Source organism: Streptomyces sp. NPDC033845, assembly GCF_055576225.1.
In genome coordinates, this window is sequence record NZ_JBVIRI010000022.1 from 55,604 (window position 1) to 103,969 (window position 48,366).

The 48,366-nt window shown below is 71.3% G+C and carries 50 protein-coding genes, 1 tRNA gene and 4 pseudogenes; 28 read left to right on the forward strand and 27 right to left on the reverse strand.

What is annotated here, in order from left to right; genetic code table 11:
• Positions 1 to 597: 597 nt before the first annotated feature.
• The gene (locus ACZ50K_RS31785; protein WP_468909472.1) at positions 598 to 1,017 is read right to left on the reverse strand and encodes a hypothetical protein; all 420 of its coding nucleotides are present in this window, start codon (positions 1,015 to 1,017) and stop codon (positions 598 to 600) included.
• 107 nt (positions 1,018 to 1,124) lie between these two features.
• On the reverse strand, positions 1,125 to 1,898 hold the full coding sequence (locus tag ACZ50K_RS31790; protein ID WP_468909474.1) for a hypothetical protein: 774 nt from the start codon (positions 1,896 to 1,898) through the stop codon (positions 1,125 to 1,127).
• 231 nt (positions 1,899 to 2,129) lie between these two features.
• Here ACZ50K_RS31790 and ACZ50K_RS31795 point away from each other — a divergent pair, with 231 nt between their 5' ends.
• Positions 2,130 to 2,384 (forward strand): DUF6207 family protein, encoded by a 255-nt coding sequence (locus ACZ50K_RS31795; RefSeq protein ID WP_468909477.1) that lies wholly within the window; start codon positions 2,130 to 2,132, stop codon positions 2,382 to 2,384.
• A gap of 84 nt (positions 2,385 to 2,468) precedes the next feature.
• Here ACZ50K_RS31795 and ACZ50K_RS31800 read toward each other — a convergent pair whose 3' ends face one another.
• Together ACZ50K_RS31800 and ACZ50K_RS31805 are read right to left on the reverse strand one after the other, a co-directional pair.
• Positions 2,469 to 3,038 carry a flavoprotein gene (locus ACZ50K_RS31800; RefSeq protein WP_468909480.1) on the reverse strand — a complete coding sequence of 190 codons (570 nt, stop codon included), beginning with the start codon at positions 3,036 to 3,038 and terminating at the stop codon, positions 2,469 to 2,471.
• The gene (locus tag ACZ50K_RS31805; RefSeq protein WP_468909482.1) at positions 3,035 to 4,285 is read right to left on the reverse strand and encodes a helix-turn-helix domain-containing protein; all 1,251 of its coding nucleotides are present in this window, start codon (positions 4,283 to 4,285) and stop codon (positions 3,035 to 3,037) included. Before ACZ50K_RS31805 ends, ACZ50K_RS31800 begins: the two co-directional genes overlap by 4 nt.
• Positions 4,286 to 4,363: 78 nt before the next feature.
• Between ACZ50K_RS31805 and ACZ50K_RS31810 the strand changes: the two genes are divergently transcribed.
• The 7 genes from ACZ50K_RS31810 to ACZ50K_RS31840 all read left to right on the forward strand — a co-directional run bounded on the left by ACZ50K_RS31810 (position 4,364) and on the right by ACZ50K_RS31840 (position 9,181).
• Entirely contained in the window at positions 4,364 to 4,843 is a 480-nt protein-coding gene (locus ACZ50K_RS31810; RefSeq protein WP_468909485.1) for a hypothetical protein, read from the forward strand.
• A gap of 102 nt (positions 4,844 to 4,945) precedes the next feature.
• Entirely contained in the window at positions 4,946 to 5,581 is a 636-nt protein-coding gene (locus ACZ50K_RS31815) for a class I SAM-dependent methyltransferase (protein ID WP_468909487.1), read from the forward strand.
• Between the two features lie 302 nt (positions 5,582 to 5,883).
• The gene (locus ACZ50K_RS31820; RefSeq protein WP_468909489.1) at positions 5,884 to 6,351 is read left to right on the forward strand and encodes a hypothetical protein; all 468 of its coding nucleotides are present in this window, start codon (positions 5,884 to 5,886) and stop codon (positions 6,349 to 6,351) included.
• A gap of 180 nt (positions 6,352 to 6,531) precedes the next feature.
• Positions 6,532 to 7,074, forward strand: a complete 543-nt coding sequence (locus ACZ50K_RS31825) for a hypothetical protein (RefSeq protein ID WP_468909491.1) — start codon at positions 6,532 to 6,534, stop codon at positions 7,072 to 7,074.
• A gap of 173 nt (positions 7,075 to 7,247) precedes the next feature.
• Positions 7,248 to 7,943, forward strand: a complete 696-nt coding sequence (locus ACZ50K_RS31830) for an HNH endonuclease family protein (protein ID WP_468909594.1) — start codon at positions 7,248 to 7,250, stop codon at positions 7,941 to 7,943.
• A 129-nt stretch (positions 7,944 to 8,072) separates the two neighbouring features.
• Positions 8,073 to 8,816: an HNH endonuclease family protein gene (locus ACZ50K_RS31835; protein ID WP_468909494.1), complete on the forward strand. Its 744-nt coding sequence runs from the start codon at positions 8,073 to 8,075 to the stop codon at positions 8,814 to 8,816.
• A 98-nt stretch (positions 8,817 to 8,914) separates the two neighbouring features.
• Entirely contained in the window at positions 8,915 to 9,181 is a 267-nt protein-coding gene (locus ACZ50K_RS31840; protein ID WP_468909496.1) for a hypothetical protein, read from the forward strand.
• A gap of 39 nt (positions 9,182 to 9,220) precedes the next feature.
• On the opposite strand, the gene ACZ50K_RS31845 is transcribed toward ACZ50K_RS31840, so the two are convergent.
• Together ACZ50K_RS31845 and ACZ50K_RS31850 are read right to left on the reverse strand one after the other, a co-directional pair.
• Complete coding sequence (locus ACZ50K_RS31845; RefSeq protein WP_468909499.1) at positions 9,221 to 10,090, reverse strand: glycosyltransferase family 2 protein; 870 nt, start codon at positions 10,088 to 10,090, stop codon at positions 9,221 to 9,223.
• An 18-nt stretch (positions 10,091 to 10,108) separates the two neighbouring features.
• A complete protein-coding gene (locus ACZ50K_RS31850; protein ID WP_468909501.1) occupies positions 10,109 to 11,461 on the reverse strand; it encodes a tetratricopeptide repeat protein in 1,353 nt (450 codons plus the stop codon).
• 217 nt (positions 11,462 to 11,678) lie between these two features.
• Here ACZ50K_RS31850 and ACZ50K_RS31855 point away from each other — a divergent pair, with 217 nt between their 5' ends.
• The 3 genes from ACZ50K_RS31855 (at position 11,679) to ACZ50K_RS31865 (ending at position 14,008) form a co-directional block, all read left to right on the forward strand.
• Positions 11,679 to 12,731, forward strand: coding sequence for an NAD-dependent epimerase/dehydratase family protein (locus ACZ50K_RS31855; protein ID WP_468909503.1), 1,053 nt, complete (start codon positions 11,679 to 11,681; stop codon positions 12,729 to 12,731).
• A 27-nt stretch (positions 12,732 to 12,758) separates the two neighbouring features.
• Positions 12,759 to 13,466 carry an LbetaH domain-containing protein gene (locus ACZ50K_RS31860; RefSeq protein ID WP_468909506.1) on the forward strand — a complete coding sequence of 236 codons (708 nt, stop codon included), beginning with the start codon at positions 12,759 to 12,761 and terminating at the stop codon, positions 13,464 to 13,466.
• Positions 13,467 to 13,768: 302 nt separating this feature from the next.
• A complete protein-coding gene (locus ACZ50K_RS31865; RefSeq protein WP_468909508.1) occupies positions 13,769 to 14,008 on the forward strand; it encodes a hypothetical protein in 240 nt (79 codons plus the stop codon).
• Between the two features lie 63 nt (positions 14,009 to 14,071).
• Here ACZ50K_RS31865 and ACZ50K_RS31870 read toward each other — a convergent pair whose 3' ends face one another.
• From ACZ50K_RS31870 to ACZ50K_RS31915, 10 genes are all read right to left on the reverse strand, one after another.
• Positions 14,072 to 14,674 carry a hypothetical protein gene (locus ACZ50K_RS31870; protein WP_468909511.1) on the reverse strand — a complete coding sequence of 201 codons (603 nt, stop codon included), beginning with the start codon at positions 14,672 to 14,674 and terminating at the stop codon, positions 14,072 to 14,074.
• Between the two features lie 197 nt (positions 14,675 to 14,871).
• Positions 14,872 to 15,021 carry a hypothetical protein gene (locus ACZ50K_RS31875; RefSeq protein ID WP_468909513.1) on the reverse strand — a complete coding sequence of 50 codons (150 nt, stop codon included), beginning with the start codon at positions 15,019 to 15,021 and terminating at the stop codon, positions 14,872 to 14,874.
• A gap of 76 nt (positions 15,022 to 15,097) precedes the next feature.
• A complete protein-coding gene (locus tag ACZ50K_RS31880; protein WP_468909515.1) occupies positions 15,098 to 16,942 on the reverse strand; it encodes an IclR family transcriptional regulator domain-containing protein in 1,845 nt (614 codons plus the stop codon).
• Positions 16,939 to 17,616 (reverse strand): RNA polymerase sigma factor, encoded by a 678-nt coding sequence (locus ACZ50K_RS31885; RefSeq protein WP_468909518.1) that lies wholly within the window; start codon positions 17,614 to 17,616, stop codon positions 16,939 to 16,941. The genes ACZ50K_RS31880 and ACZ50K_RS31885 overlap by 4 nt, the downstream gene beginning before the upstream one ends.
• Positions 17,613 to 17,762 carry a hypothetical protein gene (locus ACZ50K_RS31890; protein WP_468909521.1) on the reverse strand — a complete coding sequence of 50 codons (150 nt, stop codon included), beginning with the start codon at positions 17,760 to 17,762 and terminating at the stop codon, positions 17,613 to 17,615. Before ACZ50K_RS31890 ends, ACZ50K_RS31885 begins: the two co-directional genes overlap by 4 nt.
• 586 nt (positions 17,763 to 18,348) lie before the next feature.
• Entirely contained in the window at positions 18,349 to 18,747 is a 399-nt protein-coding gene (locus tag ACZ50K_RS31895; RefSeq protein WP_468909524.1) for a hypothetical protein, read from the reverse strand.
• Positions 18,744 to 19,877, reverse strand: a complete 1,134-nt coding sequence (locus ACZ50K_RS31900; RefSeq protein WP_468909527.1) for a helix-turn-helix domain-containing protein — start codon at positions 19,875 to 19,877, stop codon at positions 18,744 to 18,746. Before ACZ50K_RS31900 ends, ACZ50K_RS31895 begins: the two co-directional genes overlap by 4 nt.
• 162 nt (positions 19,878 to 20,039) lie before the next feature.
• Positions 20,040 to 20,312: a hypothetical protein gene (locus tag ACZ50K_RS31905; RefSeq protein ID WP_468909529.1), complete on the reverse strand. Its 273-nt coding sequence runs from the start codon at positions 20,310 to 20,312 to the stop codon at positions 20,040 to 20,042.
• 880 nt (positions 20,313 to 21,192) lie between these two features.
• Complete coding sequence (locus ACZ50K_RS31910) at positions 21,193 to 21,471, reverse strand: DUF6087 family protein (RefSeq protein WP_468909531.1); 279 nt, start codon at positions 21,469 to 21,471, stop codon at positions 21,193 to 21,195.
• 16 nt (positions 21,472 to 21,487) lie between these two features.
• Complete coding sequence (locus ACZ50K_RS31915; protein ID WP_468909533.1) at positions 21,488 to 22,660, reverse strand: methyltransferase domain-containing protein; 1,173 nt, start codon at positions 22,658 to 22,660, stop codon at positions 21,488 to 21,490.
• A 275-nt stretch (positions 22,661 to 22,935) separates the two neighbouring features.
• Between ACZ50K_RS31915 and ACZ50K_RS31920 the strand changes: the two genes are divergently transcribed.
• The 6 genes and pseudogenes from ACZ50K_RS31920 to ACZ50K_RS31945 all read left to right on the forward strand — a co-directional run bounded on the left by ACZ50K_RS31920 (position 22,936) and on the right by ACZ50K_RS31945 (position 25,914).
• Complete coding sequence (locus tag ACZ50K_RS31920; RefSeq protein WP_468909535.1) at positions 22,936 to 23,493, forward strand: hypothetical protein; 558 nt, start codon at positions 22,936 to 22,938, stop codon at positions 23,491 to 23,493.
• A 52-nt stretch (positions 23,494 to 23,545) separates the two neighbouring features.
• Complete coding sequence (locus ACZ50K_RS31925) at positions 23,546 to 23,881, forward strand: hypothetical protein (protein ID WP_468909602.1); 336 nt, start codon at positions 23,546 to 23,548, stop codon at positions 23,879 to 23,881.
• Positions 23,839 to 24,140, forward strand: a pseudogene (locus tag ACZ50K_RS31930) (hypothetical protein); the annotation flags it as partial. The gene ACZ50K_RS31925 and the pseudogene ACZ50K_RS31930, both read left to right, overlap by 43 nt.
• A gap of 95 nt (positions 24,141 to 24,235) precedes the next feature.
• Positions 24,236 to 24,309: transfer RNA gene (locus tag ACZ50K_RS31935), tRNA-Ala, on the forward strand.
• 719 nt (positions 24,310 to 25,028) lie between these two features.
• The gene (locus ACZ50K_RS31940) at positions 25,029 to 25,154 is read left to right on the forward strand and encodes a hypothetical protein (protein ID WP_468909538.1); all 126 of its coding nucleotides are present in this window, start codon (positions 25,029 to 25,031) and stop codon (positions 25,152 to 25,154) included.
• A 40-nt stretch (positions 25,155 to 25,194) separates the two neighbouring features.
• Positions 25,195 to 25,914 carry an NUDIX domain-containing protein gene (locus tag ACZ50K_RS31945; protein WP_468909541.1) on the forward strand — a complete coding sequence of 240 codons (720 nt, stop codon included), beginning with the start codon at positions 25,195 to 25,197 and terminating at the stop codon, positions 25,912 to 25,914.
• A 656-nt stretch (positions 25,915 to 26,570) separates the two neighbouring features.
• Here ACZ50K_RS31945 and ACZ50K_RS31950 read toward each other — a convergent pair.
• The 4 genes from ACZ50K_RS31950 to ACZ50K_RS31965 form a co-directional block, all read right to left on the reverse strand.
• Complete coding sequence (locus ACZ50K_RS31950) at positions 26,571 to 27,281, reverse strand: hypothetical protein (protein ID WP_468909544.1); 711 nt, start codon at positions 27,279 to 27,281, stop codon at positions 26,571 to 26,573.
• Between the two features lie 50 nt (positions 27,282 to 27,331).
• A complete protein-coding gene (locus ACZ50K_RS31955) occupies positions 27,332 to 27,796 on the reverse strand; it encodes a DUF6233 domain-containing protein (RefSeq protein ID WP_468909546.1) in 465 nt (154 codons plus the stop codon).
• A gap of 187 nt (positions 27,797 to 27,983) precedes the next feature.
• The gene (locus ACZ50K_RS31960) at positions 27,984 to 28,226 is read right to left on the reverse strand and encodes a hypothetical protein (RefSeq protein WP_468909548.1); all 243 of its coding nucleotides are present in this window, start codon (positions 28,224 to 28,226) and stop codon (positions 27,984 to 27,986) included.
• Between the two features lie 142 nt (positions 28,227 to 28,368).
• Complete coding sequence (locus ACZ50K_RS31965) at positions 28,369 to 29,367, reverse strand: helix-turn-helix transcriptional regulator (RefSeq protein WP_468909551.1); 999 nt, start codon at positions 29,365 to 29,367, stop codon at positions 28,369 to 28,371.
• 111 nt (positions 29,368 to 29,478) lie between these two features.
• Between ACZ50K_RS31965 and ACZ50K_RS31970 the strand changes: the two genes are divergently transcribed.
• On the forward strand, positions 29,479 to 29,778 hold the full coding sequence (locus tag ACZ50K_RS31970) for a hypothetical protein (RefSeq protein WP_468909553.1): 300 nt from the start codon (positions 29,479 to 29,481) through the stop codon (positions 29,776 to 29,778).
• 314 nt (positions 29,779 to 30,092) lie between these two features.
• Positions 30,093 to 30,614 (forward strand): telomere-protecting terminal protein Tpg, encoded by a 522-nt coding sequence (gene tpg / locus ACZ50K_RS31975; protein WP_468909556.1) that lies wholly within the window; start codon positions 30,093 to 30,095, stop codon positions 30,612 to 30,614.
• 680 nt (positions 30,615 to 31,294) lie between these two features.
• Here tpg (ACZ50K_RS31975) and ACZ50K_RS31980 read toward each other — a convergent pair.
• Positions 31,295 to 32,278 carry an IS481 family transposase gene (locus ACZ50K_RS31980; protein WP_468909559.1) on the reverse strand — a complete coding sequence of 328 codons (984 nt, stop codon included), beginning with the start codon at positions 32,276 to 32,278 and terminating at the stop codon, positions 31,295 to 31,297.
• A gap of 727 nt (positions 32,279 to 33,005) precedes the next feature.
• On the opposite strand from ACZ50K_RS31980, the gene ACZ50K_RS31985 reads away from it, so the two are divergent.
• Entirely contained in the window at positions 33,006 to 34,949 is a 1,944-nt protein-coding gene (locus tag ACZ50K_RS31985; RefSeq protein WP_468909562.1) for a YVTN family beta-propeller repeat protein, read from the forward strand.
• A 112-nt stretch (positions 34,950 to 35,061) separates the two neighbouring features.
• Here ACZ50K_RS31985 and ACZ50K_RS31990 read toward each other — a convergent pair.
• The 5 genes and pseudogenes from ACZ50K_RS31990 to ACZ50K_RS32010 form a co-directional block, all read right to left on the reverse strand.
• A pseudogene (locus ACZ50K_RS31990) lies at positions 35,062 to 35,599 on the reverse strand (IS5 family transposase); the annotation flags it as partial.
• 352 nt (positions 35,600 to 35,951) lie between these two features.
• A complete protein-coding gene (locus ACZ50K_RS31995) occupies positions 35,952 to 36,854 on the reverse strand; it encodes a TIGR03619 family F420-dependent LLM class oxidoreductase (RefSeq protein WP_468909565.1) in 903 nt (300 codons plus the stop codon).
• Between the two features lie 128 nt (positions 36,855 to 36,982).
• Positions 36,983 to 37,531 carry a hypothetical protein gene (locus ACZ50K_RS32000; protein WP_468909568.1) on the reverse strand — a complete coding sequence of 183 codons (549 nt, stop codon included), beginning with the start codon at positions 37,529 to 37,531 and terminating at the stop codon, positions 36,983 to 36,985.
• On the reverse strand, positions 37,528 to 39,000 hold the full coding sequence (locus tag ACZ50K_RS32005; protein ID WP_468909570.1) for a sensor histidine kinase: 1,473 nt from the start codon (positions 38,998 to 39,000) through the stop codon (positions 37,528 to 37,530). The genes ACZ50K_RS32000 and ACZ50K_RS32005 overlap by 4 nt, the downstream gene beginning before the upstream one ends.
• Entirely contained in the window at positions 38,997 to 39,692 is a 696-nt protein-coding gene (locus tag ACZ50K_RS32010) for a response regulator (RefSeq protein ID WP_468909573.1), read from the reverse strand. The genes ACZ50K_RS32005 and ACZ50K_RS32010 overlap by 4 nt, the downstream gene beginning before the upstream one ends.
• A gap of 144 nt (positions 39,693 to 39,836) precedes the next feature.
• Between ACZ50K_RS32010 and ACZ50K_RS32015 the strand changes: the two genes are divergently transcribed.
• The 7 genes and pseudogenes from ACZ50K_RS32015 (at position 39,837) to ku (ending at position 46,602) form a co-directional block, all read left to right on the forward strand.
• Positions 39,837 to 40,424, forward strand: a complete 588-nt coding sequence (locus tag ACZ50K_RS32015; protein WP_468909575.1) for a hypothetical protein — start codon at positions 39,837 to 39,839, stop codon at positions 40,422 to 40,424.
• Complete coding sequence (locus ACZ50K_RS32020; protein WP_468909577.1) at positions 40,421 to 41,530, forward strand: peptidoglycan-binding protein; 1,110 nt, start codon at positions 40,421 to 40,423, stop codon at positions 41,528 to 41,530. Before ACZ50K_RS32015 ends, ACZ50K_RS32020 begins: the two co-directional genes overlap by 4 nt.
• 5 nt (positions 41,531 to 41,535) lie before the next feature.
• Complete coding sequence (locus ACZ50K_RS32025) at positions 41,536 to 42,261, forward strand: ABC transporter ATP-binding protein (protein WP_468909596.1); 726 nt, start codon at positions 41,536 to 41,538, stop codon at positions 42,259 to 42,261.
• Positions 42,258 to 43,592, forward strand: coding sequence for an ABC transporter permease (locus ACZ50K_RS32030; protein WP_468909579.1), 1,335 nt, complete (start codon positions 42,258 to 42,260; stop codon positions 43,590 to 43,592). Before ACZ50K_RS32025 ends, ACZ50K_RS32030 begins: the two co-directional genes overlap by 4 nt.
• Before the next feature lie 102 nt (positions 43,593 to 43,694).
• Positions 43,695 to 43,832: pseudogene (locus ACZ50K_RS32035) on the forward strand (IS3 family transposase); the annotation flags it as partial.
• Positions 43,833 to 44,186: 354 nt separating this feature from the next.
• A complete protein-coding gene (locus tag ACZ50K_RS32040; protein ID WP_468909599.1) occupies positions 44,187 to 45,557 on the forward strand; it encodes a zeta toxin family protein in 1,371 nt (456 codons plus the stop codon).
• A 142-nt stretch (positions 45,558 to 45,699) separates the two neighbouring features.
• Positions 45,700 to 46,602, forward strand: coding sequence for a non-homologous end joining protein Ku (gene ku, locus ACZ50K_RS32045; RefSeq protein ID WP_468909582.1), 903 nt, complete (start codon positions 45,700 to 45,702; stop codon positions 46,600 to 46,602).
• A gap of 294 nt (positions 46,603 to 46,896) precedes the next feature.
• On the opposite strand, the gene ACZ50K_RS32050 is transcribed toward ku, so the two are convergent.
• On the reverse strand, positions 46,897 to 47,070 hold the full coding sequence (locus tag ACZ50K_RS32050) for a CsbD family protein (RefSeq protein WP_468909584.1): 174 nt from the start codon (positions 47,068 to 47,070) through the stop codon (positions 46,897 to 46,899).
• Between the two features lie 207 nt (positions 47,071 to 47,277).
• Between ACZ50K_RS32050 and tpg (ACZ50K_RS32055) the strand changes: the two are divergent.
• Positions 47,278 to 47,834 (forward strand): annotated as a pseudogene (tpg, locus tag ACZ50K_RS32055) (telomere-protecting terminal protein Tpg).
• Positions 47,835 to 48,366: the final 532 nt, after the last annotated feature.

Sequence of the window (48,366 nt, forward strand, 5' to 3'; positions counted from 1 at the left end):
CCACTCGGCCAGGCGCCGGGGCGGGGGCAGGCCGGTAGCGCGGGGGAACCGGTCGGGTGGTGTGGGCCCTGTGGGTCTTCGGCTTCGCCTTCGGAGCAGAGGCGGCGGCGCGGCGCGGGGGCTTCGCAGGTGTCCGCCGCGGCGCCTGCGACTGCACCCTGGAGGAGCGTCGCTCTCCCGCCTTCGGGAGTGTGCTCCGTGCCTGCGTCGGACGGGCGGTCGGCCGCACCCGGTCAGGCACGGGAGCCTTCCGCGCAGGGGCCGAATCCTGTGCTGTGGCTGGAGTCGGCAGCGTGGTCAGCGGCAAGACGCTGTCGGCAGGCCGAGACTGGTCGCGTGGGTCTGACACGCCCTGTGCCGGGACCGTGGCTCTGCTCACAGCGGGCGGCTTGCTGTCGGCCGGAGTGACGGAGACGCACCCGGACAGCGTCAGCAGGGCGGCCAGGAGCAGGGGCAGGGTCCGGCGGCGCATCCGCCCACTGTGGCGTAGACGGAACCTCACCTCCGATCGGCACGCCGACCGCGGCTGGCACAGGAGAGGGGGGTGGGGGCCCAGCCGACGATGGCTGGGCCCCCACCCCCCTCTCCCGCGCCCGGTCAGCGTCGGCTTCGCTCGGCGTGGTGAGTGCTCCCGCCGTGCTCCCCGGTTACCGGGTCGGGAGCGGTGACGGTCATCGTGACCTTGTACTCGAAGGTGTCCTCGCGGGGCCCGTCGACGCGGGCCCAGGCCAGGGAGTGGATCTCCAGGCCAGGTGCCTGCCGGGCCACCGTGGCGGCGGCCTGCAGGGCATCTGCGGGGCTGTCACCGGTGCAGACGATGGCGCCGAAGGCGGACACCTCGACGTCGCTGGAGCTGTCGGTGCCGTCGGCGAAGGCGAGCCCGCCAACGATGCTGCTGGCCTGGTGGAGGGTTCGGACGAGGTCCTGGCCGAAGGACGGCCCTTCCAGGATCTGCGGCTGGAGGAGGGCGCCGGCCGGGATGGTGAGGGCGGGCAGAGCGTGCTCGGTGTCGGTCATGTGCGCGACCGTATGACCGGTGCAGGCCCTGGCGGGCACGCAGTGTGCGTGCCCTGGCCCCGAAGACGGTCCACGCGGTCGCCCGCCGGGTCGCCGAGCCGGGCCTCCTACGCGGTCACGGCGTAGTTCACCCGTTCCAGCAGGTCCAGGATCTTGGGGTCCACTGGCGGCATGCCCTCTGCCTCCAGCTCCTTGCAGGCCCGCAGCAAGGACCCGTCCGCACACCCCGGGCACACCATGGCGACCTTCGACTCTCCGGCCAGGGGCACCATGAACGAAGGACAGCTCTCGAAGACCGGCCGGCGGCACGCTGAACAGGGATGGAAGTCCATGACCCGTTCCGGGGGCGCCTCGTACGGGTCGACCAGAGGCAGGACCTGATCTTGCAGGGCCCGCCCGAACTGCGCCCAGGACTCCATCGGGTACCGGGCGCGGTAGGCGATTCCGAGGTCCTCCAATGGCCCCACCAGGTCCTGACCGGCCTGGGCCATACGGTCGTGGTCCACCTCGAAGAGGGCGCCCATCCCGTTCTCCGGAGTTGCCGCGTAGGCGATGGAGCGGTTCTCGAAGGTGCAGATCTCCCCTGAGGTGGAGGTGGCCAGCAGGCGGGCGAGGCGATCGGCCGGCCCTTCCGCCCCGTCCCGGCCCGCCGGCAGCAACCGCAGCCAGAACTCCTCCGCCTGCCAGGAGGCGTAGTCCACCGGAGCGGCGAAGAACTGGATTCCCGGTCCGTACGCGCGGGCGTCGATGGAACCGAAGAAGGTGTGCCCGCCGCGAACGTAGGGGTAGACCGCGGTGATCCCGTTCTCTCCCCCCGTCCTTCGTGCCCGCTTCGTCGCCTCGCTGGCTCGTGGTCCCCGTCCTGGCTTGATGCGCCCCACAACTTCCCCTTCCGAAGGTGAACCTCCCTGACACCGGCCGCGCCGGGCGTGCGGTTCACATCAGCACGTCAACTTCCACTGAGGGCGGCGGTTACGCGGTGTTGCACCTCCCCCTTGACAGGCTGGAGGGCTTGTCGGTGAGGCGGTCCTGGGGCCGGCGGCGCGGGTACTCGTTGGGGTGGAACCGGGTGGAGGCCGGAACCGTCGAGCCTCCTGCCGGGTTCGGCAGGCATGAATGATGACGAAGGACTCATCACTGTCGATATCCAGGGCAAGGAAGAGGCCGCGATCGAGGCGGCTCAGCTCATCTCGCAGCTGTTCCTGTCCAGCGGACCGTGCCGGCTGCGGCGAACACCCGGCGAGGAGCAGGTCGAGGTGCGGGTGTACGCGGACGTGCGGCGGCGCGCGGGGGAGGGCGGTTACGCATATCTGGAGGACGATCCGGTGCGTGGTCAAGAGAGCTTGGACTACGCGGTCCGGGACTGACCGGTCCACCCGCCGGGCCCCGTGCGTCCCGGGCACGCGGGGCACCCGGGCGGCATCCCAGGGGCCCCAGGCATGTCCGTGTGATCAGGCGGGGTGGGCTTTGTCGAGGACGTCGAGGGCCAGGGTCCAGGGGTAGGTGTCGACGTTGCCGTGCTTGGGCTGGTGGGGACGGAATCCGGTGCCGGTGCCGTCGTCGAGGAGGTAGTGGACCCCGGCGCCGCGGAGTGTCGCGATGGCGGGGGCGAGGGCGGGGTGCTGGGCCTGGGCGGCGTTGATGTAGGGGAGGGCGACGACGGGGCGGTCGGGCATTCCCAGGGCTTCGGTGATGAGGCCGAGGGCGAGGGTGTCGGCGTGGCCGGCGGCCCACTTCGTGGTGGTGTTCAAGGTGACGGGGGCGACGAGGAGGGCGTCGGGGTCGGGAAGGACGTCGGACTGGGAGGGGAGCTTGTAGGCGTGGCGGACCGGGTGCCCGGTCAGCGCGCGCCAGGCGTCGAGTTCGCTCTCGCCGCCGGCTTCCTCGACGGACCATCGGTGGGCTGCGGGAGACAGGACGAGGGCGACGTCCCACCCGCGGGCCTGGGCGGCGGTGATGCCGGTGGTGACGTGGCGTGCGGGCGGTGCGGCGCAGGAGATGACGTACAGGGTTCGGGTCACCCGGACAGTCCACAGCGCTGGGCGAGCGCGCGCAAGCGTCCCTCCGCGGTGCCGGTGCCCAGCAGGCGGAGGTCTTCGACGAGTTGGTGGGTGCGGGGGCGGCCGATGACTTCCTCGGGGGCCTCGCGTTCGGCGGCCAGCAGGGTGTCGACGGCCTGCTGGCGGGAGCCGGCCTGGCTGTAGGCGTGGGCGAGGTCGGTGAGGAGGTGGGCGCGGCGTTCGCGGGGCAGGGCGGCGCGCTGGTCTGCGGTGATGGCTTCGGCGACGGCGGCTCCGGCTGCGCCTTCGTAGAGCTTGACGTGGGCGGCGAGGCGGTAGAGGGAGACGTTCGTGGTGCTGAAGGCGGTGAAGAGGGCGTTGCCGTCGGCGTCGGCGGGGAGTTGTCCGGCGTGTTCGTCGGCCTGGTCGAGGAGGGCGGTCACCGTGCGGGCCGCGGCGGGGGCGCGGCGGTCGGGCCCGGTGGCGGCGGTGGCCTGGGCCATGGCGGCTTTGAGGTAGAGCATGCCGAGGGTGGACAGGCCCGCGGGTCCGCGTCGGATGAGGTGGGGTGTGAGGCGGCCTGCCGCGGATTCGGCGAAGGACGCGGCGGCGTGGGGCTGGCCGTCGGCGGTGAGGGCGTCGGCGAGGTGGCGGGCGGCGGAGGCCTGGATCACGGGGTCGGCGGAGCGTTCGGCGGCCAGGACCGCTTGGTGGGCGGCCAGCGAGGCGATGTCGGGGGCGCCGGCCTTGATGGCGAGGGCCTCGGTGAGCTGGAGGGCCATGGACAGGGCCCGGTAGGCGGCGAGGCGGTCGTCGCCTTCGTGGAGGGCGGCGGCGTGGGTGGCGTCGGTGAGGAGGGTGGGCATGCGGTGGCCGAGGCTGGTGAAGGCGGCGCTCGACTGGAAGAGCTGCCAGGCGTGCTGGACGGAACGGCGCAGGGTCTCCACGTCGAGCGGGGCGGCGCCGGTAGGGATCGGGCTGCCGGTCACGATGTCGTGCCGGTGCAGGACGGCGCGGAGCGCTTCCATCTCACCGGTGTGGTCGTCGGGCTCCCCGGTGGTCTCGGCCAGGAGCACGGCAAGGGGAACGCTCAGGACGCGGGCGGCGGTCTCCAGGACGGACAGACGGGGGTCGGCCTGCCGCGAGCCGGCTTCGAGGTCCTGGACCCAGCGCTTGCTCTTGCCCATCAGCGCCCCGAACGCCGTCTGCGTCAGCCGGCGCCGGCCCCGCCAGCACGCGATGTTCGCTCCGATACGGCGGCTGTCCATGCACGTCTCCCGACGATGGAGGGGCAGGCACGCACACTGCGTGTCTACCTACGGTTGTACTCCCCCTACCGTCCGGTCATGGCCAACTCCATGAACAGGGCCCGCACATGGGCCGCCCTCCTCGATCCCCCTCCCCAGGTCCTGGGCGGCTACAGCGCCGGCCGCACCGCGTGGGCGGCCTGCGGCCACTCCTGGGACGCCGTCGCCATCACCCCCCTGACCCGGGGCCTCCACGCGCTGGACGCCCTGGCCGTCCCGCTGGACGGCGGCTACACCGTCATCGCCGACCACGCCCGGCACGAGCTCATCGCCTACATCTCCTACGGCACCGGGACCCCGCTTGCCGCACTGGAGGGCGTGCGCGTGCTGTCCCGCGGTACCGAACTGCTGATCCCGGCCGGCCAGCACGGCGCCTACGCGGCCGCCTGGCTCAGCCGCCCCCACGAGGACCGGGCGGAACCCTTCCTCGACCCGGCCCGCCTTCGCCACGCCCTCGAAGCCGTCGACCACGAAGAGTTCACGCCGACGGGGATGGTCGAGCACGCCTTCGCCGAATAACCAGAGCACGCCATCGACCCCGACGCCCACACGCCATCCGCCAGCGCGCCCTCGCTCGCACCGCAACAGGCCCCATCAACCGGACCCACCAGGAGGCAGCCCATGACCACCCTGACGAGGGAACCGCGGCGCATCCCCGCCGACCCGGAGGACGCCCGACGCAAACAAGCCGCCTGGGACCGCTTCTACAGCCGCCCCGAACCCCACGAACACCTGCCCCTCACCGCCTGGGAACTCAGCCAGTTCCGCCGCCACGTCCTGTCCGGCCGGGAACACACCGCCATCGACATCGGCAGCGGCTGGGGCCACATGAGCGCCGCCATCGCCTCCCAAGGACTCCGCACCACCGGCTACGACTGGTCACCCACCGCCATCACCCATGCCCGAAACCTCTGGTCCCACCTCCCCCACCTCACCTTCCACATCCACGACTTCGCCACCCAGCCCCCACCCCCCGAACTCGCCCCCAACACGATCGACGTGGTCTCCTGCCGCCTCACCCTGCCCTACCTCGACCCCCGCGACTTCCTCGCCCGAGCACGCTCCTGGCTACGCCCGCGCACCGGCACGCTGTACCTCGTCGTCCAGACCTGGGAACACCAACCCGCCGGCCTACGCCGCGGCTACCCCAGCAGCCTGATCGAGGAGATCCGGCACGGCTGGACGACCTCCACCCGCTGGGACCTCACCCCCGACCGGGTCTTCACCGCCCTCTCCCTGACCGGCCCCACCCCCTGAACACCCACCCACACCCCGCCACCGGCTCCGCCACCCAAGCGGCAACCGACCACTACCCCGCCACCCACCCCGCGCCGAGCCCCAGGAGACCCATGCCGCCGCCGACCGACACCGACTCGTCCACGCCGCGGCCCGGCTCGACCACGGTGGTCACCGCACACGGGGACCTCATCCGCCCCCGGGGCGCCGTCCGTCTCCGTGCAGCCGCCGTCTCCGCGATCGACGCCGACAGGATCGGCGAGCGCCCCATCAGGCCGGTCCACCCCCGTCCCGGCCTGATGGGGAGCGATCCAGAAGTCTTAGTGACAGAGCCCCAGTGGCTCACCGAACTGGTTGCCCTTGAAGGCACCATCCGCTCCCTAGCCTTCCGCAGGCCCGTACCGGAGGCGCCGCAACCGCTGCCGCCATACCCGATGTGGGCGATCCGCGCCTTCATCGTCAGCTCGGACGGCCACCCGGTCAGGGCCCGCTCCTGCAGGACCCGGCGCCGCGAGACCGACCGGATCGCCGCCTGCGAGTGCGCCGCCGACTTCCGCGGGAGCGGCCTCGTCCCCGAGCTGGCCGTGGAGGTATGGGCCCGCGGGGAGAAGGGCTACCGGCCCCGATTCCCCCGCTGGAACATCCCAGCCCCGGCCGACGCCCGCACCTTCCATTTCTTCCACGACCAACGTACCCATCGGATGACCCTCGACAGGGTCGAGACAGGTCCGTACCCCCTGTCCGCGACGTTCGGCTGGCCGGCCGTCCCGCCCGGCGGCCGTCTTGCCTGAACCCGCACTGCCGAACCCTCCAAGCTCCACCAGCGCACTCGGAGCGGACACCCGGGCGCCTTCGACTCCCTCACCCACCAAGCAGGGGATGTTCTCGAATCCCCTCCTCCTGTCAGGACTTCATGACATGGTGAGGGGGTGTCAGGAATACCTGACATCTGAATGAGGGGAGGGGTTGGCATGGGCTGGGCTGACGAGAGCGGTAGGCACGAGGGCTCCGTGGTGGCGGTCCTGGCGAACGGTTGTGACGCGCCCCCGGTGGCCGCTCTGGAGGGCAGCACCGCCTGGTGGGACAGCGACGGCACGGTGTCCGAGCGCGCGGCCGGTGTCCGCCCGGTCTGCGCTTGCGGATGGCGTGGCAGCGACGTCCACCCGGTGGTGTTCGCGGACCCCGAGGAGACCGATGGCCACGGCCGGCGCACCGGCCCTTACGCGGACTGGGAGTTCCACGTCACCACCGTCGAAGGCGCCGTCCCGGCCGACGTCGACCGGATGATCACCGTCCTCAAGGCCCGCATCACCGAACTCGCCCCCGACCAGCCGCTCGCGGCCCTGCGCGCGGTCGCCTTCCTGCAGGATCTTCTCCCGCATCTCGCCCTGGACACCGTCCGCACGGCACGGGCCGGCCTGGTGACCTGGGAGGCCATCGGCTCGTCCCTGGGCTGCACCCGCCAGTCGGCCCAGGAGCGATTCGCCCGCCACCTCGGGGACGACCAAGAGTGATCATCGCCGGCAGCTTCCCATGGCAGGGCGGCGCTCGGTAGCGGCAGATGCTGTCCGGAGGGGGAGGTGCAGTGCCGATTCTGCGGTGAACCTGCTGCCACTCCCGGGTGAAGAGCCCGCCGGTGCCCTGTCGCTGGCGGGTGGTGGGCCAGTACAACCCTCCCATGATGATCATGATGCGGGTCGCGGTTGCGGCCTTTGCTGCTCTTGCCTTGTCCCTGCCCGCGACCACCGCCACCGCGGCCGACATTCCGCCGACGGTGGGGAAGCCGGCGGCCGCGGTGCCGACGATCGTGCCGATCGGGGTGGCGGTCTCCGCTCTCCAGCTCGCGGTGGAGGACCGGACCGGGTACCAGCGGACCTCCTTCAGGCACTGGAACGCCGGTGAGCAGCTGGCTGATGGCTGCAACACCCGCGCCGAGGTGCTGCTGGCCGAGGCGGTGGTCTATCCGGAGATCGGGCCGGGCTGCACCCTGACCGGGGGAACGTGGTGGTCGTACTACGACGAGCGGGAGGTGACGCCGGCCGGGGCGCTGGACATCGACCACATGGTGCCGCTCGCGGAGGCCTGGGACTCCGGGGCGAGTGCGTGGACGGCGGCCCGCCGGGAGGCGTACGCGAACGACCAGGGCCAGGCGGCCAGCCTGGTGGCGGTGACCGCGCGGTCGAACCGGCAGAAGGCCGATCAGGACCCGGCCGACTGGCTGCCGCCGTCGTCCTCGGCGGAGGTGCTGTGCCGGTACGGCGCCGAGTGGACCGCGACCAAGCTCCGCTGGGGTCTGGCGGTCGACGAGCTGGAGCGGGACCGGCTGCTGGACATCGCGGCCGGCTGCGGCGGCACGGACGTGGAGTTCACCCCCGCCCCGTAACGACGAGAAGAGCCCGGTGCTCCCCGAGGTCTGCCCGGTCGCGCAGAAGAGCCGGTGCCGTATCGGGATCGAGGAGTGCGGGTAGGGTCCGGACGGATGGTTCGGATGCCAGGTTCGGGGTGGGTTGCGATGCGTCAGAGGTACTTCTACACGGCCGTGCTGACGGCTGCTTCGCTGATGGTTACAGTGGCGGGCTGCTCGCCGGAGCCGACCACCTCGGACCGGCCGCCGCTCCAGAGCCCTGTGAGTGAAGGGAAGCCGTCTTCGGGCGGGCCGTCCGCGCCGGCCGGCGGACCCGGGGTCCCGGCCGCGGTCCAGGCCTTGCCGGGCCTGTCCACCGCGGCCGCCGCGAAGACCCAGCTGGCCGGGCTGACGGTGGCCGAGCAGAAGCCGATGACCGGCTACAGCCGCGCGAAGTTCACGCACTGGGCCGGGCAGGGTGACTCCTGCGACACCCGCGAACTCGTCCTGGAACGGACGGGCAAGGAGGTGAAGCGGGATGAGGAGTGCCGGGCGGTGTCCGGCCTCTGGACCTCGCCTTACGACGGTGTCGAGGTCACGGATGCGGCGAAGTTGGACATCGACCACATGGTCCCCTTGGCCAACGGCTGGCGCTCAGGGGCCGATGCCTGGACGGCGCAGAAGCGCAAGGAGTTCGCCAACGACCTCTTCCGCCCCCAACTGTTGGCGGTCACCGCGAAGACCAACCGGGCCAAGGGAAACCAGGGACCGGAGGAGTGGACACCCCCGGCGAAGGCCTACTGGTGCACCTACGCCACGGCCTGGACCAACGTGAAGTCCCACTACCAGCTGACCGTCACCACCGCCGAGAAGGGCAAGCTCACCGAAATGCTGGGCACCTGCACCTCATGACCTCCGACCACACCCCACGCCCCCATCCTTCCGCCGGCCCGGCTCCCGCTCTTCCGGGGCCGGGCCCTGGCCCTTCCTCGGAGGGGGAGGGGGTGCGGTTGGTGGGGTTCGTGAAGGCCGGCCCGGGCGGGGTGATGACCGACGAGGTCGGCGTGATCACCGGAGACCTGACCGTGGCCACCAGCGACCTCGGCGACGGCACCGCCGCGGTGAGCGTGCAGTACGCGGGCGCCGAGGAGTGGTACACCCTCACCGGTAGCCCCACCGCGCTGCCCGGCTCCGGCCTGGCCAGTCTTCACGAACAGGTCCTGGCCGCCGTGGCGGCTGGCGCCGCAGCTACTGTGCCCGGCGCCGGCGATACCTGACCGGTCCCCCCTGGGTTCGTCGGGTAGGGAGGTCTGGTGTCAGATGATTGGGGGCCGGCCTAGTTTGGTCATCTTCCACACGGTCCGCCAGCGCATGGGCTGTCGTGGTGGGCAGGGTACGCGTAGGCCTTCGTAGAAGCCGGCCCACCAGGCGGTCAGTCCGGACAGCGGGGGCCGTTGGGCGGTGGTGTAGGCGGCCCAGGTGGCGAGGTAGAGCGGGACCAGGACGGCGGGGAGGTGGCGTTTGGCGAGCCAGACCCGGTTGCGTCCGGTGTTGCGGTAGTAGACCGCGTGCCGGGACGCCTCGGTGCGGGGGTGCTGGAGGACCATGTCGGCCCGGTAGTCGATGTCCCAGCCGGCGTCCAGGGCCCGCCAGGCGAAGTCGGTCTCCTCGTGGGCGTAGAAGAACGGGGCGGGGAAGTCGCCGACTTCGTCGATGACGCTCATGCGGATGGCGTGTCCGCCGCCGAGGAAGGTGGTCACCGGTCCGGACTCCGTCGGGTTCTTGCCGCCCAGGCGGGGGACGTGCCGGCGCTGGCTGGCCCCGGTCTCGTCCGCGATCCGGAAGCCCGCGACGCCCAGGCGGGGGCTTGTGGCGAACGCTTCACGGACCAGTTGGAAGGTGTCGGTGCGCGGCAGCAGGCCGTCGTCGTCCAGGACCACGAGGACATCGATACCCCCCTGCTCACGGAGCCAGCGCACCCCGGCGTTGCGGCCGCCGGGGATCCCCAGGTTCTCCGGGAGCTCTACCCCCACCACTGCGTCCGGGAGGGGCGGCAGCTTGATGCCCTGGCCCAGGACCACGACGGTCGCGGGATCTCCTTCCTGCGCGGCCACCGAGGCCAGCAGGGCCCCCAGTTCGTTGGGCCGGTCGCCCATGGTGAGGACCACAACCCCGATCTTCGGCATACGGCTGTCCGTTCCCTTTCAGCTCTTCAGCAGTTCGCTCGCGCGCTGGTGCAGGCCGCTCGCGCCCGTCACGCCGCGTCGGCCGTAGCGGGCGGCGGCGGCGTGGATCTCCCGGACGGCCTGGCGGTTGCGGTCGGAGACCACCGCGCCCACGAAGTCCAGGGACCTGGTCCACAGGCCCACGGCTTCTTCGTGCCGGTGCTGCCCGGCCACCGACCGGCCCAGGTTGGCCATGGTCAACCCGTGCTTGAGGAGGTAGGTACCCGGCGCCCGGCCCGCCAGCGACCGCCGGTAGTGCCGCTCCGCCGCACCGTGGTCGCGCATCGCGGTCAGTGTCTTGCCCATGTGCGAGGCGACGGTGGCCGCCACCGGACCGGAGGCCGCCGCGTAGGCGGGGACCGGGTCCCGGGTGTCGGCGACGGCGTCCTCGGCGGCCAGCAGCGCCCGCGCGGCCTTGCCGCTGTGCCCGCCGGCCCCGTAGGCGCGGGCGCAGGTCACCAGCAGCAGGGCCTCGGTCTGCCGGTCGACTTTCCCTGCCGCCCGGCAGAGGGCGGCTTCGGCCAGCTCGGGGCAGGAGGCGGGGTGGCCCAGGTCCAGGGCCTGGTGCGTCATGGCCCGCATCATCCACGCGGCGTGCCCGTTCGGGTCGGCCTCGCAGGCCAGCTGGTAGCCCAGCAGGTAGTAGCGCTGGGCCGCGCCTTCCCGGCCGAGGTCGTGGTGTTTCCAGCCGACCAGGCAGGCCAGCTGGGCGGCCGCGCCGAAGGCCTCGGTCCGGACCGCGCTGGTGGGGAAGCGGGCGGTCAGCATGGGGGCGACGGTGTCGGTGAGGTAGGCGGTGACCGTGGTCAGGTCGTGGCCGCCGCCCAGGCGTTCGTCCGCGCTGCGGAACATCTCGGTCAGCTGCCGGACCGTATCCACCTCGGTCGTGCCGATGCCGGCGCCGGTCTCGGCCGCGCGGAGGGTCGCGGCGACCGCCTCGTGGTCATAGGCCAGCGGCAGCCCGACGGCGGCGGCGGTGAACGCGGCGCCGAGGAAGTCGCGGCGACGTTGCATGACGGATCTCCCCAGATCGGCGATGACGGCCAGGGGATCGGCTCCCAGGGCCTCGCCGTCCTCGCAGCCTAGACCGATTTCGGCGACCGTCACCCGCCGCCTGGTCCGCCGGGTCAGAGCCTCGGCGAGGTAGAACGGCGTCCGGCCGGAGGGAATGCCTCCGGCGACCCAGTAGGCGACGGCGGAGGGCCCGGTAGCCAGCCGCTGGCCGGCCTCGGCCGCCACCGAGCGGATCTCCCTGGCCAGCGCGTAGTAGGTGACCCCGGACTCGGCGATCACGTCCGCTAACGCGCTGTTCGGTACCCGGTCCCCTGCCAATGTCGGCCCCCTTGCGAACGGATCTTGAACGGGTTGAACGGGTTGCCCCCGCCCCCACCGTACTCACTTTCCGTGCTGGAGAGTTCACTGTTCATCACGACGCCCGGGGCTCCGGGCGCCTGCCGGGTGGCGGGGAGTCGGCCCCGCGGGCCGGCCCGGTCGCAAACCTCCCCGCCACCCCCCACCCCCCCTGTCGCTGAGTCCGAGGAGATTCCCCGTGCCGTTGAACGACACCGACCTGTCCGCAGCCCTCGCCGGCTCCACCGTGGTGGTCACCGGGGGAGGCGGACTGGTCGGCTCCCGCATCACCGCCCGCCTCCGCACCGCCGGGGCCCGGGTGATCGCCGTGGGCAAGCTGGACGCCTACCCCGCCACCGTCTACTCCGACCTCTTCGGCGTCCACACCACCGACCACGACACCGTCGTGGGCGACATCGCCGACGTGGCCTTGATGGACCACGTCGTCCGGGAAGCCGACTACGTCATCCACGCGGCCGCCGTCGCCGACGTGGCCGCCTGCACCCGCAACCCCATGGCCGCGATCCAGACCAACGTCACCGGCACCCAGGTCCTCCTCGACGCCGTCAGCCGCGCCAACGCCCGCGTCCGCCGGTTCGTGTTCGTCTCCTCCGCGGCCGTCTACGGCAACGGCGACCCCAAGCGCCACGACGTGCAGACCTGGCACGAGGACCAGCCCCTGGCCCCGCTGTCGGTCTACGCCAACACCAAGGCGTGGGGAGAGGCCCAGACCGCGCTGGTCCTGGGCAAGGCCAACGTCCCCCACACCTCGGTCCGCTACTTCTCCGTCTACGGCGAGCCCCAGACCGTCAAGCAGGGATCACACTCCTGGGTGATCGCCTGGATGGCGATGCGCGCCAAGCTCGGTCTGCCCCTGTACCTGAACGGCGGCGGCCGCCAGGTCCGCGACTTCGTCCACGTCCAGGACATCGCCGACGCCACCATCCAGGCCATGCTCGCCCCGGGCGCGGACCGCCAGACCCTCAACATCGGCACCGGCAAGGCCACCTGCATCGCCGACGTCGCACACCTCATCCGCCGGCACTACCCCGAGGCCGAGTTCCAGGACCGCCCCCTGCCCGAAGGGGACCCGCTGGGCGGGACCGCCGGCATCGCCCGCATGACCGCCGCCCTGGACTGGGAGCCCCGCATCACCGTCGCCGAAGGCGTGGCCCGCTACGTCGCCTGGCTCGACAACACCCCCACCGCCCTCCCCGACTTCCTGCGCCGCGAGGCCACCGAAGCCGCCTGAAGCACCCACCGACCAGGAGCGAGCCCCGTGCCCGAGTCCATCCTCATCGGCGACTACCTCCACGGCCCCAAGGTGTCCGGCCTGGACGCCACCGGCTACGCCAAGATCAGCGAGTTCGAACTGTCGGATTTCCTCGCCCACTGGGACCACATCCACGACGACGCCCTCCAAGTGGTGCCCGCCCGAATCCACCCCACCGCCCGGATCCACCGCACCGCGATCATCGGCGACGACGTCATCATCGGCCCCCGCGCCCGCGTCCACGAGTTCTCAACCGTCCGCAAGCGCTCGATCCTGGCGGCCGGCGCCTCGGTCGGCTTCGGCTGCGAGGTCACCCACTCCTACATCGGCGAGAGCACCGTCCTGGGCCACCAGGTCGGCATCGGCCACTCCCTCATCGGCAACGACGTCCACCTATCCGCCAACTTGGTCATCGCCGCGATCAGCCTGTGGAACTACGACATGCGCGTCCCCGTCAAGGAGATCGTCCTGCACGGCCAGGACGGCGAGGCCCCCTACCGGTGCACCACACCGCAGTTCGGGGGGCTGATCGGCGACCGCGCTCAGACCGGCAGCATGATCACTCTGGGTCCCGGCATCGCCGTAGGCAGGCAGTCGGCCATCGCGTCCGGCGTCTGCATGGGCAGCACGATCGTTCCGGCCGCCAGCGTCGTCCGATCCTCCTCACCCGGCGTCGTGATCGAACCCCACCGAATCGACCGAACCCCTCGTTGACGTCCACGGATCCGGGCCGTGGCGGACCCCTCCGCCCCTTGATCCTCGGCCACGTGCACGACCTGACCGGCCGGCGCCCTCCGGTACCACCGCTGGGCTGACCGGTCCGGTCTTCGGCGCCACCCGGTCTCAGGCCGCCAGTGGTCAGCTGGTTCCAAGAACATGGGCAGGAATGGCCGCGAACGGTCACGGGTGGTCGGTTGTGAAGTATTCCGATCGGCTGTTTATGACAGGGCCCCCGCTTCCGTATCTGAAGTACCAGCGCACTACGCGCAGGTTCTTCGTAGAGCGGGAGCAGTTGCATGACGACGCCCTGGGAGTGGGCCGGGAACCTCTCGGCCGTGTTGAGCGCGGGCCACGCGCTGGGTGCCATCTGGTACCAGCCCTGGGCTGTGACCCTGCGGCACCGGTCCGTGGCCCGGCCGCCGCGCCGGCGCGCTGTGGAGACCGAACCCGGGCCAGGCCGGGCGCCGACCGTCCACATCACCGTCCATGCGCCCGCCGGCACCGTGTTCACCGTCGAGGTGGTCACCGCTCAGTAGCTCGGCGACGACGTCGAGCCGGCCCTGAGATTCGCATGTGGATAGCTGAGGGTTGTCCCGCAACTACTGATCGGGGCGGATGCCCCGGACATGTGCGATCACGTCTGGTTGGCCCAGGCCGGCACGGTTGATCCGGCCTCGGCCCCGGATCACGCCGTCTTCGGCCAGTCGTTTCCGCAGTGCGTCGGGTGCCAGAGGGGTTTCGAAGCTCTCGCAGAGGCCCCGTCCCGTATCCGCGTACTCGTAGCGGACCGCGTACACCCTTCCCGCGTGATGCCATTCGCAGCGGATCAGGGGCCGCGCGAGGACTGACTCGAACCACTCTGCTGTCCCTTTCGCCAGCTCTGTACGTGCGCCCGCGGCTTCGAAGGCAAACTCACTCGGGGTCTGCGGGATGGTGAAGTCCTGGTTGTGGAGTTTGCCGCCACGGACCACGGAGCCGACGAAGTGGGCGCCCACTGTCAGAACTCCCCGGTCGCGTTGCGGGTCACCGATGTCCAGATAGGCGATCAGCTGGCCGTTGGAGGTGTTCGTCGATGGCAGCACGACAGTGTCGAGCGGCTCCGCTGGCCAGGAGCCCGCTCGTTCGGCGAGAGCGTCCACGAACGCGCGTTGCGCGACGTCCAGGTCGTCTTCGTCGTACTCGAACCAGGGGATGTCGACCATGACCGCAGCACGCTACCAAGAGCCTTCGTCGCCCTGGACGGCACTGTGCCGCCGATCTGCATCCGCATGCGTGGCGCCGTCGGTTCGTGGTCGTGGACGTCTGGGTGACGCCCCTTTGTCTTCTTGCGAGGGGCCCGTTGGGTGGGCGGTGCCCTCCCGGCCGCGGGCCTCCGGGAGGGGCGACATGGTCTCGTGGGTCAGTTCCAGTTGCCCCAGATCTTCATTGTTTGACCGATGATTTCGAGGATGAGGAGGGTGGGGACCAGCCAGTTGGTGAGGAGTTGGGTGCGGGAGGGGGGCTCGGAGGAGGGTTCGCCGGGTAGGGAGGGGTTGTGGGGCTTGTCCACCGGGTTCCTTGTGTGGTCGGGGTAGGGGGCTGGGTGCCCGGCCGGGCGGTTGCGGTTGGCCGGGCGGTTGCGCGGGTCAGCGGCTGGTGATGATCAGGCGGGGTCCGGAGTCGGCGAGGTGCGGGGTCAGAGCGGGCGGGCGAGGCCCGCGTGAGGGGGTCCACAGCCGGCCCGGCGGAGCCTCGGCTGAGGGTGTCGAGGAGGGGGCGCCGACCGGGTTGGTGGCCAGTACCAGGGCGAGGAGGAGACCGGTGGAGCGGTCGCTGAGGGCGCGTGCGGCCTCGATCAGCCGGTGGTGCGCGGCGACGGGCAGGGACAGGGCGACGGAGCAGGCCTGGCCGGCCAGCGGCAGCGAGATCGCCGCGCAGACCTCGGCGTCGCTGTATTCCAGGACGTCGAAGTAGGCGCTCTGCGGTCCGTGCCGGTCGATGGTGTCGATCAGGTGGCCGGTGTCGGTGATGGTCCTGCGGGTGAGGGGCTTGGGCTGGTGCCGGGAGAGCAGGTCGGCGCGCTGGTCCGGGTTGAGCTGGGACAGCAGGCTCTTGCCCACCGCGCTGGCGTGCGGGGTCTCCTTGAAGTCGACGGTGACGGTGACCTGCGGGGCGTCGGGGCCGAAGGCGAGGTGGGGGATGACGATCTCCCCGTCGGTGTAGGTGGAGAGGTAGACCGCCGCGCCGGTGTCGTCGCGGAGCTGGTCCAGGACGCCTTGCAGTACCGAGTTGCCGCGGGAGATCTCCGCGAGCAGGGCTCCGGGGCCGTGGACGTCCTTGCCCAGGTGTCGGGTGAGGCTGTTGGCGTCCAGCCAGGCCAGCAGACCGGCTGCTCCGGCCTGGGTGATGCCGGCGGTGCGGGCCACGGTCTCGACGTCGACGAATCCGGACTCGCGTACGAACTGGAGGACGTCCAGGACCCGCAGGGAGTCCTCCCACTCCGCCGGAGCGTGCCCGCCGCCTCCGGCGGGCGGCCGCGCCGGCCGAGCGGACGGTGTCCGCGGCCGCCCCGGATGCGCCAGGGACGTCCAATCCGATGCGGCACCCGGCGGCCCGGATCCCGCCGACCCGGGACTCTTCCCCGACCCGGGACCGCCCGACCCGGGACCGCCCGAGCTGGCGGCCGGCGGGGCCGGCTCGTTGGCGACCGGTGGGACGGGGTCCCCCACCCCACCGGAGGGCCAGGACTGGCTCTCGTTCTCCTGAGCCGGAGCCGGAGCCGGAGCCGGAGCCGGAGCTGGAGCTGGAGCTGGAGCCGGAGCCGGAGCCGGGAAGGTGGGGTGGTGTGCCCTGGGTGGTGCGGCGTCGCCGAGGTGGGCGGGGTCGGTCAGGGTGAGCAGGGCTTTGACCAGGCGGGCTGTGGGAAGCCAGATGTCGCCGAGTTCTTCGTGTTCGTGGCGTTCGGCGTATCCGGCGATCTTGCGCAGGCCGTCTCGCACCTCTTCTGGCAGGGTCGGCAGCTCCTGCCACCGGGGGCCTGCCGGGCGAGGGGAGGGGGAGGTGGTGAGGGCGGCCGTGAGCCGGTCGCGCCACAGCGCCTCGTCTTCGAGCTCAGCGCGCCGCTTGTGGTCGAGCATCAGCAGGAACGCGGCTGCCGGCTCCTCGGCGCCGGCGGCGAACTCCCACCAGAATCCGGCGGCTTCCTCGTCGGCCAGGTGCAGGAGGCAGCCGAAGGCCACCGCTCCCGCGCTCGTCAGACCGCGGTCGGCCATCAGGACGGCGATGTCCCTGCTGGACTGCGGGTCCAGGATGACGGCCGCGCACACCGCATCGAGCTGCCGGCCAGCCTCTTCGAATCCTGCGAGGGCTTCGGGCGCGGGGCGGGCCCGGGCGGCTGATGCCATCAGGCGGGCGTAGGCGGCCGGGACGTCGTACGGGTTCAGGTCTTCCAGTTCAGGGTTCGCCGGCCGAGACGGCTGTGTCTGGCTCATCGCCGCCGCCTCCGTCCGGCCGTCCGGCCCAGGCACTGGTTCAGCCGGGCCCGGGCCCGTTTCAGATTCATCCGGGCTGACTCCTCCTTGATCCCCATCCATGCGGCGGCCTCGTCCACGGTCAGCCCGACGGCTTCGAGGGCGAGCGCTTCGCGCTGCCGCTCGGGCAGGCTGGCGATCGCGGCTTCCAGGGCCCTCAGGTCCACCAGGTCGGTGCCCGGGTCCCCGCCCGGGTACCGGTCCATCTCGGCGAACAGCCGCTCGTCCTCCAGTGGAGCGACCCGGCCGCGCTGCCGGTAGAAGTCGGCGATCCGGTGCTTCAGCGTGTTGAACGTGTACCCGGCCGGCGACTTCATCTGGGTGACCTCCGGCCACCTCCGCACCACCGCCTCGAAGGTGGTGTGCAGGACGTCCTCCGCGTCGAACCGGCTCGGCAGCTTGCCCTCGGCATACCGCAGGAACTTCTCCGCGACGTCGTGGTGGAAGCGCCGGAACTTCGCCTCCTGCTCCGGAGTCCAGTGCCCGGGTGCTTCCGGGGGCGCCATCCACGCCTGCGGCGGACCCGCGCCCGCGCCGTCCGCTTGCGCGGACCGGGGGGAGGGCAGGCGCTGCCCGTAGGCGTCGGAGGCCAGGCCGGCGGGGTCACCGTGTTCGGCGGTGCCCACCTCGTTCACCGGCCCACCCCGCCGACGGCCAGGTCCCGGCCCGCGACGGCGCGGACGGCTATGTCCCCGCCGCCGGGCGGGCGCATCCGGTCCGGGCCGGGGGGTGGCACCGGTGGCGGGCTCGCGGCCACCGGCAGCGCAGCGTGCAGCTGCACGTGTCCTCCTAGGGAGATCAAGCACCGTACGGACCCTCTTCCGGTACTGGAGGCGGGCGCCTCTATCCAGGACAGCGCAGCGCACCGGTGTTGCGGGTACACGGGATCGGAAAGAGATCTCAACGCGCAGAATCGCTCAGAGCTGGACGCGCAGACGGTCATTTGGTGCACCGAAGGCGCCGCTCCGGCAGGGGTGGCGGCGGCACCGTAGGGGTGGTCCGCGGCGCTGTCGAGGTGCTCGGCGGCTGCCGGGTTCTGTACGCGATAGGGCTCAATACCCATGCAAATAGGTCTTTCTGTCCATAGGTTGCACGCGTCGTGGCGGGGGCCGGAGTTCGCTGAGGCCGGCAGTTGCACGGGGGAGTGCCTGGTGGCGGCCCGCCGGAAGGTCTGGGGCGGTCGCCCGGCCGTTCCTCAGCGCCTTGTGGCCGGCAGCCGCCGCTATCAGCGACCCCACCGCATCACGTGATGCGGTGCCCGGCGAAGGCCGGCCGGTGGGCTCCGGAAAGGCGTCCAAGCGCGCGGTGCCCGGGGCCGGCCGGGCTCCGCGTGGACGTTGCGGGCCGCACCCTGCGGGTGGGAGGGGTCAGCCGGTGGGGCGGTGCCGGGAGGGGAGGCCGCGTTCGAGGAAGCGGATCTTGCCGGTGGCCAGCCCGGTGAGGGCGGCGCTGGCCTGGGTGGTGTACCCGAGCGCCGCCAGGGTGCGCACGTCGTCGCCGTCGGCGGGGGCGTTGGCCGGCCCGGCCGAGGGGTGATGACGGTGGACCCGGGTGCGCAGGAGCTGCCAGGCGCGTTGGGCGGGTGCGGGGTCGTTGATGATGGCCGGCCAGGCCTGGCGGATGGCGTGGAAGGCGTCGCGGACGGCGTCGGCGGCGTCGTGGGGGTCGAGGTGGGCGCTGGCGTAGGCGGCGTAGTGGTCCTGCTGCAGGGTGTGGAAGGCCTCGAAGGCCACGTGCTGCGGTGTGGTGCGGCGGCGGTGGGTCATCGGGTGGGCTCCGGGGCGTGTGCGGCGTCAGGGCTGGTGTCGTCGTCCGGCGGGGTGGGTGTCTGGGCGGCCTGCCACAGCGGCCGGAGCTCGGCGGGCCGGCCGCGCAGGGCGAGGATGACGCGGGCGGAGGTCTCCCAGTCGGGGATCTGCCCGCCGTTGAGGATGCGGGCGATCTCGCCGATGGACAGGCGTCGGCCGTTGCTGGCGACGCGCTGGACGGTCCAGAGGTCGGGGCTGTCGGCGGCCAGGTGGAGGCTCTTGAGGGAGAGGCTGAACTGCCGGCCGGCCGCGGAGGGGTTCTCGGGTGGCGGGGCGGGGGCGTGCGTGGCGGGCCGTTTGGCGGCTTCCCATAGGACGCGCAGCACGCTCTGGTCCGCCCCGCAGACATCGGCGAACTGCCGCAGGACCGTCCAGGACGGCCCGCGGCTGCCGTTGAGGAGGCGCGACAGGTGGGAGGGGGAGACCCCCATCTCCAGGGCGATCTCCTTGATGGTCCGCTCGGTCTCCCTCTGGAGGAAGGACAGCGCGGTGGAGAGCTGCTGACGAGGAGTCTGGGTCGCCTGTACGGGGAGGGGCTCCAAGTCCGGCTCGGCCCTGCGCCCTTCCCCGTTCCCGGCGGCCGGCTCGGGGGCGTCCTCGGTGCCGCGGGGTGCCGGCTCGGCCGGGGCCTGCGGGGCGGGGCGGGCGGCCCGGGCCGCCCGTGCGCGGTCCAGGCGCCGCTTGACCCGGTCGGAGTGCCAGCGCTTGCGCAGCCGGTCGGGACTGCATCCCGTCCCCTCGGCCATGTCCTTCCAGGACTCGCCCCGGGCACGGCCGCGGGCCACGGCCGCGGCGGTGGTGTCCTCCACCATGCTCTCGATGGCCCGTAACTGCTGCAGGACCTGCTGGGTGGAGGGGCCCGACTCCAACTGGACCAGGAGGCGGGTGACCTCCAGCTGGAGGTCGTGGCCGACAGCCTTGAGGTCCTCCTCCTGGGGGGAGTGGTCGGGCGGTCCCGCGGACTTGGAGTCGTAGCGGCACCGGTCGGAGCAGTGCGACCTGGGGCGACCGGGACCGACGGGGACGGAGTAGGGGGTGTTGCAGTGGGCGCAGCGCCGGAGGTGCTGCTTGGGCGCGGAGGGGGCCATGGTGCCCCTTTCGGGGGAACGTGCCGGGGAATTTGGCGGCCCGCTGCGGACTGTGTGGCCGTCGGAGGGAGAAAACCCACCGACGGCTCTTCCGTCGGGCATGCCTCGATGGCATAGGCCGCCGGCCCGTCAGCCGGGCCGGCGGGTCAGGGGTGGCGAATTTCAGAAACGGCGAACCCGCCTGTAGGCGAACCGGGTCCCCGCCGCCATCACCGAAATAGCTATGGCCAAAGCTCCCAGTGCGGTGGGGTCGGACACCCCGTTGATGAGCACGACGGGCAGCACTGGCAGGGCGAGGAACAGCCCCCCTCGCGCCGTGACTGCCAAGTCATCAGCCCTGCCGGTTTCCCCTGACGTAAAAGAGGCCATGATACCTTCGGCACCTGATTCCGGCGCCTGGATAGGGCGTTGGCGGCGATTGCGGTTGTACGGCACGGAGGTGCTCCTTCGGGACATCTCTGTCAGACGCGATCAAAATCGCATTGCGGAACAAGTGCCCTGGCTGTGGTTTGGACGCCCCTTGCCAGGGCACTTGTCGTTCCGGTGTCTACCGGTGAGCGGGACCTTAGCCTCCGAGCGCTGTGCAGCGCCACGCGCACAGAGGGTTATGGCCGCATGTGCCCAGACGGGCACGCAAACCCCTGTTCACCCCGCTGACCCGACCCACCGCCACGCCCGCGCAATAGCGGTCATGTTCGATCTCGCAACGATCCGATGATGCATCAGACCGACAATCAGTGCGGCAGTTGTCAAGGATCGTGGCAGAACCTGGGGGCCACTGCGCCCCATCCTCACCACGGCCCTTTGCCCAAAGCCCGCCGCCCGAGTGACCAACGCCATGGCCAGCCACCCCCGCGCTACAGCGCGCGAACATCCCACCGTGCGCCCTACCGCCGACGGATCAGGTCCCGCGACGTGCATGGCTTCCTGCCCAGCGGAAACGCCGAGGGCCCTCCGAGCCGCACCTGTAGCCCGGTTCCCTTTCGCGGTCCGACTACCTTGCGCACGACCGGTCCTGACGGGGGGCCCGGCCACCGCGAGCGATCAGGCCTCCCTCCGGCCGGCGGTCATCGCCAAGCGAGAGCTGGCGGACGGCCCGGGCCGGGCGGCGGCTTCGGGCGGGAAGGGCCACGGCCATGCACATCCGGCCAGCTCCAGGGGACCGGCCCAGGGCCATCAGACTCGGCTACCACCTCGACCGGGTGCTGACGGCAACCGCTGGGCGGGCGCGCTGTGCCCGAGGTGGCACCGTCATGCCCTGATCCGTGCGGCTCCCTCCGGGGGCGTACCCTCCGCTGCCTCGCCGACGGGCCGGCTATCCGGTGTGCCGGCTCAGTTCCCATGCCCGGGCCGCGGCCAGGTTCGGGTCGGTGCCGATCGGGGCGAAGGCGAAGCCGTTCCATTCCTGGAGCAGTCTCGGCTCGTCGGGCCGTACGTGCGCGGCTCCGCCGCCTTGCGGGAGGTGGCGGCGGACGACGCCCACGGGCGGCGTGCGGCGTCGTTCGTACGGGGCGAGGGGATCGGCCGGGTCGGGTTCGGGCCAGGTGGGTGCGAGGCCGTCCGATGGCGGGCCGGGCCGCCGGTGCTTACCCATGGGCGGACGGCTCCATTTATGGGTGGGTGCGGGGAAGTTGCTTGGTGGGGGTGTCGAGCCAGGGGGTGTGGTGGCCGTCGGCGGTGACGGTCATCCCGTATCGGGCGACCGCGGGCCGGCCGGCCGTCTGCCACCACCGGTGGGCGCGTTCGATCTCGTCCCAGAGGCGGCGGGGGCCGGATTGGCGGACGGTGAAGGTGTCGGACTGCCGGCCGTCCCAGTCGACACTGGCCCGGCTGTCCCCGCCGGTCTCGGCGACCCACAGCCGCACCGGTGCGTGCTCGCCGGAGGTGTCCCAGGAGTGCCAGGCGCGGGGGACGGCCAGTCCGATGTGGAACTGGGCGTCGAGGTCCTCCCCGGCGACCGCCCACGGCGAGAGGGTGCTCTCGCCGGTGTCCGCCCGCCGGCCGGGCGCGGCCGCGGTGTCGAGGTCGGCGGCCACACGCTGGGTGGAGATCAGCATGTACGAACCGTGCGCCGCGAACCGCCCCGACACCGCACCACCATCGCCGACCCCGGCCTCGGTCGGGTCCTCGGTCTTGTCGAGGGCGAGGGTTCCGTAGCAGACCCACGGGCTGTCCCAGGGGGTGACGATCCGGCCGCCGGGCCGGGTCTGCGCGATCCAGGCGGTAGGGACGGATCGGACCGAGCACGTGGCCACCACGTGGCTGTACGGGGCCTCGGCGGGGAAGCCGTCGGTGCCGTCGGCCGTCACCACCACCGGCCCGGTGACTCCGGCACGCTCCAGGTTGCGTCCGGCGAGGGCGGTGAGCTCGGGGACGTCGTCGAGGGACACCACCGCGCCCTTCTCGCAGCGGCGGGCGAGCAGGGCGGTGTTGAAGCCGGTACCGGTCCCGATCTCCAGCACCGTACTGTCCGCCGACAGCCGCGCGTCCTCCAGCAACCGCACCACCGTGCTCGGAGCGGACGCCGACGACAAGGGCACCCGCGCACCGCCCAGCGTGGTGAAGGCCGTGACGAGCGGCTGGTCGCTGTAGGCGGCGGCCAGCCACTCCTCTGGTGCCGCGTTCCGGTCCAGCTGCCGGTACCCGCCCTCTCCGTCCCGCACCCACAGGACATCGGGCAGGAAGTCCTGGCGGGGTGTCGCCCGGAGTACGGCCGGCCAGGGATCGGTGGGCGGCCGGCCCAGGGCAGCGCAGACCTCGGCCAGCAGGCTGTCAACCTTCACGGCAGGGCTCCTACTTCGACGGCGGAGGCGGTGGCGGAGGCGGCGGGGGGATGGGGCGGCCGGGCTGGCTCCCATCGTCGCCGATCGGACTGCGGTGCTTGCCCACGAAACTCTCCCTTCGTCGCCCTCGATGGTGCCCCCTACCGCCGACCCATGGGCCCGATTCGCAGAACCTCCCGGTGCCCAAACGGGGCAGTCGGCCCCCAAGAGGTGACGTGGCGGTGGCAGTCCGACGCATCCCTGGATTCCACCCCCAGCCGTCAGGGATCCCTGACATGAGTTCGCGAAAGGAATCCGGCATGGGCTGGATCGACGAAACCGGCAGGCACGAGGGATCACTGCGAGCAGTCCTGGCAGGCGGCCGCGACGCCCCACCCATCCGGGTTCTGGACGACAGCACGTACTGGTGGGACAGCGACGGCACCGTCTCCGAACGGGCCGCCGGAGTAGGGGCTGTATGCGACTGCGGATGGCGCGCCACCGACGTCCACCCCGTCTTCTGGAGCGACATCGAGAAGACCGAAGCCGTCGAGGAGCGCACCGGCCCTCACGCCGACTGGGAACACCACGTCACCACCGTCGAAGGCTTCATCCCCCCGGACATCGCCCGGATGCTCCGCGTCCTCGACGACCACATCACCACCCTCGCCACCACCCAGCCCGTCGCGGCCCTGCGCACGGTCGGAATCCTGCAGCAGCGCCTGCCGGCCTTGACCGCCGATACCGTCCGCACTGCCCGCACCGGCCTGGTCACGTGGGAAGCGGTCGCCAAGGCCCTGGGCTGCACCCGCCAAACCGCCCAGGACCGCTACGCCCACCACACCGGGAACTGACTCGGGCCGGCCGCCATATGAGTCGCCCGGCCTTGCCGGCCGCGCACCGATCATGAACGTCGGACTGGGCGTCTACGGCACCGCGACGTTCGGCGACACGGCCGCTCCGGTTCCCGGGGGCGGACGGGCCGTTGGCCAGGCCATGACGATGCGGAGCGAACGGCCGGCCGCCACGGCGTCCGGCAGCGGGTTTGACGAGCGGGTGACGGTGGCGTGGGTGAGCTGCCGGGTCTGCTCCGCTGTGAGCGAGCTGGTGCTCGCCGACCGGCCGACGGCGCCGCGGATCGAAGCGGGGACGGCCCACGCCCGACGGGTCCACCCCGACGTGGCGGCGCCGGACGCGATCGTGCTGCACACCGGGCGCGGGGCTCAGAAACCGGAAACCTGACACCCTGCGCGCTGGTGGAAGGCGACCGGGCCCGTCGCAGGACCGCGGAGCATCTGGCCGCGCTGCTGGGGATCACGGTCCTCGACCTGGACCTGCCCCGCCACCCTGGACGTGGCCCGTGAGACCACCTTGGCTGCCGCGCAGAGCCGGCACGCGGCCGAGCCCACCGCTGAACCGCCCGGACGGGGCGATCATCGCCGCGACCGCCCTGCAGTGCTGGGACGGCGAACCGGTCCGGGTCCGGGACCTCAACCCCTGACGGGCGGTCCGCGACGGCGGAACCCGGTACCCCGAAGCGGCCTTCGAAATTCGGGAGGCACGGGGTGTCGGGACTTGTACGATCCCGGACAGGATGGGGCTCGTAGCGCAGTGGCTGTCGCGCCTTCACGGCATGTAGGAGGACGCCGGTTCGAATCCGGCCGGCCCCATCCTGCTCATTCTCCGGCAGCCTCCTGCGGCATCCAGGAGCAGCGGCCCAGCAGTTCCTCCACGTGCCTGGTGACAGAAGCCGCGCCAGACCTTAAGACGTACTGAGCCAGCCAGCCGAGGAACGGGACCGGGCTATCGGCCCAGAAGCCTCCGTAGGGCTCGCTCCACGCAGCCCCTTCCCCTTCGACCGTGGATCCGGCTGGTGGGGGATGGCTGGGCGCGGACGGAGTCACCGTCGAGTTCGTCCGCGACCTCGCTCCCACCACCTGGTCCCGCGCGTCCACGAACGCGGCGTCGGCGAGACCCCCTCCTGGGGCACCGGCGCCTGCGCCGCCGCCGTCGCGGCCCTCCACCGCGGCCCCCGCCCCGGACACCCTGTCCGTTTCACCGTCGACTCCATCGGCGGCCGCCTTCAGGTCGACATCACCACCGGCGGCTCCCTCACCCTGACCGGCCCCGCCCAGATCACCTGCCAGGGCTCCGTCCGCCTCCACACCCCCTGGCCCCCCCGCCCAGGACACCGGCCTGGGGCTGCAGCGCCCCGCGTACGGCATGCCCTCCCCGGCCCTGCTCGGCCGGGCGGTCCGGGGCCTGGACCGCCTCCTGGGCAGCACCCCGGCCGGCCCGGAGGCGGCACGGTGAAGGCGACGGCCACATCAGCCACCCGCTGCTCGGGCACCTGGTCTTGGATGCCGCCTCGGGTCGGCAGGGCCGCCTCATGGCCGTGGTGGAGGAACCGGCCCCGGCCGGAGGCGTCGAACTGACTGCCTACCTGCGGCCCCCGGCCGGCGGCCGCGAGTTCCTCACCGGCCTCGGCCACATCGGACCGGCCAACACCCCGTAGACCACCCCGCAGTCCACCGACAAACCAGGAGGGATCCACCATGAGCGAGACCATGAACCCCCCAGCCAGCCTCCGCGACTGGGCCGTGCACTGGCCGGAGCACACCCCGGCGGACGCCACCCCGGACGAACTCCTGCCCCACGCGCTCCAGCGGGAGGTGCCGTCCTGGGCCGAGGCAGCGGCCACCCCGGACGCGGTGACCGACTGGGCGGAGCGCCAGACCGCCGCACTCGTACCCTTCCAGCGCAACGCCCAGGGCTGGCCCCTCCACCCGGCCGGCCGCACGGGCCGTACCGGCCGCGACCTCGGCCGCTGGGGCGAGAACCAGGCCGCCGACCCCATCGTGATCGCCGGCACCGGCACGCGGCGGCGGATCCTGCTGATCACCCGGGACGACATCCACCAGGAAGCGATCCCCGGCGGCATGGTCGACCTCGGCGAGACCGCCCCCGCCGCGCTGGTCCGGGAACTCCGTGAGGAGACCGGAGTGGACCTCAGCGGCCACCAGCCGGTCATCATCGGCCGAGACCTCGTGGACGACTGGCGCCAGACCGACCACGCCTGGGTGACTAGCACCTCCGCCCTGTACGTCCTGCCCGCCACCGTCACCGCGACGGCCGCCGACGACGCCCTGGACGCCACCTTGTACCCGGCCGCGTCGCTGGCCGCTCTGGAAGCCGCTATCACCGATGCCGGCCGAACCCTCTACGCCGCCCACCGCCCCCTGATCGCCCGCGCCCTCGCCCACCTCGACCGCTGAGCCGTCCCAGCGTCCAGGGGAACCACCCCGGACGGGTGACCAACCCGTCGCACATGCGGCACCCCTCTGGCGGCGGCCCGGCCTTCCGGGAGCTCACTGGTGGGTTGCTTCCGGGTGAGCTGCCGTGGTCCGGCAACTGACCGGGCTCGGGCCGTACCGGCGTGCGTTCCTGCTGCCACCCTGGCGGGATCAGGCGATGCGGCGGTGCTGGTGCAGGGTGATACTGCAGTTGCCCGGCCAGTCATCCCCCCCGACTGGTCTGGCCAGTGCCCCGACCTGCCTATCCCCCCCGGGTCGGTCGGGGCCATCACGGCTTTCGCCTCTGGGCTGGCAGGGGATTCCGCCCGCGTCCCGCCGCCCCGTCGCACTGGCCCCGGCGACGGGGCAGCGGGGTGTCGACGCCGGTGAGTTGGTAGTCGCATGTGCCCTGACCTGCACCGGTGAGTTTCCTGGTGAGGGTCACCAGGGTGACCTCACCACCGGCCGGTGAGGTCACCGCGGAGGCTCACCGGCCACCGGTGAGTGCGCGAGGGAAGTTCACCGGAGGCCGGTGAGTTCGCCGGCCGGGGTTAGGCCATTTCCTGTGGATCTTCGCCTGTCTTGTGCGGCCTGGATACGGTGACGGCGTGATGATCCGATGATCGGAAAGAAGCGGCCTAGCGGCGAGCGCGCTCGTTCGCGGTGATGTCCGTTGCCGTCGTCATGGGCTGGCGGACCGCCTGGACCTGTTGGAGTCGTGTGATCGTGGCGGCCAGCACGTCGCGTGCGTCAGCGGGGTCGCCGCCCGTGTCCTCGACGCGGACTCGGACGACGACGGTCCCGGACCGGCTGTAGCCGTGGATCGAGTCTCCCGATCCGGTGTCCGCGAGGAAGACCGATTCGTCTCCGACCCGACGGGCCACCTGCACGGGTGCGGTCTCTTCCCGCTCCTGCCACCGGTCGTACGCGGTCTTCGCGTGTTCGGTGCTGTCGAACTGGCAGACCTGGAGGTCGATCCCGCGCGACTCGGTCGATCCCTGGAAGTCATAGGCGCCCCTGCCCGCCCGCTGCCAGCCGGCCGGCGGCGCCGAACCGTCCAGCGGACCGCAGTCGTCGGCTTCCCCAGGCCTGCTCTCGTGCTGCCTGCCGCGGTAGTAGCCCGGGACGACCTCCTCGGCTTCCGGAATCGCCTGCCAGAGTTCGCTCTGGCCGAGCTGCCTGGTGAGGGGGACGTCGGTGTCGTCCTTGAACGGCTGCGGCTCCGCGGTTCCGCCGACGGATCGAGTGGGTGCTGCCGTCGGTCCCTCCGGCGCCTCGTTCGATGAGCAGGCGCACAGTGCGAGGCAGGCCAAAAGGACGGTTGTCATGGTGATGTGACTACGTATCATTTGATCAACATAGCCCGGCCCTGATCCTGCAACATCCGAAAGAGACGGCCTTAGCCGGCCCCGGGTTCGGGTGTCCACACGGCGGGGCCGCCGCCGCGCCATTCGATCAGCGCCCTGTCGTGCAGGTTGACGTTGTCGGGGTCCAGGCCGGCTCGGCGGAGGAACTCCGCCAGGTCACCCGGCCCGGAGGCGCGTCCGAGATCGTTGCCGTGGGCGCGGACCAGCCGTCGGCCCCGGGTGTCGGGCGGGTGGACGACTATGGGCGGGTGGGCGGTGGCGGGGCTGCGGTGTCTTCCGGCGTCCCAGCAGTCGCCGAGGTGGATCCGGATCGGGGGCCGTCCGGCCCCGATGCCCCGCTCGATCAGGAACGCCGGCGGCTCCGGAGCCGGCCGGGCCGGAGCGGCGGCTGCGGCCGTCTGGGCTGCGGCCAGTGCCTGCTCGACTCGGCCGAGCTCAGCGCGGAGGTAGATCGCCAGGACCTCCAGACGGGGTGGGTGCGGGGGCAGGACCGTCATGATCAGTTCCCCACCAGCGGCCTGCAGCGGGCACACAAGGGGTTGGCCGGGGCACCGTAGCGCGCGCACTCCGTGCCGCACCGGGCGCACGGTCCGGCCTGCGACGGCGCCCACACGGCCGGGCTGCTGGGGCCTGCAGGGGTCTCGGCGGTCCGCACGGTGAGGTTCTCGACCGGGGTGGGGGTGGTCATGCGGCTGCCCTCCGGGATGCGGCGGGGGCGGTGCGGGCGGCACGGTGCAGGTCGGCGCGGCCGCCCCCGCCGGGGCCGGTCCAGTACGGGTGCGTGTGCAGGCGCAGCGACAGGGCGATCAGCCGCCGCCGCGCCGTGGTGGTGCCAGCCGGGCCGCAGGCGGCGAGGTCGGCGTAGGCGGACTGCCAGGCCCGCTCCAGGGCGAGGAGGTCGGGCGGGAAGCGGAGTGGTGCTCTCACACCCCAAGGGAAACACGTGTTCGATTTCCAAGGGAAGTCTGGATGCTCCTGACCTGTCTCAGCGAAGTCAGTCGACCGGGGTTGCGCTGACCTGCATGGACTGGCTTGGGTGAGACTGACCGGTGCGAAGCACCGTTGATGGTCAGGCGGAGTCGGCTGGCCTGCCCTCGCAGTACCGGGCGGTCATGAGGGCCAGGGTGTCGATCACCCGTCGGCGCACGACCTCGGGGGCCAGTACCTCGGCGGCGGCACCGATCTGCAGAGCCCGCTCCACCGCGTCCTCCACCGACTCGATGGGGACGGAGACCCGCACCCACCCGTCGGCATCTTGCGCCGAGAGGACGCAGACCGGGAACCCCGGGCCCATGAGGTCGACAAGCCGTTCGTGGCCCTGGGGTGAGATCCGCAGCGTCATGTCGTCTTGTCGCAGGTCGGCCTGGTAGCGGGCGGTGGCCTGCGCCCAGTAGGTGGCCAGGTCGAAGCCCTCGGGCCAGTCGAAGGAGCCAGGTGCGAGCGTCATTCGCTGGATGCGCCCGATCCGGTAGGTCCTGGCCTCGCCGCCGTCGTGAGGCCGGGCGACGAGGTACCAGGCGCCGGCTTTGCAGACCAGCCCGAGTGGGTCCAGGGTGCGCTCCACATCGCGGGGAGGGGCCGGCGCCCACCTGCGGTACCGGATGGTGACGGGCGTGGCCTGCCACACGGCGGCGGCGATGACCTTGAGGTGTGGCACTGGTTCGGGCTCGCGGAACCATGCGACGGCATCCAAGTGGAAGCGCTGGCGGATTCGCCCAGCGCGGTCCGCCACCTCGTCGGGCACGGCGGCGAGCAGTTTGAGCTCGGTGGCGGCCAAGGCGGCGCCGAGTCCCAACTCGGCGGCCGGACCTGGGAGGCCGACCAGCGCGAGCACGTCAGCCTCCTGGCCGGTTAGGCCGGTCAGCCGGGTCTGCCAGCCGTCGAGGAGGGTGTACCCGCCCCGCGGGCCGTCCGCGACGTACAGCGGCACCCCGGCTGCCGAGAGGGCGTCGATGTCGCGGTAGACGGTACGGGGCGAGACCTTCAACTCGCGAGCCAGTGCCGGGGCGTTGAGCGGGCCCCGGGTCTGCAGGAGCAGCAGCAGGTGCAACAGGCGGGTGGCGCGCATCCGGAAAAAGTACCCGCCTGGGTATGACACAGCTTGTCAGGGGTCCGGCGCCAGGCTTCTCTGTGCCGGGCCGGTAACAGGCCGCCCCGGTCCTCAGAGGGGGTTCTTTTGATGAAGAGCAAGAAGCTGGGCACCCTGCTGGTCGGCATGGCGATCGCCATGGGCGGTGTCGCGGTTACCGCCACCCCGGCAGCCGCCAGTACGCCCTGCACCGTCGAGCGGCACGGTGAGAGCGGGCTCGGCCACGATTGGGTGGACGTCACCAACGGCTGCTACAGCGCCGTGCGGGTCAAGGTGATCTGGAACTACGCCCACGACTCGACCTGCAAGACGATCCCGGCCTACGGCGGCACGGTGAGGTTCTCCCCGTCCGTCTCCTTCGGCACGTTCAACCGAACCGAGAGCTGCTGATCCCAGTCCCACTTGGCCCGGCCACGCGTGGCAGCAGCTGGGCGTTATGCCCGGGGCCGCAGTTCCCATGCCGGGGAACGCGGCCCCCGGCCTGCGCAAGCGGGGCGCAGCCGAGCCTCACGGCGCGAGCCCGGGTAGCGGATTGCGACCGGCGCCAATGAACGGCCGTCTCAGCGAAGTCAGTCCGCCCAGGTTAGCCGCCTGCCGTCGACTGGGTTCGTTGAGAACGGACAGCTCCGTCCGAGCCTCGGCCGACCACCGCCGTACGCGAGGATGAGGGGGGCCGGTCACGGCGCCGGAACAGGGGGAGACGGATGGGCGTCATCGGCGACAGCCTCGACCGGGCCGGGCAGCAGGCATTCACCCGGCCGATCCCGAAATCCGCCGACGCCCGGGTGCGGTACCTGGTCAAGCAGCACGCCGGCTCGACCCGGCAGGTGGCCGCGCTGCTCGGCATCTCGCAGCGGACGGTGGAGCGGTACGTGAAGGACCAGATCCGCACCCCCAAACCGGCCCTGGCGCAGCGGATGGAGCGGGAGGTCCGCCGGCGCTGGCAGCCCCACGTCCGCAAGCGGGCCCGGCAGCGGGCGGCCGGGCAGTCCGGGTTGGTGATCGAGACCCGGGCGCGTTTCGGGTTCACCGCTGCGCCGGGGTCGACGGACGACGGGCGGATGCGGCGGATCACCCAGCACCTCCCGCCCGAGCACGCGGACCGGCTGCTGTCCGCCCAGGACGCCGGCGCCTCCGAGGCGGACCTCCGGCGGATCGCGGCCGAGGGCTTGCAGGAGGTCTACTTCCGTGACGGCGGGCGCCGCGCGGAGGACCTGGTGGTGTAGTTCACCGACATCGACTACCTGGGAATCGGCCTCTGAGGGCCAGCCCCCTGGGGGATGTGCACTGACCTGCACTGGGGAGTTCTCGGTGAGGTCCTGGGGGTGAAATCACCAGCCATCGGTGAGTTTCGCCGACGAAACTCACCGACTCCTGGTGAGTGCGCCGGGGAAACTCACTGATGGCTGGTGAGCGCCGATCCCCGGGTCGGGGAGCCACACGGCGGGGCCGCGTCCGGGCTACGCGATCAGCGAGCCCTCGGTGAGGCTGACGGCGTCGGGCCCCATGGCCCGGCCGGTGTTCCGGGGGCGCTGTGCGGGGGCAGGCTGGAGGGGTGGTGAGAAGGAAGACCCCGCGGTGCGGTCAGTGCGGCCGGCCGTGGCCGGAGGGGTGCGGGAAGAGCCGGAGCTACTGCTCGGCGGTGTGCCGGACAAGGGCGTGGCGGGCGTACAAGGCCCGGCGTGAGGCGATCGACGCGGGCGGGGAGGCCCTGAAGGCGCTGCTGGAGGGCCGCCGGCACCCGTGGCCGAAGTTCACGTGCCCGGAGTGCGGGAGCGCCTGGTACGCGGTGGACACCGCGTTCGGGAAGACGAAGCGCTCCGACAGCCGCTACTGCTCGCCCCGCTGCCGTACGAGGGCCTGGCGGCGGCCTTCGCGTTCAGCAGGCGTCACCGGGTGACGCCTGCTAGGTGTATTGACCCGCAGGGTTGTTGACTCGGCTGATGGGTGGCTGTCCGCCCAGTGCGGTGTGGCAGCGGTGGTGGTTGTAGGTGTGGAGGAAGTCTGCCAGTGCCGCTGTCCGTTCGTTGTTGGATGTGTAGGTCCGGAGATAGGCCCACTCGTCGAGGAGGGTGCGGTTGAAGCGTTCGACCTTGCCGTTGGTCTGGGGCCGGTAGGGCCTGGTGCGCTTGTGGGTGACGCCGGCCGCGGCGAGGGTCTGGGTGAACAGCCTGGCCTTGTAGCAGGAGCCGTTGTCGGTCAGGACCCGCTCGACGGTGATCCCGTGGGCGGTGAAGAACGCGTTCGCCCGGGTCCAGAAGCCGGCGGCGGTCTCCTTGCGCTCGTCGTTCAGGACCTCGCTGTAGGCCAGGCGGGAGTGGTCGTCGACGGCCGAGTGGACGTAGCTGTAACCGATCACGGGGGTGCTGCTCCTGCGCAGGGTGGTGGTGGCCTGGCGGTTGCGGTCGCCGGCCGGCCGGCCGACCGCGCGCCATCCGCCGCCGTCGGGGATACTGCCGAGTTTCTTGATGTCGAGGTGGACCAGTTCGCCCGGCCGGGCCCGTTCGTAGCGGCGGATGACGGTTGCGGTGGTCCGGTCGAGCCAGGCCAGGCGGTTCAGGCCGTGCCGGGTCAGGATCCGGTGGACCGTCGAGGCGGGGATCCCCAGGATCGGTGCGATGCGGGCCGGTCCGAGTTTGCGTTCGGTCCGCAGGCGGCAGACCTCGGCTTCCCTGGGGGCCGGGGTGCGGTGCGGTGTCGTGCCCGGCCTGCTGGGCCGGTCGGCGAGGCCGGCGTCGCCCTCCTCCCGCCACCGGCGGACCCACTTGTGGGCGGTGGGCCTGGATATGCCCATCTCGGCCGCCACGTGAGCGACGGGACGTCCGGCCAGGACCCGTTCGACCAGGATCCGCCTGCCGTGAACCGTCAGACGGGCATTACGGTGGGACACGAAGACCTCCGTGTGTGGTGCAGCTTAGACACCTCCACCACACCGGAGGTCTTCGTCATGATCAAGACCTGGCCAGCGTTAACAACGCTCGTGATCAATACAGCTAGGGCCTGTATCGGGTCGTGATCAAACTGCGGATCCGCTCTCGTTCCGAGGGCGGATCCGGTAGCCAAGGGTGCATGACACGGAAGCAACCGGCGGAGCGCGTGCGGGCCCTCCGCGCGCTCCCTCCCACCTGTGGCCGCCACGTCACCGGCACCCTCCCCTATCGCCACCCCGTCCTCACCGACCATGCTGCCCCGGCCGCCCAGGCTGTCGCCTCGGTTCCGCTGAGCGCCCTTGGAGGCCCGGCGCGGATATGGCCAACAGCGTTTCAGCGCAAGGTATGTGAGCGTCCAGCTACCGCAGTGCTCGCATCGCATTCTGCTGACGTATGGCTGTTTTCAGCCTGAATTGTGGTTCTTCTCGGTTCCGTCTCGTTGTGAAGGGCTGCCGCTGTCATGCTTGCGCCGACGACCTGCTCGGGGCGCCGCGTGACATAGTGCACGTGGGAGGGGGATGGTGTGCTGTTGCCGTGTTGCCCGGACACCCTCGTAGGCCCTCTCGGGGGCCGTTCTCTTCGTCCCGTTGTCGTGCCGGCCTGCCGGTGGGGATCGTCGGCCTGTGTCGCTGCGGATCACCAGGGGCTGTCTGGCCCCGCCGCCAGGACACGGAGAGGGACACGCTGATGTCTGCGATAGCACGCCCCCGCCCCGCGGAGCGAAGACTCCGTACCCGTGTGACGGTGCTGGCCGGAGCCCTTGGCCTGGGGCTGGCCGGACTCACCGCCTCGCCCGCGGTCGCCGCGCCCACCGTGATCGCCTCGGTAACGCTGGGCGACAACCCGGAGTACATGGCCGTGGCGCCCGACGGCGCCCACGTCTACGTCTCCGACACCGGCGGCGGCATGTTCGACCCGCCCGGCTCCACCGTCAGTGTCCTGAACACCGCCACCAACACCCTCGGCACCCCGATCCCGGTCGGGAACTCCCCGACCGGGATCGCGGTCAGCCCCGACAGCGACACCCTGTACGTGGCCAACCGGGACGACGGCACCGTGAGCGTCGTGAACGCCGCCACGGGCGCGACGACTACCACCATCACCGGCATCGGCGAGCCCACAGGGCTGGCGATCACCCCGGACGGCAGCGAGGTCTACGTCGCTGACTCCACCTTCCCCGGCGCTTCGCTCAAGGTCATCGACACCCTGAACAACACCGTCACCGCGTCCGTCGCTATCGACGACTTCCCCCGCAACGTCGAGGTGAGCCCTGACGGGGCCCGCGCCTACGTCGTCACCCAGTACGACGGCCAGCTGACTGCTGTCAGTACCTCCACCCACACCGTGACCGGGACCATGTCGCTGTCCGAGAGCCCTTTCGCCCTCGCCATCAGCCCGGACAGCGGTACCGCGTACGTCTCGTACTCCAACCGGACCACCGTCGGGGTGGTGGACCTGGCCGCCCTCACCGAGACCACGACGATCACCACCGGAAGTTCCCCCAACGGGGTGGCGTTCACTCCCGATGGGGCGACCGCGTATGTGACCAACGCCGGCGGCGACACCCTCGCGGAGATCGACACCGGCACCCACGCCGTCACCGCGACGACCCCGATCAACGACAGCCCCACCACTCTGAAGCTGAGCCCTGACGGCACCCTGGCCTATGTGGTCAACAACGACTTCCAAGGGCCCGACACCCTCGACGTCATCCAGATCGGCACCGCGCCCGCACCGACGGCCGACCTCGCCGTGAGCGTGGCCGACTCCGCGGACCCGGTCGTCCTGGGCGGCACCTACACCTACGCCGCCACCATCACGAACAACGGGCCCGACGACGCCACCGGCGCCACCGCGACGACGACCCTGTCGGGTGCGGCCCGCACGATCACCTCGGCCACGAGCTCGCAGGGCTCGTGCACCATCAGCGCACCCACGATCACCTGCGCCCTGGGGTCCCTGGCCGACAACGCCTCCGCCACCGTGACGATCACGGTCGAGCCAGCGGCGACCGGCAGCATCACCGCCACGACCACCACCGGTGCCGACCAGGACGACCCGACGGCCGCCAACGACACCGACGCCGAGACCACCACCATCAACAACGGCAACGGGTGCACCATCACCGGCACCCCGGGCCCGGACACGCTCAACGGGACGAACGCAGCCGACGTGATCTGCGGCCTCGGCGGCAACGACACGATCAACGGCGCGAACGGCAACGACACCATCTACGCCGGCAGCGGGAACGACACCGTCGACGGCGGGAACTCCGACGACACCCTCCATGGGGGTTCCGGCGACGACGTCATGGGTGGCGGGAACGGCGCCGACTACCTCTACGGCGAAGCCGGGAACGACACCAACTACGGCGAAACGCTGCTGGGCTCGCTGCTCTACCTGTTCGACAACGGCAACGACCACATCTACGGCGGCACCGGGAACGACGACCTCGACGGGCAGAACGGCAACGACGTCCTGGTCGACACCTCCGGCACCGACACCATGAGCGGCGCCCTGGGCAACGACAACATCAACGTCCAGGACGGGGCCGGCGGCGACACCGCCAACGGCGGCCTCGGCTCCGACACCTGCACCGCCGACGCGGGGGATACCCTCAGCAGCTGCTGACCCCACCCTCCGAACAACAAACCGGTGGCCGCCCACTGAACTACCCCGGACGGCCACCGGCCCACCCACCCGCCCCGGCGTCACCCCGGCTGGAGCGTCCATCGAGTCGTGATCAACGATCGATTCGCGCGAGGTCCTTGATCCAGATCATGGAGGCGCGGAGATGTAGTCCCGCGAGCTACCTCTTGGGGTCTTGTCGTAGCGGGTGGCAATGCCGCGCCACGCCTTTCAGTTTGTTGATCAGGCGCTCGACGGTCTTGCGGTCCTTGTAGAGCCCGGCGTCGTGGGTGAGGGGCCGGCCGCCCAGGCGGCCCCTCATCTTCCGATTGCCGGCCTGGTCTTTCTTCTCCGGGATGACCGCCTTGATGCCACGTCTGCGTAGGTAGGCACGGTTGCCGCGGGAGGAGTACGCCCTGTCCCCGGCGACCGCGTCTGGCCGGGGGCGGGGACGGCCTACCGGGAGCCGGACCCGCACCTTGTCCAGCACGGGGATTGTCAGCGGCCCGCCCGGTGGTCAGGGCAAGCACCAGGGGCCGGCACCTGCGGTCGGCCGCGACGTGGACCTTGCTGGTCTGACCCCCTCGCGAGCGCCCGAGCAGGGCCGCTTTCAGGCGGAGCTTGTGGCGCTGTCGAAGGCGTCGGCGTTCGGCCCGCTCGGCTTCGACGTCCCGACCGACTTGTCCCTCGCGGCAGCTCCCTTTGACCGGGCCTCTCTCGGCGGCCTTCTCCCGAGCATCCAGCGTCCCCGGATCGAGGTGCATCCCGGCAGCGTCATGATGGGCGCGAGCGGTGGTTGAATCCACGCTGACCGCTCTGTCCCGTAATCGGTGGTAACGAAGGGTCACGGTCAGTGCAGGAGGATGCGGTGCCGATGATATGAGGGTCTTCTATTCGTGTCCGTTGTCCGGTGGTGCCTGTTACTCAACGTCGCCCCGCATCTCCGGTGTGCGGCCAGCACCACAGGGGGCTCGTGGCGGTCATTGCCTGGTTGGCCGCTCCCGTCTACTGCGCGACGCGAGGGACGATGTCCTCGGCGATGCGGTCGAGTTGTTCGAGCACCTGGGCGTTGTCCAGGGACGGGCCGCCCGGGCGGAAGACGACGTTCGTGACGCCGATGTCGAGGAAGCTGCCGATGTCGTCCAGGACCTGTTCGGTGCTCCCGGTCAGCGGGACGCGGTCGGTACGGTCGTCGTTGCGGTCGCCGATCGTGCCCCAGAATCCGCTGTAGGACAGGGTCGGCATGGGCCGTTGGTACTGCTCGGCGAGTTCGCGCAGCGCAGGCACCTTCGTCGCGTAGTCGTCGGGTGTGATCATGAAGGGGTGCCAGCCCTGGCCGTATCGCGCGGCCCGGCGTAGGGCGGCGTTGCCGTTGCCGCCGATCCACAGCGGGGGGTGGGGGCGCTGGCGCGGCTTGGGCAGCAGGTCCGGCTCGTCGAGGGTGTAGTGCGTGCCGTGGAAGACGGAGGGGCCGTCGTTCCAGATGTGCTGCCACACCTGGAGGTATTCGTCGGTAATGGCGCCGCGGTGGACGAAGTCCGCGCCGAGCGCGGTGAACTCGTCCTCGTCGCCGCCCGGGGCGACTCCGACGATCAGACGGCCACCGGAGACGATGTCCAGGGTGGCGAGTGCCTTCGCCGCGGCGACGGGATTGCGGTAGGGAACCACCAGTACGTCGGTGCCGAGCGTCATGCTGGGTGTGGCCGAGGCCAGGCCGGCCAGGAGCGTGGGGGCGTCGTACCAGGTTCGTGAGTCCTGCGCGCCCTTGACCAGGTGGTCCGACAGCCAGAGCCCGTCGAAACCGAGCTTCTCGGCCTTGTCTGCAAAGGCGGTGACCGTCTCGTAGGCCAGCTGGTGATCGAAGAAGGGAATCGTCACCCCGAAAGTGACCTCACGTCGCGTGGACACGCATGACTCCTTGGCTTGTCTTCGATGGCCTCTGATATGCCCTGCTTGGGTTCAATCTCAGCCTATGCAGGTGTGATTGTCGGCCGGTCGCGTGAAACGGCCATTCCGTGGTGGATCGTTTCAGCGCCTCAGTCACGTTTCGGGGTGATGAAGTCCGAGCAGCGCTGAGGGGGTGTGCTGCGACTGCCCTTTCCGGTGAGGATCACGGGGTGTTCGGTGAGGTCGGAGGTGCGGACGGCTTCGGCGCTCCATGCCGTGCAGACGATCTGGCCGATGGCGTTGCCGTGCAGCGCGGCCACGTTCAGGGGCAGGGTGATGGTGAGTGTGCCGTCCGTCTCCGAGACGGTGACCCGGGGTGGGAGGGAGCCCGGTACCGGCAGATCGGTGCCGAGGAGGTCGGCTGTAGCGGCGTCCGTGGGGCCGGTGAGGAGTCGCTTGAGCATGTGCTTGGTCAGCTGGGCCAGGGGGACGGGGACGGGCTGCTTCGCGGTGCTCAGGAGCGCTGCCGGGTCGTCGTGGGCGAGCAGGTGGTCGTCCTGGGTGACCCAGTAGAGGCGCGGGCGGGCGGTGACGCTGGCGGCCGGGGTGCCGGCCGGCTGGGGGGCGGTGGTGCTGATGGCGCAGCCGGTGACGAGGAGCGGCATCAGCAGGTACAGGGCTGTGCGGGTGGGTTTCACGGTCGGGGCGGGTTTCTGGGGAGGCGGACGGTGAAGACGGCTCCGCCTCGCGGGTGGTTGGCCGCGGTCAGGGTGCCTTGGTGGAGGTGGGTGTTCTCCAGGGCGAGGGCGAGTCCGAGGCCGCTTCCGGTGGTGCGGGCGCGGGCGGAGTCGGCTTTGTAGAAGCGGTCGAAGAGATGGGGAAGGGCGTCCTCGGGTATGCCGGTGCCCTGGTCGCGGACCTCGATAGTCAGGGTGTCCGGGTCGCTGGTCAGGGTGAGGGTGACGGGCCCGGCGCCGTGGCGCAGGGCGTTGCCGACGAGGTTGGTGACAATGACGTCGAGCCGTCGCGGATCGAGGGGACACCGGAGTTTGTCGGGCAGTTCGGTCTGCACATGGTGGTGCCAGCCGCGGTTGTGGAGGGTGGCCTCGATGTGACGGCCCACGTCGATGTCCTGTGCGCGCAGGTGGGCGGCGCCGGCGTCGAAGCGGGAGATCTCCATGAGGTCCTCGGTGAGGCGCACCAAGCGGCGGGTCTCGGCGCTGACGAGCTGCGCGGCGGTGGCGGCGTCGCCGTGCAGGTGGGGGGCCTCCTCGTCGAGCACGTCGGTGACCGATGCCATGACCGAGAGCGGGGTCCGCAGTTCGTGGGAGACGTCGGCGGCGAAGCGGCGTGCCCTGGCCTCCATCGCGTGGAGATCGTTCATGGCGTGTTCGAGTTCGCGGGCAGTGTGGTTGAAGGTGCGTGCCAGGTCGGCGAGTTCGTCGTGGCCGCGGACGGGGACGGTGGTGTCGAGTTCGCCTTGTGCGAGGGCACGGGCGGCGGTGCCGAGGTGGTGTACGGGGCGCAGGATCCCGCGTGCGCTGAGCAGGGCCAGGAGGAGGGTGAGGAGGGCGACGGGTATGACGGCGGTCCGGGCGGCGTCCAGGACGGCGTCGGTGTCCCGCTGCTCGGGGTCCAGGGAGGCCATGAGGTAAAGGGTGGTGCGCGCCGGGGGTGCGCCGGCCGGCTGGTGGACGGTGAGCGGGACGGCGACGGCCAGCCAGGGGGTGTCCTGGTACCGGATGCGCTGTCGCAGGGTGGTGCTTCCAGTGGCTCGGGTGGCTGCCCGGCGCAGCGAGTCCGGTACGGGGGGTGCGGTGTGCGGGCCGGCGGTGGTGCGCACGTGCGGCTCGGAGGCGGAGGTCTTCTGCTCCAGCCGCACTTGCGCGGGCCGGCCGCGCGGGGTCAGGGCGGTGAGGAAGGCGTCGAGCCGGCGGGGATCGGGCGGCCAGCTGAGGTCGGCGGCATGCAGCTCGGCCTGAAGCTGGAAGTCGGCCGTGAGGCTGTTCTGGGCGCGTTCGACGATGCTTTCGCGGGTCTGGCGGTAGGTGAGTGCGGCGGTGGCCGCCGTGCTGAAGACGGCCAGTGCGGCGAACGTGGACAGCAGGCGGATGCGGAGCCCGCCGGGGCGCGGCAGCCGGGCCGCCCATCGGGGTCGCGTGCTCACAGCGGGCCGAAGCGGTAGCCGAAGCCCCGTACGGTCTGAACGTAGCGCGGGCTTCCGGGAGCGTCCTCGATCTTCTGGCGCAGGCGCTGCACTCCGGCGACCACGAGGTGGGGCTCGGCCATCCGGTCCAGGCCCCAGACGTGTTCGAGGAGCTGTTCACGGGTGAGGACCCGGCCCGGTTCGGCGCTGAGGGTGAGCAGGAGGCGCAGCTCTGTGGGGGGAAGCTCCAGCGGACGTCCGTCCTTGTGGACGAGCAGCCCCGCACGATCGATCATCAGGTCACCGTGGCTCTCGGTCACCGGTGTGGCGGCCGTGCTCGGATGTTCGGTCGCCGTGCTGCGGCGCAGGACGGTGCGTATGCGGGTCTCCAGCACGCGCGGCTGGACGGGTTTGGCCACGTAGTCGTCGGCACCCGACTCCAGCCCGGTGATCACGTCGATGTCCTCGCCCCGCGCGGTCAGCATCACGATCGGCACGGACGAGCGCTCCCGGATGCGGCGGCAGGTGGTGAATCCGTCGATCCCCGGCAGCATGACGTCGAGAACGACCACGTCGGCCGGGGTACGCGCCAGCTCCGTCAGCCCCTGCTCACCGCTCTCGCAGGCACTGACCTCGTGGCCGAGACGGCGCAGGGCGAGGTGGAGACCGGTGCGCAGGGCAGGGTCGTCCTCGATCAGGAGTACACGGGGCATGCGGTTCATTATGAGCGGCGCGGCCGAAGGATCCGGCCCCCTATCGGGGCATTAGGGACATGCCGAAGGTCCCTTCCGAGGGTTGTTACACGCTCATGAGGTCGCCGTGAGGGGGGCATGAGGTGGCGTTGCGAGGGTCGGCGCATGAAGATCGCAAAGCTTGCCGTGCTGTGCGCGGTCCCCCTCATCGTCCTTACCGCGGGCTGCTCGGGCAGCAGCCCGGACGGCGGGAAGGCCGAAGTCGCCTCCGCTGAAAGTGCGGCCCCGGGCAAGCCCGCCGACGGCGATGAAGCCGGGAAGGACACGGGAAAGGATGCTGGCGGCGGTAAGGACCTGACGGCGGACGAGGCACTGGTGAAGTACGTGGAGTGCTTGCGCTCCAACGGGATCAACATGAGTGACCCCAAGCCCGGTCAGGGAATTCCCGAGTATCCCGACGACCCGAGCGTGCTGAGCGACGGTCGCCCCACCGCGAAGGCGGAGAAGGCGGAGGCCGCCTGCAAGCCGCTCAACCTGGCGTGGCAGAAGAAGTTCGCGGCCGAGCGGCCCGGCAACGAAGAGGAGAGCCAGGCCAAGACGCTCGCCTACGCGAAGTGCCTGCGTTCCAAGGGTGTCAAGGTCTCCGACCCTCGCCCGGGCCAGCCTCTGTTCGAGGACGCCGGTGCGGCCATGGAGTCGCCCGAGTTCAAGAAGGCCGACCCCCTGTGCCGCCAGGAGGTGTACGGGCAGTGAAGGCCCCGGGCAAGCGCAAGCGACTGATCGCGGTCGCCGCGTTGGTGGTCGCCACCGCGGCCGTGGGTGCTGTCGTGGTCAGCGGGGGCCCGGGCGGGGACGACCGCCCGTCCGCCTCGGCCGCTCACGACACCCGGCCGACCGGCGAGGTGACCCGCACCGATCTCACGCAGAAGGGCGGCTTCGAGGGGCTCCTCGGCTACGCCGGCAGCAAGGACCTCAAGACCGCGGCGGCCGGCACGCTGACCGCCCCGCCACCACCGGCGGACAGCCTCGTCTCCCGGGGGGAGGTCCTGTACGAGATCGACCGGGTCCCCACGGTGCTGCTGTACGGGCAGGTGCCCATGTACCGCGACCTGAAGAAGGGTGACGAGGGCATCGACGTGACCCAGGTCCAGCAAAACCTGCGCGCCCTCGGATACGTGGGCGTGCCGAGCACCGGGGGCCGGTTCGACGCGGGCACCGAGGCGGCCGTCAAACGGTGGCAGAAGAACAGCAAGGCCCGGGTCACCGGAAGCCTCAAGCTCTCCCAGGTGGTGTTCCTGCCCTCGGCCGTACGCGTCGCACAGGCCAAGGCCGCCGTCGGCGACCGCCTCGCGGCCGACGCTCCAGTGCTGGTCCTCAGCTCACGCGTCCGGCAGGTCACCGCCGAGGTCGACGCCGCCACCCGGGAACTCCTTAAGAAGGACGCCAAGGTCACGGTGACCTTGGCCGACGGGAAGAGCGCCGAGGGCACGATCAGCAGCCTCACCGCCACCCCGGCCACGGCCCAGTCGCCCGGATCCGGATCCGGATCGGGTGGAGGCTCAGCCGGTTCCCAGGCCGACCGCGGCCAGGCACAGGTCACGATCACGGTGCCGGACCTGTCCGGAGACGATCAGGCCCGTGTGACGGTGAGCTTCGTGCGCGAAGCGGCCCGCGGCGCCCTGACCGTCCCGGTCGAAGCACTGCTCGCACTACGGGAGGGCGGGCACGGCGTACAGATATCCGAGGACGGCGCCCTACGGACGGTCGCGGTCGAAACCGGGATGTACGCCGAGGGCCGGGTGCAGGTCACCTCGGACGCCCTCCAGGAGGGCATGAAGGTAGCGGTGCCCGCGAAATGAACACCCTGACACCCGTGACACCCGCTGCTCCCGAGCCGCCGGCCTCCACGGCGGACGCCGTCGTGGAACTGCACCAGGTCGGCAAGACCTACCCGGGCGGCGTGACCGCGCTCGACGGGGTGGACCTGCGCATCGACCGGGGGGAGCTGGCCGCGGTGGTCGGCCCTTCAGGTTCGGGCAAGTCCACGCTGCTGCACATCGTCGGCACCCTGGACCGGGCCACCAGCGGCACCGTACGGGTCGCCGGACACGACGTGTCCCACCTCACCGACCCGCAACTGTCCGCCCTGCGCGCCCGCCACATCGGCTTCGTCTTCCAGCAGTTCCACCTCGCCCGCGGCACCAGCGCCCTGGACAACGTCGCCGACGGCCTGCTCTACGCCGGCCTCCCCCGCACCGAGCGCCGCGAGCGCGCCCGCACCGCCCTGGAACGGGTGGGCCTCGGCCACCGGACCGGCCACCGCTCCCACGAACTGTCGGGCGGCGAACGCCAACGCGTCGCTGTCGCCCGAGCGGTCGTGGGAGAGCCCGACCTGATCCTGGCCGACGAACCCACCGGCAACCTCGACACCGCCTCCGGCGAAGCAGTGCTCTCACTCCTGCGGGAACTGCACGCGGCCGGATCGACGATCGTCATCATCACCCACGACAACGACCTCGCCGCAGCCGTCCCCCGCCAAATACGGGTCCGCGACGGCCTGATCGCCACCGGGCAGGAGCCGCGCCGATGAACCAGCATGACGACGACGCCGGCCCGCCGCCCGGACAAGACAGCCGACCGGTCCAAGCCTCCGTGCCGGTGACGCAGCCGGAGCAGGCGACAGGGCCCGGTCCGGACGCACGGCCGCGGCCGAGAGGCGGCCGCAAGGGGCTGGCCACCCTGCGGCCGGCCCGCCTGAGCCCCCGCGACACCCTGCGCGTAGGCGCCACAGGGCTGCGTACCCGACCCCTGCGAGTGGTCCTGTCCGTACTGGGCATCGCCATCGGCATCGCCACCATGGTCGCCGTCGTCGGCGTATCCAGCTCCAGCAGAGCCGACCTGATGGCCACACTCGACCGCCTCGGCACAGGGCTACTCACCGTCCAGCCCGGCCAGTCCCTGGACGGCAACCCCGTCAAGCTCCCGGCCGATGCCCCCGGCATGATCGACCGCATCGGACCCGTCGACGCGGTCGCGGCGACCGCGTCGCTCGGTGCGACGGTGCGCCGCACCGAGAAGATCCCCGCGGAGGAGAGCGGCGGCATCGGCGTCCTGGCCACCGACACCGGCCTCCCAGAAACCCTCGGGGTGAAGCCCGCCTCGGGCACCTGGTTCACCGGCGCCACCAGCCAGTTCCCCACCACCGTGCTCGGCGCCAAGACAGCGGCCCACCTGGGTGCCGGCCCCGGATCGCTCGTCTGGATCGGCGAGCGCTGGTTCACCGTCCTGGGCGTCCTCGAACCGGTCGAACTCGTACCCGAGATCGACCGCTCGGCACTGATCGGCTGGGAAGCCGCCGCCACGTACCTGAACTTCGACGGCCATCCCACGGTCATCTACGAGCGTTCTGCCAACACCGCCGTCGACGCCGTACGCGACGTACTGCCCCGGACCGCCAACCCCGAACACCCCGAACACGTCAAGATCAGCCGCCCCTCCGACGCCCTGGCCGCACAAGCCGCCACCGACAAGGGCCTGACCTCACTCATGCTCGGCCTGGGCGCCGTCGCCCTGCTCGTCGGCGGAGTCGGCATCGCCAACACCATGGTCGTCACCGTCCTCGAACGCCGCCAGGAGATCGGCCTGCGCCGCTCCATCGGCGCCACCCGCGGACAGATCCGACTCCAGTTCCTCACCGAAGCCCTACTTCTCTCCGCACTCGGCGGCACCGCCGGAGCCCTCCTCGGCGCCGCAGGCACGGCGGCCTTCGCAACAGCCCAGGGCTGGACCGTCGTCGTCCCGCCCTGGTCGATCGCCACCGGACTCGCCGCGACCCTCGCCATAGGCGCCGCCGCCGGCCTCTACCCCGCGGTCCGCGCCGCACGCCTCTCACCCACCGAAGCCCTCAACACCAACACATGACCCCAAGCCATCACGGCCGAGGCAACCCCGGGCTACGGCTGGGAGCCCTGCCCGCCAACCTGCCGGTCTCCCGTGCTGCCCCCTGATGGCGGGAGCGGCGCCCGGGAAGAACTCCGCATCGCGATCGTGACCTGGATCGAACGGACCTACCACCGACGCCGCAGACAAACCGCCCTCGGCCGACTGACCCCCGTCGAATACGAAACCGTCATGAGCACACCGGCTCTTCAGGCCGCGTGACTGAACCTGTCACCCAACGCTGCATCAGACCCATCAGTGCGAGAGACAGGAGGGATCCTCCAGGCGGGCGGCCGCGCGGCCCTCTACCTGGATCTTGGTCAGGATACGAGCCGCTCTGGGTTACAAGTACCTCCGCCCTGTACGTCCTGCCCGCCACCGTCACCGCGACGGCCGCCGACGACGCCCTGGACGCCACCTGGCACCCGGCCGCGTCGCTGGCCGCTCTGGAAGCCGCCATCGCCGACGCCGACCGAACCCTCTACGCCGCCCACCGCCCCCTGTGCTCCCCGCTGCCCGGTCACTTCTCTGAACTACGGACGGGCGCGACGGTAACGGCCGTTCCGGGCTTCTCCTATCGGGGGGGGCGGCTGTGGGGACAACCGCGTCCCGGATGGTGCCCACCACAAGGCCGGGTACCCGGTCGAGGTGCTCGCCCTGGCGGTCCGCGCGGCCGACAGCCGGCAGGCGACCGCCCTGCGCTACGCAGAGTCCCAGCAGCTCGGTCTCTCCGCCCGGTTCACTGCCGCCGACCGGCACGACATCTGCTTCGCCGCCGTACCCGAGGTCGCGGCCACCGCCGCGGCTCACCCGGCGGTGGCCGCGGTCACCAGAATCCGCCGGAACTCGCCGCGCGGGTTCAAAAGTGCTCCAGGTGTGGTGAGGATGGCTCGGCAGACAGACATCAGGGGGGTATGGATGGACAGTTCGGAGCTGGCGGCCGTGGCCGTCACGAGCCTGTTGACAGCTCTGGCCGGCGCCTCGGCGGCGGCGGTCGTCGATGGTGGGGGTACGGCGCTGGCCGCGCTGGTCCGCGGCGGGCTGGCCCGGAGTCCGCGGGGGCAGGCGGCACTGACGGCGCTCGAAGCCGACCCCGGGGATACAGGCGCGCGCACTGAGGCCGAGACGGTTCTCGCCGGGGAGATCGCCACCGACCCCGACCTGCGCACTCAGATCAGCACGCAGGTGGACGCCTCGAACCGGTCCTACCGCGACGCGGTGGTGATCACGGGCAGTCGGGTCTCGCGCAGTCACATCTCCCTGGGCCCGCTCACCGTCAACAACACCGCCGGCGGCCGCGTCCTGGCCGGTGTGGTCGTCGTGCTGGCCGTCGCCGTGCTGGTGCTGGCGCTCTACGGAGTCCGCCAGCTGGTGGTGGGGGACTCCGGCTCTGCGGGAAGCGATCCCTTCTCGCGGGAACCTGGGCGCACCAGCGTCGATGGGGATGGGTCTGTCCTGACGGACGAAGAGATCACTCTGGCCCTGCCCCAGCCGGAGGCCTTCCCCCGGAACTGGGTCGTCATGGACGACAGCGGTACCCACACCAGGCCGGACGGGTGTCGCGCTCACGGTGTCGAGTACGAAGTGGACGGAGGTGTAGAGGGCAAACTCTGGAAAGCCGCCACCTTTATCCTCTACGCCTGCCCGTCGGAAGCAGCAGCCCGCGCCGCAGGCCCCGGGCTGGAGGAGTGGAGAAGCTTTGATGGGCAAGGCAACACTCCCACGAAGCTGGAAAAGATGAAGCTTGGCGACGAGAGCACTGCCCTGGCCTACGCCGATTCCTCCTTGCGGACCATCGTCATCACCATCCGCGAGGGCAACACCATCGTGCGGCTCACCTACGAGAACTTGAGCGACTCCAAGGCTGATGAGAACGAGGCGGTCAGCAGGGCCCGCATGGCCCATGACCGGCTGAAATCAGTCCAGGAGGGCACTCTGAGGTCCTAGCACGGTGAAGCCCTGGACTGAACGGTCCGGGGCTTCGCTACATCCTCGAGTCAGCGGTCGCTGGGGGCGAGCAGGCTGGTGACCTCGGCGAGGGCGGCCGCACGGACTTGTGCCACGACTTCGCCATGAACAACCCCGCCCCATGTGGTCCGGCGCGATCTCCTTCGGTCTAGTCACCATTTTGATCAAGGTCTACCCGGCGACGGAGTCCCACGCGGTGGCCTTCCGCCAGGTCCATCTCGCGGACGGGGGCCGGATCCGGTATCGGAAGACCTGCGAGCTGGACGGCCAGGTCCTGGAGGCGGGAGAGATCGGCCGGGGCTACGAGACCGCGACCGGCACCCTGCTCCCGGTGACGGACCAGGACCTGGACGGGCTGCCGCTGCCGACGGCGAAGGCGATCGAGATCGTCGGGTTCGTGCCGGCGGCGAGCATCGACCCGATCCAGATCGGCGCCTCCTACTACCTGGCCGCCGAAGGCGTCGCGGCCAAGCCGTACGAGCTCTTGCGCCAGGCGTTGGAGCGCAGCAGCAGGGTGGCGGTGGCGAAGTTCGCGATGCGTGACCGCGAGCGCCTGGGCCTCCTGCGCGTCAAGGACCGCGTGATCATGCTGCACTCGCTGCGCTGGCCGGACGAGATCCGCTCACCGGAGCAGGTCCCGGTCCCGGAGGTGGAGGTCACCGACGCCGAGGTCGACGCCGCCGTCGCCCTCGCCGAATCCCTCACCGGCACCGACCTCAGCGGCCTCCGGGACGAGTACCGGGCCGCCCTCGAAGCCGTCATCGAAGCCAAACAGACCGGAGACCGGCCACACCCCGCCGAGCCGACTGAGCCGCCGTCGGCGGAGGTCGTGGACCTGATGGCGATGCTGGAGAAGTCGGTCAGGGGCGCGATGGCTGGCCGGGGCGAGGACGCCACCGTCCACTCCCTGCCCGATACGGCCGACCCCGCGGCCAAGCCCCGCAAGGCCGCCGCGAAGAAGGCCCCGGCGAAGAAGACCACCGCCAGGAAGACCACGGCCTCACGCAAGCCCCGCACAGCCTGACCGGCCGGGCCGGGTCCTCGTGGGCACAGCCGGAACGTGCCAGGTCCCGGTGCGGGGCCCGGCCGTGCCCTCACCGGCCGGCCGGGCCCCGCGTGCGTGGGACCTCGTAGTGCCCTCCCACCGTGGCACGCCGAACCACACCCTGCTCCGCAGGAGTCAACGCCGTAGGCCAGAGGGGTGGCCGGCCGGAAGGCGCGGCGCCCGTGGGGGCGGACATGGCCGGTGCCTCGACCCTGGGGGGAGGTGGGTCGGGGCACCGGCCATGGCTGCGGCTGTGGGGCCGCGGGCAGGGGGTCAGTGGCGGAAGGTGTCCTTGACGTCTTCCTTGGCCTGCCGGGCCTTGCCCTTGGCCTGGTCGGCCTGGCCGTCGGCGGTCATGCGCTCGTTGCCGACGGCGCGGCCGAGGGCTTCCTTGGCCTTGCCCTTGACCTGCTCGGCCTGTGCCTTGGTCTTCTGCGTGCCCGACATCGGGACCTCCTCGTGGTGTTACCGGATTGGTCGTGACCCCCTCCTGCTCGCGATCACGACGGGCAAACCCTCCGGCCTCCCCGACCTGCCTCCCGGAGCCGAACAGTCCCCTGGCCAGGCGCTATCCGCGCATCCCGACAGCACCCGGCCTCGGCTGTAGGTGAGGATGAGGGGCGCTGGTCACGGTGCCGGAACAGGGGGAGACGGATGGGCATCATCGGCGACAGCCTTGACCGGGCCGGGCAGCAGGCGTTCACCCGCCCGATCCCGAAATCCGCCGGCGCCCGGATGCGCTACCTGGTCAAGCAGCACGCCGGCTCGACCCGGCAGGTGGCGCAGCTGCTCGGGATCTCGCAGCGGACGGTGGAGCGGTATGTGAAGGACCAGATCCGCACCCCGAAGCCGGAGCTGGGGGAGCGGATGGAGCGGGAGGTCCGCCGCCGGTGGCAGCCCCACGTCCGCAGGCGGCCCGGCAGCGGGCGGCCGGGCAGTCCGGGTTGGTGGTCGAGACCCGGGCGCGTTTCGGGTTCACGGCGGCGCCGGGGTCGACGGACGACGGGCGGATGCGGCGGATCACCCAGCACCTGCCGCCGGAGCACGCGGATCGGCTGCTATCCGCCCAGGACGCCGGCGCCTCGGAGGCGGAGCTCCAGCGGTTCGCCGCCGAGGGCCTGCAGGACGTCTACTTCCGCGACGGCGGCCGCCGCGCGGAGGACCTGGTGGTGGAGTTCACCGACATCGACTACCTGGAGATCGGCCTCTGACGGCCGGCCTCCTGGGGGGAAACTGAGGGGGAAGCTGGGGGGGAAACTGAGGGGGAACCTGGAGGGGAAGCTGAGGGGGAAGCGACTTCGGCGAGCGGTCGGCATCGTCCCTGCTCAGACCACCTTTCCGGGCCGGTGAGTTTCCAGACTTATAGGTAGGAGGGGGTAGAGGGGTGGGCTTGCGGTCGTTGCATGGGGCTGGGGTTCGGCCGGGTCGGTAGGGCGGGCGGGTTCACCCGGTCCGGGGGCGTGGAGGCCGTGCGGCGCTGGCGTCGGAGGTGGGGGGGCGCTACGGTCGGTCTCGTGTCGGTTTCGGGTGTGGTTCCGGATGTTGCGCCGCTGTGTGCGATCCCGTGGGGGGTCTGTCCCGATCACGGTCCCACTCTGGGTACCGGTGGTGGGAGGAGCTGGTGTTGTTTTCCCGGGTGTGGTCGGCGGTGGTCGTATGACCGGCTGGATCAGCCGTGTGCGGAGCTGATGACGCACCGGGTCACGGATACGGCGGGCGGTGTGATCACGGCGTGCGCGGTGC

Bases quoted from the DNA above. Each gene is read 5' to 3' on its own strand.
- ACZ50K_RS31880 (WP_468909515.1), bottom strand. From the start codon at position 16,942: ATGAGCCAGACACAGCCGTCTCGGCCGGCGAACCCTGAACTGGAAGAC.
- ACZ50K_RS31815 (WP_468909487.1), top strand. From the start codon at position 4,946: ATGACCACCCTGACGAGGGAACCGCGGCGCATCCCCGCCGACCCGGAG.
- ACZ50K_RS31955 (WP_468909546.1), bottom strand. From the start codon at position 27,796: ATGACGGTCCTGCCCCCGCACCCACCCCGTCTGGAGGTCCTGGCGATC.
- ku (WP_468909582.1), top strand. From the start codon at position 45,700: ATGTGGTCCGGCGCGATCTCCTTCGGTCTAGTCACCATTTTGATCAAG.
- ACZ50K_RS31945 (WP_468909541.1), top strand. From the start codon at position 25,195: ATGAGCGAGACCATGAACCCCCCAGCCAGCCTCCGCGACTGGGCCGTG.
- ACZ50K_RS32015 (WP_468909575.1), top strand. From the start codon at position 39,837: ATGAAGATCGCAAAGCTTGCCGTGCTGTGCGCGGTCCCCCTCATCGTC.
- ACZ50K_RS31810 (WP_468909485.1), top strand. From the start codon at position 4,364: ATGGCCAACTCCATGAACAGGGCCCGCACATGGGCCGCCCTCCTCGAT.
- ACZ50K_RS31865 (WP_468909508.1), top strand. From the start codon at position 13,769: ATGACGACGCCCTGGGAGTGGGCCGGGAACCTCTCGGCCGTGTTGAGC.
- ACZ50K_RS31825 (WP_468909491.1), top strand. From the start codon at position 6,532: ATGGGCTGGGCTGACGAGAGCGGTAGGCACGAGGGCTCCGTGGTGGCG.
- ACZ50K_RS31965 (WP_468909551.1), bottom strand. From the start codon at position 29,367: ATGCGCGCCACCCGCCTGTTGCACCTGCTGCTGCTCCTGCAGACCCGG.
- ACZ50K_RS31805 (WP_468909482.1), bottom strand. From the start codon at position 4,285: ATGGACAGCCGCCGTATCGGAGCGAACATCGCGTGCTGGCGGGGCCGG.
- ACZ50K_RS31795 (WP_468909477.1), top strand. From the start codon at position 2,130: ATGAATGATGACGAAGGACTCATCACTGTCGATATCCAGGGCAAGGAA.
- ACZ50K_RS31900 (WP_468909527.1), bottom strand. From the start codon at position 19,877: ATGGCCCCCTCCGCGCCCAAGCAGCACCTCCGGCGCTGCGCCCACTGC.
- ACZ50K_RS32050 (WP_468909584.1), bottom strand. From the start codon at position 47,070: ATGTCGGGCACGCAGAAGACCAAGGCACAGGCCGAGCAGGTCAAGGGC.
- ACZ50K_RS31785 (WP_468909472.1), bottom strand. From the start codon at position 1,017: ATGACCGACACCGAGCACGCTCTGCCCGCCCTCACCATCCCGGCCGGC.
- ACZ50K_RS32010 (WP_468909573.1), bottom strand. From the start codon at position 39,692: ATGCCCCGTGTACTCCTGATCGAGGACGACCCTGCCCTGCGCACCGGT.
- ACZ50K_RS31870 (WP_468909511.1), bottom strand. From the start codon at position 14,674: ATGGTCGACATCCCCTGGTTCGAGTACGACGAAGACGACCTGGACGTC.
- ACZ50K_RS31910 (WP_468909531.1), bottom strand. From the start codon at position 21,471: ATGGGTAAGCACCGGCGGCCCGGCCCGCCATCGGACGGCCTCGCACCC.
- ACZ50K_RS31970 (WP_468909553.1), top strand. From the start codon at position 29,479: ATGAAGAGCAAGAAGCTGGGCACCCTGCTGGTCGGCATGGCGATCGCC.
- ACZ50K_RS31895 (WP_468909524.1), bottom strand. From the start codon at position 18,747: ATGACCCACCGCCGCCGCACCACACCGCAGCACGTGGCCTTCGAGGCC.
- ACZ50K_RS31950 (WP_468909544.1), bottom strand. From the start codon at position 27,281: ATGATACGTAGTCACATCACCATGACAACCGTCCTTTTGGCCTGCCTC.
- tpg (WP_468909556.1), top strand. From the start codon at position 30,093: ATGGGCGTCATCGGCGACAGCCTCGACCGGGCCGGGCAGCAGGCATTC.
- ACZ50K_RS31925 (WP_468909602.1), top strand. From the start codon at position 23,546: ATGAACGTCGGACTGGGCGTCTACGGCACCGCGACGTTCGGCGACACG.
- ACZ50K_RS32030 (WP_468909579.1), top strand. From the start codon at position 42,258: ATGAACCAGCATGACGACGACGCCGGCCCGCCGCCCGGACAAGACAGC.
- ACZ50K_RS31830 (WP_468909594.1), top strand. From the start codon at position 7,248: ATGATGCGGGTCGCGGTTGCGGCCTTTGCTGCTCTTGCCTTGTCCCTG.
- ACZ50K_RS31845 (WP_468909499.1), bottom strand. From the start codon at position 10,090: ATGCCGAAGATCGGGGTTGTGGTCCTCACCATGGGCGACCGGCCCAAC.
- ACZ50K_RS31940 (WP_468909538.1), top strand. From the start codon at position 25,029: ATGGCCGTGGTGGAGGAACCGGCCCCGGCCGGAGGCGTCGAACTGACT.
- ACZ50K_RS31920 (WP_468909535.1), top strand. From the start codon at position 22,936: ATGAGTTCGCGAAAGGAATCCGGCATGGGCTGGATCGACGAAACCGGC.
- ACZ50K_RS31835 (WP_468909494.1), top strand. From the start codon at position 8,073: ATGCGTCAGAGGTACTTCTACACGGCCGTGCTGACGGCTGCTTCGCTG.
- ACZ50K_RS31985 (WP_468909562.1), top strand. From the start codon at position 33,006: ATGTCTGCGATAGCACGCCCCCGCCCCGCGGAGCGAAGACTCCGTACC.